This is a genomic window from Pseudoduganella sp. R-34 (assembly GCF_049904655.1).
Classification (GTDB): Bacteria; Pseudomonadota; Gammaproteobacteria; order Burkholderiales; family Burkholderiaceae_D; genus Rugamonas.
Map to the genome: position 1 here is coordinate 845,356 of NZ_CP184572.1, position 53,964 is coordinate 899,319.

Annotated in this window: 63 protein-coding genes (2 of these 63 cut by a window edge); 54 read left to right on the plus strand and 9 right to left on the minus strand. The window is 60.2% G+C overall.

The genetic code is table 11. The annotated features are described in order from the left end of the window. From fusA to creD, 8 genes are all read left to right on the plus strand, one after another. Nucleotides 1-1,562 carry the 3' portion of an elongation factor G gene (fusA, locus tag ACN9MW_RS03885; protein WP_426167749.1) on the plus strand. Its footprint begins 544 nt before the window's first position, so only the last 1,562 of its 2,106 coding nucleotides appear in the window; its start codon lies off the left edge, out of view; the stop codon is at nt 1,560-1,562. Between the two features lie 77 nt (nt 1,563-1,639). Beyond that, complete coding sequence (gene tuf / locus ACN9MW_RS03890; protein WP_426167612.1) at nt 1,640-2,830, plus strand: elongation factor Tu; 1,191 nt, start codon at nt 1,640-1,642, stop codon at nt 2,828-2,830. Between the two features lie 120 nt (nt 2,831-2,950). Next, on the plus strand, nt 2,951-3,268 hold the full coding sequence (rpsJ, locus tag ACN9MW_RS03895; protein ID WP_028101676.1) for a 30S ribosomal protein S10: 318 nt from the start codon (nt 2,951-2,953) through the stop codon (nt 3,266-3,268). Between the two features lie 70 nt (nt 3,269-3,338). Continuing rightward, the gene (locus tag ACN9MW_RS03900) at nt 3,339-3,530 is read left to right on the plus strand and encodes a hypothetical protein (protein WP_426167751.1); all 192 of its coding nucleotides are present in this window, start codon (nt 3,339-3,341) and stop codon (nt 3,528-3,530) included. An 18-nt stretch (nt 3,531-3,548) separates the two neighbouring features. Next, nucleotides 3,549-4,277 carry a two-component system response regulator CreB gene (creB, locus tag ACN9MW_RS03905; protein WP_426167753.1) on the plus strand — a complete coding sequence of 243 codons (729 nt, stop codon included), beginning with the start codon at nt 3,549-3,551 and terminating at the stop codon, nt 4,275-4,277. Next, nucleotides 4,274-5,677, plus strand: coding sequence for a two-component system sensor histidine kinase CreC (creC, locus tag ACN9MW_RS03910; protein WP_426167755.1), 1,404 nt, complete (start codon nt 4,274-4,276; stop codon nt 5,675-5,677). The genes creB and creC overlap by 4 nt, the downstream gene beginning before the upstream one ends. Before the next feature lie 44 nt (nt 5,678-5,721). Continuing rightward, on the plus strand, nt 5,722-6,714 hold the full coding sequence (locus tag ACN9MW_RS03915; protein ID WP_426167757.1) for a phosphodiester glycosidase family protein: 993 nt from the start codon (nt 5,722-5,724) through the stop codon (nt 6,712-6,714). A 100-nt stretch (nt 6,715-6,814) separates the two neighbouring features. Next, entirely contained in the window at nt 6,815-8,179 is a 1,365-nt protein-coding gene (gene creD, locus ACN9MW_RS03920; protein WP_426167759.1) for a cell envelope integrity protein CreD, read from the plus strand. Between the two features lie 410 nt (nt 8,180-8,589). On the opposite strand, the gene ACN9MW_RS03925 is transcribed toward creD, so the two are convergent. The 3 genes from ACN9MW_RS03925 to ACN9MW_RS03935 all read right to left on the minus strand — a co-directional run bounded on the left by ACN9MW_RS03925 (nt 8,590) and on the right by ACN9MW_RS03935 (nt 11,217). Further along, the gene (locus ACN9MW_RS03925) at nt 8,590-8,958 is read right to left on the minus strand and encodes a DUF2784 domain-containing protein (protein WP_426167761.1); all 369 of its coding nucleotides are present in this window, start codon (nt 8,956-8,958) and stop codon (nt 8,590-8,592) included. Between the two features lie 85 nt (nt 8,959-9,043). Continuing rightward, nucleotides 9,044-10,408 (minus strand): family 43 glycosylhydrolase, encoded by a 1,365-nt coding sequence (locus ACN9MW_RS03930; RefSeq protein WP_426167763.1) that lies wholly within the window; start codon nt 10,406-10,408, stop codon nt 9,044-9,046. Between the two features lie 80 nt (nt 10,409-10,488). Further along, nucleotides 10,489-11,217, minus strand: coding sequence for a PEP-CTERM sorting domain-containing protein (locus ACN9MW_RS03935; protein WP_426167765.1), 729 nt, complete (start codon nt 11,215-11,217; stop codon nt 10,489-10,491). A gap of 226 nt (nt 11,218-11,443) precedes the next feature. Here ACN9MW_RS03935 and rplC point away from each other — a divergent pair, with 226 nt between their 5' ends. The 30 genes from rplC (at nt 11,444) to ACN9MW_RS04085 (ending at nt 28,663) form a co-directional block, all read left to right on the plus strand. Further along, nucleotides 11,444-12,100 carry a 50S ribosomal protein L3 gene (gene rplC / locus ACN9MW_RS03940; protein ID WP_426167767.1) on the plus strand — a complete coding sequence of 219 codons (657 nt, stop codon included), beginning with the start codon at nt 11,444-11,446 and terminating at the stop codon, nt 12,098-12,100. A gap of 3 nt (nt 12,101-12,103) precedes the next feature. Beyond that, nucleotides 12,104-12,724, plus strand: coding sequence for a 50S ribosomal protein L4 (rplD, locus tag ACN9MW_RS03945; protein ID WP_130315953.1), 621 nt, complete (start codon nt 12,104-12,106; stop codon nt 12,722-12,724). Next, a complete protein-coding gene (rplW, locus tag ACN9MW_RS03950) occupies nt 12,721-13,038 on the plus strand; it encodes a 50S ribosomal protein L23 (RefSeq protein ID WP_130315952.1) in 318 nt (105 codons plus the stop codon). Before rplD ends, rplW begins: the two co-directional genes overlap by 4 nt. Then, complete coding sequence (gene rplB, locus ACN9MW_RS03955) at nt 13,038-13,865, plus strand: 50S ribosomal protein L2 (RefSeq protein ID WP_130315951.1); 828 nt, start codon at nt 13,038-13,040, stop codon at nt 13,863-13,865. The genes rplW and rplB overlap by 1 nt, the downstream gene beginning before the upstream one ends. A gap of 9 nt (nt 13,866-13,874) precedes the next feature. Beyond that, the gene (gene rpsS, locus ACN9MW_RS03960; RefSeq protein ID WP_130315950.1) at nt 13,875-14,150 is read left to right on the plus strand and encodes a 30S ribosomal protein S19; all 276 of its coding nucleotides are present in this window, start codon (nt 13,875-13,877) and stop codon (nt 14,148-14,150) included. Beyond that, nucleotides 14,147-14,479 carry a 50S ribosomal protein L22 gene (gene rplV, locus ACN9MW_RS03965; protein WP_207232949.1) on the plus strand — a complete coding sequence of 111 codons (333 nt, stop codon included), beginning with the start codon at nt 14,147-14,149 and terminating at the stop codon, nt 14,477-14,479. Before rpsS ends, rplV begins: the two co-directional genes overlap by 4 nt. A 9-nt stretch (nt 14,480-14,488) precedes the next feature. Then, nucleotides 14,489-15,280 carry a 30S ribosomal protein S3 gene (gene rpsC, locus ACN9MW_RS03970; protein ID WP_057264738.1) on the plus strand — a complete coding sequence of 264 codons (792 nt, stop codon included), beginning with the start codon at nt 14,489-14,491 and terminating at the stop codon, nt 15,278-15,280. Nucleotides 15,281-15,282: 2 nt separating this feature from the next. Then, on the plus strand, nt 15,283-15,702 hold the full coding sequence (gene rplP / locus ACN9MW_RS03975; RefSeq protein WP_028101660.1) for a 50S ribosomal protein L16: 420 nt from the start codon (nt 15,283-15,285) through the stop codon (nt 15,700-15,702). Nucleotides 15,703-15,714: 12 nt separating this feature from the next. Then, nucleotides 15,715-15,906, plus strand: a complete 192-nt coding sequence (rpmC, locus tag ACN9MW_RS03980) for a 50S ribosomal protein L29 (protein ID WP_028101659.1) — start codon at nt 15,715-15,717, stop codon at nt 15,904-15,906. Continuing rightward, on the plus strand, nt 15,903-16,169 hold the full coding sequence (gene rpsQ / locus ACN9MW_RS03985) for a 30S ribosomal protein S17 (RefSeq protein WP_072786815.1): 267 nt from the start codon (nt 15,903-15,905) through the stop codon (nt 16,167-16,169). Before rpmC ends, rpsQ begins: the two co-directional genes overlap by 4 nt. A gap of 255 nt (nt 16,170-16,424) precedes the next feature. Continuing rightward, on the plus strand, nt 16,425-16,793 hold the full coding sequence (gene rplN / locus ACN9MW_RS03990) for a 50S ribosomal protein L14 (protein WP_028101657.1): 369 nt from the start codon (nt 16,425-16,427) through the stop codon (nt 16,791-16,793). An 11-nt stretch (nt 16,794-16,804) separates the two neighbouring features. Next, complete coding sequence (gene rplX / locus ACN9MW_RS03995) at nt 16,805-17,119, plus strand: 50S ribosomal protein L24 (protein WP_155452626.1); 315 nt, start codon at nt 16,805-16,807, stop codon at nt 17,117-17,119. 6 nt (nt 17,120-17,125) lie between these two features. Then, nucleotides 17,126-17,665: a 50S ribosomal protein L5 gene (gene rplE, locus ACN9MW_RS04000; protein WP_028101655.1), complete on the plus strand. Its 540-nt coding sequence runs from the start codon at nt 17,126-17,128 to the stop codon at nt 17,663-17,665. 6 nt (nt 17,666-17,671) lie between these two features. Beyond that, nucleotides 17,672-17,977 carry a 30S ribosomal protein S14 gene (gene rpsN / locus ACN9MW_RS04005; RefSeq protein WP_055937643.1) on the plus strand — a complete coding sequence of 102 codons (306 nt, stop codon included), beginning with the start codon at nt 17,672-17,674 and terminating at the stop codon, nt 17,975-17,977. 14 nt (nt 17,978-17,991) lie between these two features. Beyond that, entirely contained in the window at nt 17,992-18,387 is a 396-nt protein-coding gene (gene rpsH / locus ACN9MW_RS04010) for a 30S ribosomal protein S8 (protein ID WP_130315945.1), read from the plus strand. Between the two features lie 11 nt (nt 18,388-18,398). After that, nucleotides 18,399-18,932 carry a 50S ribosomal protein L6 gene (gene rplF, locus ACN9MW_RS04015; protein ID WP_130315944.1) on the plus strand — a complete coding sequence of 178 codons (534 nt, stop codon included), beginning with the start codon at nt 18,399-18,401 and terminating at the stop codon, nt 18,930-18,932. Nucleotides 18,933-18,945: 13 nt separating this feature from the next. Then, nucleotides 18,946-19,308 (plus strand): 50S ribosomal protein L18, encoded by a 363-nt coding sequence (gene rplR, locus ACN9MW_RS04020; protein ID WP_028101651.1) that lies wholly within the window; start codon nt 18,946-18,948, stop codon nt 19,306-19,308. 10 nt (nt 19,309-19,318) lie between these two features. Continuing rightward, entirely contained in the window at nt 19,319-19,837 is a 519-nt protein-coding gene (rpsE, locus tag ACN9MW_RS04025; RefSeq protein ID WP_057264732.1) for a 30S ribosomal protein S5, read from the plus strand. A 14-nt stretch (nt 19,838-19,851) separates the two neighbouring features. Further along, entirely contained in the window at nt 19,852-20,028 is a 177-nt protein-coding gene (rpmD, locus tag ACN9MW_RS04030; protein ID WP_035373423.1) for a 50S ribosomal protein L30, read from the plus strand. A gap of 26 nt (nt 20,029-20,054) precedes the next feature. Beyond that, the gene (gene rplO, locus ACN9MW_RS04035) at nt 20,055-20,486 is read left to right on the plus strand and encodes a 50S ribosomal protein L15 (RefSeq protein ID WP_028101648.1); all 432 of its coding nucleotides are present in this window, start codon (nt 20,055-20,057) and stop codon (nt 20,484-20,486) included. A gap of 26 nt (nt 20,487-20,512) precedes the next feature. Beyond that, nucleotides 20,513-21,847, plus strand: coding sequence for a preprotein translocase subunit SecY (gene secY, locus ACN9MW_RS04040; RefSeq protein WP_130315943.1), 1,335 nt, complete (start codon nt 20,513-20,515; stop codon nt 21,845-21,847). Further along, nucleotides 21,848-22,066, plus strand: coding sequence for a translation initiation factor IF-1 (infA, locus tag ACN9MW_RS04045; protein ID WP_005663428.1), 219 nt, complete (start codon nt 21,848-21,850; stop codon nt 22,064-22,066). Nucleotides 22,067-22,102: 36 nt separating this feature from the next. Then, on the plus strand, nt 22,103-22,216 hold the full coding sequence (rpmJ, locus tag ACN9MW_RS04050) for a 50S ribosomal protein L36 (protein ID WP_082507582.1): 114 nt from the start codon (nt 22,103-22,105) through the stop codon (nt 22,214-22,216). A gap of 16 nt (nt 22,217-22,232) precedes the next feature. After that, complete coding sequence (gene rpsM / locus ACN9MW_RS04055) at nt 22,233-22,598, plus strand: 30S ribosomal protein S13 (RefSeq protein ID WP_028101646.1); 366 nt, start codon at nt 22,233-22,235, stop codon at nt 22,596-22,598. 14 nt (nt 22,599-22,612) lie between these two features. Beyond that, nucleotides 22,613-23,017 (plus strand): 30S ribosomal protein S11, encoded by a 405-nt coding sequence (gene rpsK / locus ACN9MW_RS04060; protein ID WP_028101645.1) that lies wholly within the window; start codon nt 22,613-22,615, stop codon nt 23,015-23,017. 238 nt (nt 23,018-23,255) lie between these two features. Beyond that, on the plus strand, nt 23,256-23,879 hold the full coding sequence (gene rpsD / locus ACN9MW_RS04065) for a 30S ribosomal protein S4 (RefSeq protein ID WP_342118631.1): 624 nt from the start codon (nt 23,256-23,258) through the stop codon (nt 23,877-23,879). A gap of 102 nt (nt 23,880-23,981) precedes the next feature. Continuing rightward, nucleotides 23,982-24,959 (plus strand): DNA-directed RNA polymerase subunit alpha, encoded by a 978-nt coding sequence (locus tag ACN9MW_RS04070; RefSeq protein ID WP_130315941.1) that lies wholly within the window; start codon nt 23,982-23,984, stop codon nt 24,957-24,959. Between the two features lie 153 nt (nt 24,960-25,112). Continuing rightward, on the plus strand, nt 25,113-25,508 hold the full coding sequence (gene rplQ / locus ACN9MW_RS04075; protein ID WP_130315940.1) for a 50S ribosomal protein L17: 396 nt from the start codon (nt 25,113-25,115) through the stop codon (nt 25,506-25,508). 128 nt (nt 25,509-25,636) lie between these two features. Continuing rightward, nucleotides 25,637-27,502, plus strand: coding sequence for a protein-disulfide reductase DsbD (dsbD, locus tag ACN9MW_RS04080; protein WP_426167779.1), 1,866 nt, complete (start codon nt 25,637-25,639; stop codon nt 27,500-27,502). Nucleotides 27,503-27,595: 93 nt separating this feature from the next. Continuing rightward, a complete protein-coding gene (locus ACN9MW_RS04085; RefSeq protein ID WP_426167781.1) occupies nt 27,596-28,663 on the plus strand; it encodes a hypothetical protein in 1,068 nt (355 codons plus the stop codon). A 52-nt stretch (nt 28,664-28,715) separates the two neighbouring features. On the opposite strand, the gene ACN9MW_RS04090 is transcribed toward ACN9MW_RS04085, so the two are convergent. Continuing rightward, complete coding sequence (locus ACN9MW_RS04090; protein ID WP_426167783.1) at nt 28,716-29,186, minus strand: Spy/CpxP family protein refolding chaperone; 471 nt, start codon at nt 29,184-29,186, stop codon at nt 28,716-28,718. Between the two features lie 185 nt (nt 29,187-29,371). On the opposite strand from ACN9MW_RS04090, the gene ACN9MW_RS04095 reads away from it, so the two are divergent. The 7 genes from ACN9MW_RS04095 (at nt 29,372) to ACN9MW_RS04125 (ending at nt 39,568) form a co-directional block, all read left to right on the plus strand. Further along, on the plus strand, nt 29,372-30,445 hold the full coding sequence (locus tag ACN9MW_RS04095; protein ID WP_426167785.1) for a hypothetical protein: 1,074 nt from the start codon (nt 29,372-29,374) through the stop codon (nt 30,443-30,445). Between the two features lie 106 nt (nt 30,446-30,551). Continuing rightward, nucleotides 30,552-31,274: a response regulator gene (locus ACN9MW_RS04100; RefSeq protein WP_426167787.1), complete on the plus strand. Its 723-nt coding sequence runs from the start codon at nt 30,552-30,554 to the stop codon at nt 31,272-31,274. Next, entirely contained in the window at nt 31,274-32,644 is a 1,371-nt protein-coding gene (locus ACN9MW_RS04105) for an ATP-binding protein (protein ID WP_426167789.1), read from the plus strand. Before ACN9MW_RS04100 ends, ACN9MW_RS04105 begins: the two co-directional genes overlap by 1 nt. An 11-nt stretch (nt 32,645-32,655) precedes the next feature. After that, on the plus strand, nt 32,656-33,840 hold the full coding sequence (locus ACN9MW_RS04110; protein WP_426167791.1) for an efflux RND transporter periplasmic adaptor subunit: 1,185 nt from the start codon (nt 32,656-32,658) through the stop codon (nt 33,838-33,840). Next, nucleotides 33,837-36,974 (plus strand): efflux RND transporter permease subunit, encoded by a 3,138-nt coding sequence (locus ACN9MW_RS04115; protein WP_426167793.1) that lies wholly within the window; start codon nt 33,837-33,839, stop codon nt 36,972-36,974. Before ACN9MW_RS04110 ends, ACN9MW_RS04115 begins: the two co-directional genes overlap by 4 nt. Nucleotides 36,975-37,068: 94 nt before the next feature. Next, the gene (locus tag ACN9MW_RS04120) at nt 37,069-37,971 is read left to right on the plus strand and encodes a cell envelope integrity protein TolA (protein ID WP_426167795.1); all 903 of its coding nucleotides are present in this window, start codon (nt 37,069-37,071) and stop codon (nt 37,969-37,971) included. A 127-nt stretch (nt 37,972-38,098) separates the two neighbouring features. Then, nucleotides 38,099-39,568, plus strand: coding sequence for a sodium:solute symporter family protein (locus ACN9MW_RS04125; protein WP_426167797.1), 1,470 nt, complete (start codon nt 38,099-38,101; stop codon nt 39,566-39,568). 49 nt (nt 39,569-39,617) lie between these two features. On the opposite strand, the gene hemB is transcribed toward ACN9MW_RS04125, so the two are convergent. Beyond that, a complete protein-coding gene (gene hemB / locus ACN9MW_RS04130; RefSeq protein ID WP_426167799.1) occupies nt 39,618-40,616 on the minus strand; it encodes a porphobilinogen synthase in 999 nt (332 codons plus the stop codon). Then, the gene (gene yihA, locus ACN9MW_RS04135; protein WP_426167801.1) at nt 40,613-41,314 is read right to left on the minus strand and encodes a ribosome biogenesis GTP-binding protein YihA/YsxC; all 702 of its coding nucleotides are present in this window, start codon (nt 41,312-41,314) and stop codon (nt 40,613-40,615) included. The genes hemB and yihA overlap by 4 nt, the downstream gene beginning before the upstream one ends. A 130-nt stretch (nt 41,315-41,444) precedes the next feature. Between yihA and ACN9MW_RS04140 the strand changes: the two genes are divergently transcribed. The 5 genes from ACN9MW_RS04140 (at nt 41,445) to ACN9MW_RS04160 (ending at nt 47,079) form a co-directional block, all read left to right on the plus strand. Beyond that, nucleotides 41,445-42,110, plus strand: a complete 666-nt coding sequence (locus tag ACN9MW_RS04140) for a c-type cytochrome (RefSeq protein ID WP_426167803.1) — start codon at nt 41,445-41,447, stop codon at nt 42,108-42,110. Between the two features lie 107 nt (nt 42,111-42,217). After that, nucleotides 42,218-44,308: a cytochrome c biogenesis protein ResB gene (locus tag ACN9MW_RS04145; RefSeq protein ID WP_426167805.1), complete on the plus strand. Its 2,091-nt coding sequence runs from the start codon at nt 42,218-42,220 to the stop codon at nt 44,306-44,308. A gap of 29 nt (nt 44,309-44,337) precedes the next feature. Further along, nucleotides 44,338-45,483 carry a c-type cytochrome biogenesis protein CcsB gene (gene ccsB / locus ACN9MW_RS04150; protein ID WP_426167807.1) on the plus strand — a complete coding sequence of 382 codons (1,146 nt, stop codon included), beginning with the start codon at nt 44,338-44,340 and terminating at the stop codon, nt 45,481-45,483. 61 nt (nt 45,484-45,544) lie between these two features. Beyond that, entirely contained in the window at nt 45,545-46,459 is a 915-nt protein-coding gene (gene msrP / locus ACN9MW_RS04155) for a protein-methionine-sulfoxide reductase catalytic subunit MsrP (protein ID WP_426167809.1), read from the plus strand. Next, on the plus strand, nt 46,459-47,079 hold the full coding sequence (locus ACN9MW_RS04160) for a sulfite oxidase heme-binding subunit YedZ (RefSeq protein ID WP_426167811.1): 621 nt from the start codon (nt 46,459-46,461) through the stop codon (nt 47,077-47,079). The genes msrP and ACN9MW_RS04160 overlap by 1 nt, the downstream gene beginning before the upstream one ends. Before the next feature lie 51 nt (nt 47,080-47,130). Here ACN9MW_RS04160 and lysA read toward each other — a convergent pair whose 3' ends face one another. Next, nucleotides 47,131-48,399, minus strand: a complete 1,269-nt coding sequence (gene lysA, locus ACN9MW_RS04165; RefSeq protein WP_426167813.1) for a diaminopimelate decarboxylase — start codon at nt 48,397-48,399, stop codon at nt 47,131-47,133. Between the two features lie 4 nt (nt 48,400-48,403). Then, entirely contained in the window at nt 48,404-48,547 is a 144-nt protein-coding gene (gene lptM, locus ACN9MW_RS04170; protein ID WP_082507583.1) for an LPS translocon maturation chaperone LptM, read from the minus strand. Between the two features lie 72 nt (nt 48,548-48,619). Here lptM and cyaY point away from each other — a divergent pair, with 72 nt between their 5' ends. After that, entirely contained in the window at nt 48,620-48,952 is a 333-nt protein-coding gene (gene cyaY, locus ACN9MW_RS04175) for an iron donor protein CyaY (RefSeq protein WP_426167815.1), read from the plus strand. Nucleotides 48,953-49,052: 100 nt separating this feature from the next. Here the strand turns inward: cyaY and ACN9MW_RS04180 are convergent, their stop codons facing one another. Further along, nucleotides 49,053-51,320: a penicillin-binding protein 1A gene (locus ACN9MW_RS04180; protein WP_426172113.1), complete on the minus strand. Its 2,268-nt coding sequence runs from the start codon at nt 51,318-51,320 to the stop codon at nt 49,053-49,055. A gap of 362 nt (nt 51,321-51,682) precedes the next feature. Here ACN9MW_RS04180 and ACN9MW_RS04185 point away from each other — a divergent pair, with 362 nt between their 5' ends. The 3 genes in view from ACN9MW_RS04185 to ACN9MW_RS04195 are tightly spaced (at most 10 nt apart) and all read left to right on the plus strand, a layout consistent with a single transcriptional unit that may run on beyond the window. Further along, complete coding sequence (locus ACN9MW_RS04185; RefSeq protein WP_426167817.1) at nt 51,683-52,762, plus strand: pilus assembly protein PilM; 1,080 nt, start codon at nt 51,683-51,685, stop codon at nt 52,760-52,762. After that, nucleotides 52,762-53,400, plus strand: coding sequence for a PilN domain-containing protein (locus ACN9MW_RS04190; protein ID WP_426167819.1), 639 nt, complete (start codon nt 52,762-52,764; stop codon nt 53,398-53,400). The genes ACN9MW_RS04185 and ACN9MW_RS04190 overlap by 1 nt, the downstream gene beginning before the upstream one ends. Nucleotides 53,401-53,410: 10 nt before the next feature. After that, nucleotides 53,411-53,964, plus strand: partial view of a type 4a pilus biogenesis protein PilO gene (locus tag ACN9MW_RS04195; protein ID WP_426167821.1) — the 5' portion only. 133 nt of this gene lie beyond the right edge of the window; 554 of the gene's 687 nt are visible here — the first part of the coding sequence; the start codon lies at nt 53,411-53,413; the stop codon falls past the right edge of the window.

The following is a 53,964-nucleotide window of genomic DNA, read 5'->3' on the forward strand; positions in this document are numbered from 1 at the left end:
TGATCGACCTGGTCAAGATGAAGGCCATCATCTGGGACGACGCGTCCCAGGGCATGAAGTTCGACTACGTTGACATCCCTGCAGAACTGCAGGATTCCGCGACCGAGTGGCGCGAGAAGATGGTTGAAGCCGCTGCTGAAGCGTCGGAAGACCTGATGAACAAGTACCTGGAAGAAGGCGAGCTCTCCGAAGAAGAGATCAAGCAAGCCCTGCGCCAGCGTACCATCGCGTCGGAAATCGTTCCGATGATGTGCGGCACCGCCTTCAAGAACAAGGGCGTGCAGGCCATGCTGGACGCCGTGATCGAATACCTGCCATCGCCAGTGGACATCGCTGACGTTGCCGGTACCGACGAAGACGAACAGCCAGCTACCCGCAAGGCTTCGGACGAAGAGAAGTTCGCTGCCCTGGCATTCAAGATCATGACCGACCCGTTCGTGGGCCAGCTGGCCTTCTTCCGCGTCTACTCCGGCGTGGTGAACGCAGGCGACACCGTGTACAACTCGGTGAAGCAGCGCAAAGAGCGCCTGGGCCGTATTCTGCAGATGCACGCCAACCAGCGTGAAGAGATCAAGGAAGTCCGCGCCGGCGACATCGCCGCTGCTGTGGGCCTGAAGGACGTGACCACCGGCGAAACCCTGTGCGATCCATCCTCGATCATCACCCTGGAAAAGATGGTGTTCCCAGAACCAGTGATCCAGCAGGCAGTTGAGCCTAAGACCAAGGCCGACCAGGAAAAGATGGGCCTGGCCCTGAACCGCCTGGCACAGGAAGATCCTTCGTTCCGCGTCAAGACCGACGAAGAATCCGGCCAGACCATCATCGGTGGTATGGGCGAGCTGCACCTGGAAATTATCGTTGACCGTATGAAGCGCGAATTCGGCGTGGAAGCAACCGTTGGCAAGCCACAGGTTGCATACCGCGAAACCGTGCGCAAGTCGGTGTCCGACGTGGAAGGCAAGTTCGTCAAGCAGTCCGGCGGCCGCGGTCAGTACGGTCACGCTGTTGTTACCCTGGAACCACAGGAACAAGGCAAGGGCTTCGAATTCGTCGACGCGATCAAGGGCGGTGTGATTCCTCGCGAATTCATCCCTGCGGTGGAAAAAGGCGTGCGCGAAACCCTGAACAACGGTGTTCTGGCAGGCTACCCGGTTGTTGACGTCAAAGTCACCCTGACCTTCGGTTCCTACCACGACGTTGACTCGAACGAAAATGCATTCCGCATGGCCGGTTCGATGGCGTTCAAGGAAGCGTGCCGTCGCGCCAGCCCAGTGATCCTGGAGCCAATGATGGCTGTTGAAGTCGAGACTCCGGAAGACTACGCCGGTACCGTGATGGGCGACCTGTCGTCCCGCCGCGGTATGGTGCAGGGCATGGACGAGATCCCAGGCGGCGGCGGCAAGATCATCAAGGCAGAGGTACCTCTGTCGGAGATGTTCGGCTACTCGACCATCCTGCGTTCCGCGACCCAGGGCCGCGCGACCTACACCATGGAGTTCAAGCACTACTCCGAGGCGCCTAAGCACGTGATCGACGCAATCGTCACCGCTAAAGCGAAGTAAAATAAATAATTACCCGGGCGGGGGAGATCCTCCCGCCCGGTTTGACCTTAAATCTAAAGTTCTGAGGAAGAATTAAAATGGCAAAAGAAAAGTTCGAGCGGACTAAACCGCACGTGAACGTTGGCACCATCGGTCACGTTGACCACGGCAAGACCACCCTGACCGCTGCTATCGCAACCGTCCTGTCGAAGAAATTCGGCGGCGAAGCGAAAGCTTACGACCAGATCGACGCTGCTCCAGAAGAAAAAGCACGCGGCATTACCATCAACACCGCCCACGTCGAGTACGAGACCGCAACCCGTCACTACGCTCACGTTGACTGCCCAGGCCACGCCGACTACATCAAGAACATGATTACCGGTGCTGCGCAGATGGACGGCGCGATCCTGGTTTGCTCCGCAGCTGACGGCCCAATGCCACAGACCCGCGAGCACATCCTGCTGGCACGTCAGGTTGGCGTTCCGTACATCATCGTGTTCCTGAACAAGTGCGACCTGGTTGACGACGCAGAACTGCTGGAACTGGTCGAAATGGAAGTGCGCGAGCTGCTGTCCAAGTACGAATTCCCAGGCGACGACCTGCCAATCATCAAGGGTTCGGCACGTATGGCCCTGGAAGGCGCTGCTGGCGAAATGGGTGAAGACTGCATCATGCGTCTGGCTGATGCGCTGGATTCCTACATCCCAACCCCAGAGCGCGCTGTTGACGGCACCTTCCTGATGCCAGTGGAAGACGTGTTCTCGATCTCCGGCCGCGGCACCGTGGTGACCGGTCGTGTTGAGCGCGGCGTGATCAAGGTCGGCGAAGAAATCGAAATCGTTGGTATCGTTGACACCGTCAAGACCACCTGCACCGGCGTGGAAATGTTCCGCAAGCTGCTGGACCAGGGTCAGGCTGGCGACAACGTTGGCCTGCTGCTGCGCGGCACCAAGCGTGAAGACGTTCAGCGTGGTCAGGTTCTGGCGAAGCCAGGCTCGATCAAGCCGCACGCTCACTTCACCGGCGAGATCTACGTTCTGTCGAAAGATGAAGGCGGCCGTCACACCCCGTTCTTCAACAACTACCGTCCACAGTTCTACTTCCGTACCACCGACGTGACCGGCTCCATCGAGCTGCCAGCGGACAAGGAAATGGTTATGCCAGGCGACAACGTCTCCATCACCGTGAAGCTGATCTCCCCGATCGCTATGGAAGAAGGCCTGCGCTTCGCAATCCGCGAAGGCGGCCGTACCGTTGGCGCGGGCGTTGTAGCCAAGATCATCGACTAATTTTTAGTCAGTCGATCTGAATCAAGCGGGCCGGCATGTGCTATCATGTCGGCCCGTCGTAGTATTTACTTACATTGCCGGAAACATATTGTTGCCGGTTCGTTCTTTTAAGGAATAAGCATGTCCGCTCCAAACCAAAAGATCCGTATCCGCCTGAAGGCTTTCGACTACAAGCTGATCGACCAGTCCGCACTGGAAATCGTTGACACCGCCAAGCGCACCGGCGCCGTGGTAAAAGGCCCAGTTCCTCTGCCAACCCGTATCCAGCGTTACGACGTGCTGCGTTCCCCGCACGTGAACAAGACCTCCCGCGACCAGTTCGAAATCCGCACCCACCAGCGCCTGATGGACATCGTGGACCCAACCGACAAGACTGTTGACGCCCTGATGAAGCTGGACCTGCCAGCTGGCGTGGACGTCGAAATCAAACTGCAGTAATACCGGTTTCGTCGCAAGACACCTGAAAAGCCCGCTCCTGAGCGGGCTTTTCTTTTTCCAGGAGATTGGCATGAAACGCTTCGCAGTCATCGCCGCCGTCGCGGCACTGTCCCTGCTGGCCGCCTGCGGCAAGAAGAACCCGGCCGACCAGGCGGCGCAAGACATCAAGGCCATGGGCGCCCAGCGCGACAAGGCGAAGGATGCGCTCAAGGCGGCGCAAGAGGCACAACAAAAGCAGAGAGATGAAGCCGACAAGAACTGACGCGCTATACTGCCGCGCATGAGTGACAAGACCATCCTGATCGTCGAAGACGAACAAGCCATTGCAGACAGTATTGCCTTCGCCCTCGGCAAGGAGGGCTTTGCTCCGCACCATGTGATGCTGGGCGAGCAGGCGCTGGCAGCCGCGCGCGAGCAGGCGCCGGCGCTGGTGATCCTCGATGTCGGCCTGCCCGATATCAGCGGCCTCGATGTGTGCCGCCGCCTGCGTCAGTTCTCCGAAGTGCCGGTAATCTTCCTCACCGCGCGCAGCGATGAAATCGACCGCATCGTCGGCCTCGAGATCGGCGCCGACGATTACGTCACCAAGCCTTTCTCTCCGCGTGAACTGGTGGCGCGGGTGCGCGTCATCCTGCGCCGCGCCGGCAACGGCAACGGCAACGGCGTCGTGCCCGCCGCGCCGGTCTCGCCCCCATCGGCACCGGCTGCCTCCCGCACGCCAGGCTTCGAACTGCGCGCTGCCGAAGCGCGCATCCTGTTCCGCGGCCAGCCGCTCGACCTGACCCGCTACGAATACCTGCTGCTGAAAACCCTGGTCGAACATCCGGGCCACGTGCTATCGCGCGCCCAGTTGATGGACCGCGTCTGGTGCGACGCACCGGAAACACTGGACCGCACGGTGGACGCCCACGTCAAATCCCTGCGCGCCAAGTTGCGCGCCATCGATGAAAGCGCCGACCCGATCCAGACCCATCGCGGCATGGGCTACAGCCTCCAGGCCGGCGCATGAAAATCGGCCTGCGCATCCTGCTGGGCTACTTCCTGATCGTCGGCCTGGCAGCCTGGTTCCTGCTCAACGTCTTCGTACAGGAAGTCAAGCCCGGTGCCCGCTCCACCCTGGAAGCGGCGATGAACGATACTGCGCAGCTGTTGGCCCAGGTGGTAGCCGACGATGTAAGGGACGGCGCTTCCGATCCGGCCCTGCTGGCAAAAATCGCCGCCGCCAGCCGCAACACCGACTACCGCATCACCATCACCGATGCGGCAGGCATCGTGCGTTTCGATTCCGCCAGCAAGGCTGTCGGCCAAGACTACTCTCGCTGGAACGATGTCTACCTCACCCTGCGCGGCAAATACGGCGCCCGCATGTCGAGCGACTCGCCGCGTGAATATGGCGGCGTCGCAATGTACGTCGCCGCGCCGGTGCGCGACGGCGCGAACACGATTGGCGTGCTGACGGTCTCCAAGCCCATCTCCAGCGTACAGGGTCTCATTGAGCGCAGCCAGCGCAAGATCCTCAAGTGGGGCGTGGTGTTGCTTGGCCTGTCGCTGCTGATCGGCATTGCCATCACCTGGCGCATGGCCAGCACCGTCAACAAGCTGATGGTCTTCGTGGAAGACGTGCAGGCCGGCCGCAAAGCCGTCATGCCCAAGCTGGGCAGCAGCGAAATCAGCACCCTCGGCCATGCGCTGGAAGCCATGCGCGCCAAGCTGGAAGGCAAGGACTACGTCGAGACCCTGATGCATACGCTCACGCACGAGTTGAAAAGCCCGATCGCGGCCATCCAGGCTACAGCCGAACTGCTGGAAGAGGAGATGCCGCCCGAGCAGCGGCGCCAGTTCCTGTCCACCATCCAGGCCCAGAATGCCCGCCAGCGCGACCTGATCGACAAGCTGCTCGCATTGGTGCGCGTCGAAAAGCAGCAGCGCATCGACGATGCAGCGCCGCTCGACGTCGCCGGCCTGCTGCAGGACGTGGCTGGCGACTTCCAGGCCCGCCTCGCCGCGCGCAAGCTGCAGTTGGCGATCGAAGCAGATCCCACCCTGCAGTTGCGCGGCGATGCCTTGCTGCTGCGCCAGGCGCTGGGCAACCTGCTCGACAACGCCATCGGCTTTTCCCCGGCCGGCAGCATGGTGACGATGGCAGCGCAACGCAGCGACGGCCACGTCGAGATCAGCGTGCGTGACGCCGGCCCTGGCATTCCCGCCTACGCCCAAGCGCGACTGTTCGAACGCTTCTACTCCCTGCCGCGTCCCGATGGCGCCAAGAGTACCGGCCTTGGCTTGCCCTTCGTGCGCGAAGTCGCCGCCCTGCATGGCGGCAGCGCACAAGTGGTGAACGGGGAGGGCGGTGGCTGTCGCGCTGCCCTGCTGCTGCCGCTTCACGCAGAACGCATCGCCAGCGCATAAACGCTCCCCACACTGGCGCTATTTGCGTAAGTGAGGGAGCACTCTTGAAACGAAAATCGATCTTCTTTGGTGTGGCGCTGCTTGGCTTGGCGCTTCTGGCTTCCAGTATCTGGGTCTGGCAGCGCAATGGCGCCTACGGTTTCAATGTCCTGAAGCGGCGCGGCGGAACCTACTGGATAAAGATGGGCGCCGACGACGCCAGGCTGCCGTTGCCCATGCGGGAAGCGCTCAAGGAGATCGTGCCGGCGGTATCAGCGGGCCAGTTCTACTGGCGCGAGTTTGAGCCCGGCTACGAGGTCGCCGAAATGCCGGTGATGTCGGCCGCCGGCGAAGTCGACCGCATCCTGCTCAACCGGATCGATCCGCAGCGTTTTCGCTTCGTGGTGCGCAGCGCGCCGGAAGGCGACAAGGGGCTCGACGAATGGGAACGCGCCCTGCCCAGCGCAGTGCTGATCGTGAACGGCAGCTATTTCGGCCTCAAGGGCCAGCCCGATACACCGTTTCTCAGCGAAGGAGAGCAGCTTGGCCCGCGCCAGTACAAGGCTCGCGCCGGCGCTTTTGTTGCGCGGGAAGATGGCAGCGCGGGCGTGCGAGACCTGACGCGGGCCGATTGGCAAGGCGCTTTCACGGGCGCGCGCAACGCGATGGTCTCGTATCCACTGTTGCTGGGCGAAGATGGGCAGAATCACGTGAACGTGAAAAGCCGCTGGCTCGCCAACCGCAGCTTCGTGGCGCAGGACCGGGCCGGCCGCATCCTGGTTGGCACCACGAAGGAAGCATTCTTCTCGCTTGACCGCCTGGCAAGCTTTCTCCGCGATGCGCCCTTGGACCTCGCGCTGGCGCTCAACCTGGACGGCGGCCCGATTGCATGCCAGAGCGTGCGCCTGGATGGGTTCCAGCGCAGGTTCTACGCGCAATGGGAAGCGCAGGTGCGCGAGGGCGCGCCGAAGGGGACCGAGGTGAGCTTGCTGCGTTGGCCCGTTTCGCAGGCGACATGGGCAATGCCGGTCGTGTTGACGGTCGAGCGCTCGCGTTGAGCCGGCGTGACAAGAAAGCAGGTGCCTTCACACAGAACGCATCTTCCCTGCACACCGGCTTTTTACACTGGCGCAACCATAACAACAGGAAGTGCCCACCATGCAAAAGAAACTCCTTTTCAAAGCCCTGCTCGTCGGCATGCTGATGCTGCTGCTCGGCGTTCCGCTGGCCATGATCCAGTCCACCATCAGCGAGCGCATCGCCTACCGCGACGAAGCGGCGCGCAGTATCGCTGCCGATTCGGTGGGCGAGCAGCATATCTACGGTCCGGTGCTGGTCATGCCATACACTGAGGTGTACGCCGTCGAAGAAAAGGACAAGGACGGCAAGCCGGAGATGAAGCGCTACCGCAAGCAATCGCAGCACCTGGTGTTTCCCAACGAGCTCGAAGTCCTGTCAAACCTCGGCACCGAGCGCCGCCACCGCGGCATCCACCAGGTCCTGATGTTCAATGGCGCCCACAAGATCAACGGCGACTTCATCGTGCCGGCAGTGGCTGAACTGCCCCACACCGAGACCGGGTCGCAGATCACGCCCGAACGGCCGTATATTGCGCTGGCGGTAGCCGACGTGCGCGGCGTGCGCGACATCCCGCGCCTTGTGTGGGGCACTCGTAGCTTCGAATTCGAGCAGGGCTCCGGCCTGCGCTCCTCGCGCCAGGGCTTGCATGCCTTGCTGTCGATGGAAGATGCCGCGGCTGGGCAGGTGAAGTTCAGCTTCAACCTGAACCTGGCTGGCATGGATAGCCAGGCCTTTGTTCCGCTGGCGCGCAATAACCGCTTCGCCATGTCTTCGCCATGGCCGCACCCGCAGTTCAGCGGCCGCTTCCTGCCGGAGCAATATAGTGTCGGCGACAAGGGCTTCCAGGCCGTGTGGCGCATTTCCTCGCTGGCCAGCGAGGCGCAGGCACAGCTGCGCCTGCGCGAACAGTCGGCAGGGCAGAGCGAAAGTGCCTTGCCAGCGCTTGACACCATCCAGGCCGCGTTCATCGAGCCGGTCAACGTGTACTCGATGGCCGACCGCGCCACCAAGTACGGCTTGCTGTTTGTTGCGCTGACCTTCGCCGCCTTCTTCCTGTTCGAAGTGATGAAGCGATTGCCGATCCACCCGGTGCAGTACTTGCTGGTGGGGCTGGCACTGGCGCTGTTCTTCCTGCTGCTGGTCAGCCTGTCCGAGCACTACAACTTCGTTGCTTCCTACCTCGCCGCCAGCGCCGCCTGCATCGTGTTGATTGCTTATTACCTGATGCATGTGCTGCACGACTGGAGGCGTGGCCTCGGCTTTGGCGGCGCGCTGTGCGCCTTGTACGGCATCCTGTTCGGCCTGCTCAATTCGGAGAACAACGCCCTGATGCTGGGCGCGATCCTGCTGTTCGCCGTGCTGGCCGCCATCATGGTTGCCACCCGCAAGGTCGACTGGTACAGCCTGGGCAGCCCGGCGCCAATGCCGGTGGAGCAAGCGTGATGCTGCCGGGCGGCCTGCTGACGCCATCCCTTGCCGAGGGCGCGCAATTGGTGGTCCTGTGCGGCTACACGGCCAGCCAGCCCGCCGGTCCGGTGCGGGTAGTGCTGGACCAGCGCGGCGCGCGCGTGGTGCTGGTGCTGGCCAGCTATGAGACTGTGGCGTGGCAGCTGGATGTCCGCCCCGGTACGGAGCTGGTGGCCGTGGTGGCCAGTGCTTACCGCGAGGTTGCGGTGGCCGGGCATGGCCGCGCCCCAGCCTACCGCTTGGCCCTGCCGTGCGCACCGGCGCCGGACAGTGCTGCCTACCGGGACCTGATGCAGGTCCTCCAGGCGAGGCTGGGGCGTGGCCAGCCGGATACGTTCCGTGGCTACATCCGCTTGCCGGAGCAGGTGGCAATTGCTTCCTGTGGCTCAGCGCTGCTGGTGACGGCGCAGCCAGAGCCAGGCATACAACACAAGGTTCACGCCCAGCACGACGCCCGCCAGTATGTATTGCACGGGCGGCGTCAGCCCGGCAGGGTAAATCAAGGGAAGGAGGTAATGCTCGATGAATCCCTCCGCATAGCCCTGTTGGCCTGCGCGCACGCGTAGCTCGTTTTCCAGGTAGGTGAGCGGGCAGATTGCGCCCAACAGTTCAATGCCGGCCGCCCACAGGGTAGCCGGCAGGTGAATCCGCCACATGCGCGGCCAGCGCAACGTCAAGGCAGCGCCGCAAAGGACAAACAGGATGAAGGCCAGGTGCAGCAGCAAGACTGCATCGGCAGCGAGACGGAATAGCATCGCTGGATTTTACGCTGCCTTTCTGGATGAGCCCGTGTCACACCATGGGGTGTGACCCCATGGTGTGACACGGGCTCGGCGGTGCTTATGGGCGGGTGAAGCTCCACTGCTGGTTGGTGCCGTTGTTCAGCGACCATTGGATGATCTGGGCGTTTTCGGCGGTGCTCTTGTTTTGCACGTCGACCACGTAGCCGCTCAGCAGGTTCTTGACCGTGTACCAGCCGCTGGCGGGGCTGGCGAAGCTCCAGTGCTGGCCGTTGCCGGCCCAGTAGGACCATTGCGCGATATTGGTGCCTGCCGTGGTGGAGTTTTCCCAGTTGTCGAGGCTGAGCAGGCTGCCGGCGTTGATGATGCTGTATTGGCCGTCGCCATGCCCGATCAAATACCACTGCTGGTGCTTGCCGCCGCTATACGTCTGCTGCTGCACCATGGCGCCGTTGCTGGTGGAGGCGTTGGCGACCGCCAGCGCTTTGCCGCTCAGGCGTGACTTGATTACGTAAGGGCCGTCGCTCATGCCGCCGCAACCGGCAAAATTCGTAAAGTTGCGCGTCAGGCTGGGCCAGCCGCCGCTATACGTCATGCGCAGGATGTCGAGCTTGGCATTGCCGCCGTCGTTCAGGTCGTAGTAGTGGATCGAAGTGAAGTTGCAGCCATCCTGCTTCAATACGCCGATGTGGCCGGGGCCTTTGTATTTGCCGTCGACATTCGGCAGCACGGTGCGGGTGCCGGAGTAGGGGCCGGTAATGCTGGTGGCGCGCTGCACCTCGACGTAGTAGGTGCTGTTGCTGCCTTTGCAGCAGGCGCCGCGGTTGACGAACAGGTAGTAGTAGCCGCCGTCGCGGGTGATGTAGGGGGCTTCGATGTCCTGGCCGTTGCCGCCCCAGATCTTGGTGACGTTGCCGGCCAGCTTGCCGGTCGACTGGTTGATCTCGGCCACGCCGATGCCGCCGAAGAAGGAGCCGTAGCTCATGTACACCTTGCCGTCATGGTCGCGGTACAGGGCCGGGTCGATGGCGTTGATCTCGCTGTTGCCGCCAAACGATTCGACCACGATGCCGAGGTCGGTCCAGGCCGGGTTTTTCAGCGAAGGCGAGCGGGCGACGCCGATGGCCGAGCTGGAGGTACCGAAGGTCGAGACCGAGTAGTAAATATAGTAATACCCATTCATGTGGATCACGTCCGGCGCCCAGAACGAGCCGCTGAAGTTGGGAATCTTGTTGGCGATCCAGCTTGGATAGGTGCTGAATACCGGCCCCGGGCCGCCCTGCCAGGTGGTCAAGTCGGTCGAGGTGGAATACCAGATCCCGGTGCCGGTGGTGAAGTTGAAATAGGTGTCGCCGTCCTTGGTGATGGTGCCCGGGTCGTGGGCGTTCTGCAGCCCGGCGAGGTTGATGGCCTGCGCCGCCAGGGCGTGCAGGCACAGGCAGAGTACTGCCAGCAGCTTTTTCATTCGGTCTCCTTATCTATTTATAGGGCGCACTAGCCCATCACCAGATTAGGAGGCGTTGCCCCAAGGCACCAATGAGTTTTTTATCCGCTGCGATACCGTTTCCGGCATAGTCCGAGCAGGCCCAGGCCGGCGCCCAGCATGCCCCAGTTGGCCGGCTCCGGTACCGGCGCGAGCGCGTCGACCATCAAGTTGGTTCGCCACAGCAGTTGCTGGTTGTAGGCAGTGTCGTTGTGCCAACCCAGCGAGAAGCTGTCGGTAAATCCGCCCGGTTCTGCGCCCAGCGTACTGCCGCGCTTGTAGTCAGGTTCGCAAGTGCTGGGAGCCAGGTCGAGGCAGATGCCGGCGAAGCCGCTGCTCCTGGCGCCGCCCGCGGTGCTGTCGTGGAAGGCCAGTTGCAGGCGGCCGCTGACGGTCACACTGGCGCCCGGTGCAAGATTGAGAAGAATGTCGGTCCACAGGCTGCTTTCGCCGCTGCGCCAGGCGCCGTCTCCTTCGGCCATGTCGACCGCCAGGCTGCCGCCGCCGGCCAGCGGGTTCCATCCGCCCTGTGCCTGCGAGCCGTTGTGCTGGGCGTTGGTGGCCACGGGCTGCCAGCTATCCTTGTCGATGGCCCATTCGGCAATGTCCTTGTAAGTGTCGACGTTGACGATGCGCGAATACAGTTTGCGATGGTCCGGCTGCACGGTGTAGTTGCCGCTGCCTTGCAGCTGCAGCTGGTCGACCGTGAGGGTGGCGCCGGCGTTGCCGGCGTGGGTCAGGGGAGCGGCCAGCAAGCCGGCCAGGAGTGCGGGAATTGCCAGTTTTACCATGGGAACCTCCGTACACAAAGGAGGCAATCTTATCCGCGAGTTAACTGACGGCGGCGCTCGCTTGCCGCCAGGCCAGAACATTTGACATACCTCGTACAAAGCTGTTGCGTCAAGGGGGAAATATCGGTACACTAGCCGGCTTCGGTATGGGTTCGTCTTTTTTGCCCGTATCTTTTTTTGTAGTTAAACAAAGCCCCGCCCAATCGTAGGTGGGAATGGAGAAAAAATGAGCCTTGGCCTCCTCGGTCGCAAGGTTGGTATGATGCGCATCTTCAACGATGACGGGGATTCGATCCCAGTCACCGTGTTGGACGTGTCGAACAACCGTGTTGCGCAAATCAAAACTCCTGAAGTGGATGGTTATTCCGCTGTTCAGGTTGTCTTCGGTCAGCGTCGCGCATCCCGCGTGACTAAAGCTGCTGCCGGTCACTACGCTAAAGCAGGTGTTGAAGCTGGTTCCTTCATTAAGGAATTCCGCGTTGACGCAGCTAAGGCAAACGAACTGAAAGCTGGTGAAGTTATCGCCGCTTCCCTGTTCGAAGTCGGTCAGAAGATCGACGTGCAAGGTGTGTCGATTGGTAAAGGCTATGCCGGTACCATCAAGCGTCACAACTTCGCATCGGGTCGTCAAACCCACGGTAACTCCCGTTCGCACAACGTACCAGGCTCGATCGGTATGGCGCAGGATCCAGGCCGTGTGTTCCCAGGCAAGCGCATGACTGGTCACATGGGCGACGTCACCGTCACCACCCAGAACCTGGAAATCGCTCGTATCGACGCTGATCGCCAGCTGCTGCTGGTGAAGGGTGCAGTACCAGGCGCGAAAAACGGCCAGGTTGTTGTATCGCCAGCTGTTAAAGTTAAAGCAAAGAAGGGAGCTTAATCGATGGAACTGAAGCTCTTGAACGCGCAAGGTCAAGTTGCGTCGAACGTAGCTGCCGCTGACACCGTCTTCGGCCGTGACTACAACGAAGCGCTGATCCACCAAGTCGTCGTTGCTTACGCTGCCAACGCACGTAGCGGTAACCGCAAGCAAAAAGACCGTGAAGAAGTCCACCACACGACCAAGAAGCCATGGCGCCAAAAAGGCACCGGCCGTGCTCGTGCTGGTATGTCCTCCTCCCCGCTGTGGCGCGGTGGTGGTCGCATCTTCCCGAACTCCCCTGACGAGAACTTCTCGCACAAGGTCAACAAGAAGATGTATCGCGCGGGTATCTGCTCGATCCTGTCCCAACTGGCCCGCGAAGAGCGCCTGGTTGTGATCGAAGACCTGTCGATCGAAGCTCCTAAGACCAAGCTGCTGTCGCAAAAGCTGACCGGCATGGGTCTGGATTCGGTCCTGATCGTTACCGACACCATCCAGGAAAACCTGGAACTGGCTTCCCGCAACCTGCCGAACGTGCTGGTTGTCGAGCCGCGTCACGCTGACCCAATGTCCCTGGTCTTCTACAAGAAGGTCCTGGTCACCAAGGCAGCTCTGGCACAGATTGAGGAGATGCTGGCATGAGCGCAGTTATCAAACACAGCGAAGAGCGCCTGATGAAGGTGCTGCTGGCTCCGGTCATTTCCGAAAAAGCCACCATGGTTGCGGAAAAGAACGAGCAGATCGTGTTCCTGGTTACCAAGGACGCGACCAAGCCAGAAATCAAGGCCGCCGTTGAACTGCTGTTCAAGGTTGAAGTGGAATCGGTGCAGACCGTGAACCGCGAAGGTAAGGTCAAGCGTTCCGGCCGTTTCATCGGTCGCCGCAACCACACCAAGCGTGCTTTCGTGTGCCTGAAGCCAGGCCAGGAAATCAATTTCACCGAGGAGGCTAAATAATGGCACTCGTTAAGATGAAGCCAACCTCCCCAGGCCGTCGCGGCATGGTGAAGGTTGTGAACGCCGACCTGTACAAAGGCCGTCCGTTCGCCGCCCTGCTGGAGAAGAAGTCCAAGACTGCTGGCCGTAACAACAACGGTCACATCACCACCCGCCACATCGGCGGTGGCCACAAGCACCACTACCGTGTTGTGGACTTCAAGCGCACCAAGGACGGCATCCCTGCGAAAGTGGAACGTATCGAATACGATCCAAACCGTACCGCACACATCGCCCTGCTGTGCTACGCCGACGGCGAGCGCAAGTACATCATCGCCCCTAAAGGCGTTGCTGTAGGCGACACCCTGCTGAACGGTTCGGAAGCGCCGATCAAGGCCGGCAACTGCCTGCCAATCCGCAACATCCCAGTCGGCACCAACATCCACTGCGTGGAAATGCTGCCAGGTAAAGGCGCCCAGATGGCCCGTACCGCTGGTGCTGTTGTGGTCCTGATGGCCCGTGAAGGTACCTACGCCCAGGTTCGCCTGCGCTCCGGCGAAGTGCGCCGCGTGCACATCGAGTGCCGCGCCACCATCGGCGAAGTCGGCAATGCTGAGCACAGCCTGCGCAAGATCGGTAAAGCTGGTGCGATGCGCTGGCGCGGTGTTCGCCCAACCGTCCGCGGTGTGGTGATGAACCCGATCGACCACCCGCACGGTGGTGGTGAAGGCCGTACCGCAGCTGGTCGTCACCCAGTATCGCCATGGGGCCAGCAGACCAAGGGTAAGAAGACTCGCTCGAACAAGCGTACTTCTTCGATGATCGTCTCTCGCCGCGGCAAGAAATAAGGATAAACCATGACTCGTTCATTGAAAAAAGGGCCGTTCTGCGACGCCCACCTGGTGAAGAAAGTCGAAGCCGCGCAAGCGTCCAAGGACAAGAAGCCAATCAAAACCTGGTCCCGTCGTTCGACGATCATGCCTGACTTCATCGGTCTGACCATTGCCGTGCACAACGGCAAGGTGCACGTGCCTGTGTACGTTTCCGAGAACATGGTTGGTCACAAGCTCGGCGAATTCGCGCTGACCCGTACCTTCAAGGGCCACGCTGCTGACAAAAAGGCTAAGAAATAATGGAAACTAAAGCTATCCTCAAAGGCGTGCGCCTGTCGGATCAAAAAGGTCGCCTGATCGCTGACCTGATCCGCGGCAAGAAGGTTGACGCCGCGCTGAACATCCTGCAGTTCAGCCCGAAAAAAGGCGCGTTCATCGTCAAGAAGGTGCTGGAGTCCGCAATTGCGAACGCCGAGCACAACGACGGTGCCGACATCGACGAACTGTTCGTGAAAACGATCTACGTCGAAAAGGGTCCAATCCTGAAGCGCTTCACTGCACGCGCTAAAGGTCGTGGCGACCGTATCTCGAAACAATCCTGTCACATTTACGTGACTGTCGGTAACTAAGGAGCTGCGATGGGTCAGAAAATTCATCCAACCGGTTTCCGTCTGGCGGTCACCCGTAACTGGGCATCTCGCTGGTACGCAACCAACGGTAACTTCGCTTCGATGCTGAACGAAGACCTGAAGGCACGTGCTTTCCTGAAGAAGAAGCTGAAAAACGCTTCCGTGGGCCGCATCGTGATTGAGCGTCCTGCCAAGAACGCACGCTTCACCGTGTACAGCTCGCGTCCTGGCGTCGTGATCGGCAAGAAGGGCGAGGACATCGAAGTCCTGAAGTCCGCCCTGACCAAGATCATGGGCGTGCCAGTGCACGTGAACATCGAAGAAATCCGTAAGCCGGAAATCGACGCTCAGCTGATCGCTGACTCGATCTCCCAGCAGCTGGAAAAGCGTATTATGTTCCGCCGCGCCATGAAGCGCGCCATGCAGAACGCAATGCGCCTGGGCGCCCAGGGCATCAAGATCATGTCCTCGGGTCGTCTGAACGGCATCGAGATCGCCCGTACCGAATGGTATCGCGAAGGCCGCGTGCCTCTGCATACCCTGAAGGCGGACATCGACTACGGTACCTCCGAAGCCTCCACCACCTACGGCATCATCGGTGTCAAGGTGTGGGTGTACAAGGGTGACCGCTCCGCCACCGGCGAAGCACCAGTCATCGACACCCCGGCTGAAGAGAAGAAGCCACGTGGCCCGCGCCGCGACGACGGTAAGCCAGCTGGCCGCCGTCCAGCTCCAGGCGCCAAAGCCCCAGCCGCCCGCCGCGCTGCCAAGCCGGCTGCAGCTGACAAAGCAGGAGAATAAGCATGCTGCAACCAAGCCGCAGGAAATATCGTAAAGAGCAGAAAGGCCGCAACACCGGCATTTCGCACTCCACCGGCACTAACGTGTCGTTCGGTGAGTTCGGCCTGAAGGCCGTGGCTCGTGGCCGTATCACTGCACGCCAGATCGAGTCCGCTCGTCGTGCAATGACCCGCCACATCAAGCGTGGTGGCCGTATCTGGATCCGTGTTTTCCCAGACAAGCCGATCTCCAACAAGCCTGCCGAAGTCCGTATGGGTAACGGTAAAGGTAATCCGGAGTACTACGTTGCCGAAATCCGTCCAGGCAAAGTCCTGTACGAAATGGATGGCGTTGGCGAAGAACTGGCACGCGAAGCGTTCCGTCTGGCTGCTGCTAAACTGCCTCTGGCTACCACCTTCGTGGTGCGCCAGGTTGGCCAATAATTGGAGTGAAATATGAAAGCATCTGAACTCCGTGGCAAAGACCAGGCTGCACTGCAGAAAGAACTGAACGACCTGCTGAAGGCGCAGTTCGGTCTGCGTATGCAAGCTGCTACCCAGCAGCTGGGCAACAGCTCGCAGCTGAAGAAGGTCCGCCGCGACATCGCCCGCGTGAAAACGGTAATGAACTCGAAGGAAGCGAAATGACCGAACAAGTTAAGCTGAAGCGTACTCTGATCGGTAAAGTCGTGTCCGACAAGATGGACAAGACCGTTACCGTTCTGATCGAACGTCACGTCAAGCACCCTCTGTATGGCAAGATCATCGTTCGTAGCGCCAAGTACCACGCGCACGACGAGACCAACCAGGTCAAAGCCGGTGATACGGTAGAGATCACGGAAGGTCGTCCGATCTCCAAAACGAAGGCGTGGACGGTGACCCGTGTAGTGCAAGCTGCACAAATCGTCTAAGTAAGTTGCAAGCCGGGAGCGTGAGTTCCCGGCCACAATTTAATTAGTTCTTGCAGGCCCGCAGGTTTTATGTGATACTTGCGGGCTTCGTCCATGTATCCGCCGCAAAGTTTCTCTCCGCAGACGCGATAGCGGTCAGTACTTGTATGAAGATCAAGCACCCAATCAGCAAACATTGTGTTTGCTGGCGGGACCAAGACTGACCGATGTCCGCATTGTGTGGATTCTTCGGCTTAAGTTGGGAAAGAGATAACTATGATTCAAACTGAAAGCCGGCTCGAAGTAGCCGACAACACCGGTGCCAAGGAAGTCATGTGCATCAAGGTGTTGGGCGGTTCCAAGCGCCGTTACGCTGGCATCGGCGACGTGATCAAGGTCACCGTTAAGGTGGCTCAGCCTCGCGGCCGTGTCAAAAAAGGTGAAATTTATAACGCCGTGGTTGTGCGCACCGCTAAGGGTGTGCGTCGCCAGGATGGTTCCCTGGTTAAGTTCGACGGCAATGCCGCTGTCCTGCTGAACAACAAGCTGGAACCAATCGGTACCCGTATCTTTGGCCCAGTGACGCGTGAACTGCGCACTGAGAAGTTCATGAAGATCGTGTCCCTGGCACCGGAAGTCCTGTAAGGAGTCAGACAATGGATAAGATTCGCAAAAACGACGAAGTCATCGTCCTGACTGGTAAGGACAAGGGCAAGCGCGGCGTAGTGACCCAGCGTGTAGACGCTGAGCACGTCGTGGTGGACGGCGTTAACGTGGCTAAAAAAGCCGTTAAGCCGAACCCGATGACTGGTGTTCAAGGTGGCATCGTTGACAAGACCATGCCTATTCACGTGTCCAACGTTGCCCTGTTCAACGCTGCGACCGGTAAGGCAGATCGCGTAGGCTTCAAGGAAGTGGACGGTAAAAAAGTCCGCGTCTTCAAGTCGAACGGCGAAGTAGTGAAAGGGTAATCAGAAATGGCCCGTCTGCAACAACTGTACAAAGACAAGATCGTCGCTGAGCTGACCGGTAAATTCGGTTACACCTCCGTGATGGAAGTGCCGCGCCTGACCAAGATCACCCTGAACATGGGTCTCTCGGAAGCCGTGGCTGACAAGAAAATCATCGAGCACGCTGTTGGCGACCTGACCAAGATCGCCGGCCAGAAGCCAGTCGTGACCAAGGCCCGTAAGGCAATCGCAGGTTTCAAGATCCGCGAAGGCTACCCGATCGGTACCATGGTGACCCTGCGCGGCGCCCGCATGTACGAATTCCTGGACCGTCTGATCACCGTGGCCCTGCCGCGCGTGCGTGACTTCCGTGGTGTGTCTGGCAAATCCTTCGATGGCCGTGGTAACTACAACATCGGCGTGAAAGAACAGATCATCTTCCCGGAAATCGAGTACGACAAGATCGACGCACTGCGTGGTATGAACATTTCGATCACCACCACCGCGAAGACCGACGACGAAGCCAAAGCGCTGCTCGCCGCCTTTAAATTCCCGTTCAGGAACTAAACGATCATGGCAAAACTCGCACTGATTAACCGTGAACAGAAGCGTGCTGACCTGGTAGCCAAGTTTGCTGCCAAGCGCGCCGCTCTGAAGGCCATCATTGATGACCAGACCAAGTCGGAAGAAGAGCGTTACGAAGCGCGCCTGAAACTGCAGGCCCTGCCGCGTAACTCGGCTCCAACCCGTCAGCGCAACCGCTGCCAGGTCACCGGTCGCCCACGTGGCACCTTCCGTAAATTCGGCCTGGGTCGTATCAAGCTCCGTGAATTCGCCATGCGCGGCGAAATCCCGGGTATGACCAAAGCCAGCTGGTAATAGGAGAATAAGCAATGAGTATGAGCGATCCTATCGCCGATATGCTGACCCGTATTCGCAACGCACAGACCGTGCAAAAGACCTCCGTGGCAATGCCATCGTCGAAGGTGAAAGTTGCGATTGCCAACGTCCTGAAAGACGAGGGTTACATTGAAGATTTCGCCGTGTCCACCAACGAGGGCAAGTCGGAACTGAAAATCGGTTTGAAATATTATGTAGGCCGTCCTGTGATCGAGCGTCTGGAACGTGTTTCGCGTCCAGGCCTGCGTATCTACAAAGGCAAAGATGAGATCCCAACCGTGATGAACGGCCTGGGCGTGGCAATCGTGTCGACCCCGAAAGGCGTCATGACCGATCGCAAGGCGCGCGCTACCGGTGTTGGTGGCGAAGTCATCTGCTTCGTGGCTTAAGGAGTAACACAATGTCTCGTGTAGCTAAAATGCCGATCGTTGTGCCTGCTGGCGCCGAAGTTGCCATCTCCGCACAAGCGATCACCGTCAAGGGCCCGCTGGGCACCCTGACCCAGAGCCTGAACGGCCTGGTAAAAGTTGAAAACAACGCTGGCACCCTGTCCTTCGACGTGGTGAACGACAGCCGTGAATCGAACGCCATGTCCGGCACCCTGCGTGCCCTGGTCAACAACATGGTCGTGGGCGTTACCAAGGGCTTCGAGAAGAAGCTGTCCCTGGTCGGCGTGGGCTACAAAGCCCAGGCTCAAGGCGACAAGCTGAATCTGTCCCTGGGCTTCTCGCACCCGGTCGTTCACGACATGCCTGCCGGTGTGAAGTGCGCAACCCCGACCCCAACCGAGATCATCATCTCTGGCGTTGATCGCCAAAAGGTTGGCCAGGTTGCCGCCGAAGTGCGTGCTTACCGCTCCCCTGAGCCATACAAAGGCAAGGGTGTCCGCTATGTGGACGAAGTGGTTAAGCTCAAAGAAACCAAGAAGAAGTAATTAGGGGCTGACGATGGACAAAAAAGAATCTCGTCTGCGCCGCGGACGTCAAACTCGCATCAAGATCGCGCAACTGAAAGTGAACCGCCTGTCGGTCCACCGCACCAACCTGCACATTTACGCGAACCTGATCAGCCCGGACGCCAAAGTTCTGGTTTCGGCCTCGACCGTGGAAGCGGAAGTGCGCGCCGAGCTGGCTGGCAAGTCTGGCAAGGGTGGCAACGCCGCCGCTGCCGCACTGGTTGGCAAGCGTGTCGCAGAAAAAGCACTGAAAGCGGGCATCACCGAAGTCGCCTTCGACCGCTCCGGTTTCCGTTACCACGGCCGCATCAAGGCGCTGGCTGAAGCCGCGCGTGAAGCTGGCCTGAAGTTCTAAGGGTACGATCATGGCAAAAATGCAAGCAAAAATGGCATCCGATAAGCCGGATGATGGCATGCGCGAAAAAATGATCGCGATCAACCGCGTGACCAAAGTGGTCAAGGGTGGTCGCATCATGGGCTTCGCAGCGCTGACCGTGGTTGGTGACGGCGATGGCCGCATCGGCATGGGCAAGGGCAAGTCGAAGGAAGTTCCGGTCGGTGTGCAGAAGGCAATGGAAGAAGCCCGCCGCAACCTGATCAAGGTTCCTCTGAAGAACGGCACCCTGCAGCACACCGTCACCGGCCGCCACGGCGCGTCGAAAGTGATGATGTCGCCAGCCAAGCCAGGTACCGGCGTGATCGCTGGTGGCGCCATGCGCGCTATCTTCGAGGTGATGGGCGTGACCGACGTGGTGGCAAAATCCACCGGTTCGAACAACCCATACAACCTGGTGCGCGCCACCCTGGACGGCCTGGCCAAAATGAGCACTCCAGCTGACATCGCTGCCAAGCGCGGCAAGTCGGTTGAAGAGATCCTGGGTTAATAGGGAGCACTTCAATGAGCACTATCAAAGTCAAACTGGTGAAGGGCCTGATCGGCACCCGTCAAGACCACCGCGCTACCGTGCGTGGCCTGGGCCTGCGTCGTGTGAACTCTGTCAGCGAACTGCAGGACACTCCTGCTGTGCGCGGCATGATCAACAAGGTCGCCTACCTCGTTAAAGTCGTTTCCTAAGCGACCCTTAGGAACTGGAGAAAACAATGCAACTGAATACCATTCAACCAGCAGAAGGCGCGAAGCACGCTAAGCGCCGCGTTGGCCGCGGTATCGGCTCCGGCCTGGGTAAAACCGCAGGCCGCGGCCACAAGGGTCAGAAATCGCGTTCGGGCGGCTTCCACAAAGTCGGCTTCGAAGGCGGTCAAATGCCTCTGCAGCGTCGTCTGCCTAAGCGTGGCTTCAAATCCCTGAATGCCACTTTCAAGGCTGAAGTGCGTCTGTCCGACCTGAACGCCCTGGCTGTCGGTGAAGTCGACATCCTGGTGCTGAAACAGGCCGGTGTGCTGAATGTTCTGGCACGCGACGTACGTGTGATCGCTTCCGGCGAAATCACCAAAGCAGTGACCGTAAAAGGCCTGAAGGTGACCGCTGGCGCGAAAGCAGCCATCGAAGCAGCTGGCGGCTCGGTAGCCTGAGTCAGCTAGCTTAATCGGAGCGAAAATTGGCAACGAACCAACAGCTTGCTAAATCCGCCGCCGCCGGCTTCCCTTGGAACCGGCTGTGGTTTTTGCTGGGCGCTCTGGTGGTGTACCGTATCGGTGCACACATCCCTGTTCCGGGTGTCAACCCGGTAGAGCTGGCACGGTTGTTTGAATCGCAGCAGAACGGCATCCTGGGCATGTTCAACATGTTCTCCGGTGGCGCGCTGTCGCGTTTCACGATCTTTGCCCTGGGCATTACTCCATACATTTCGGCCTCGATCATCATGCAACTGGTGTCGATCGTGTCGCCGACCATGGAGGCGCTGAAAAAAGAAGGTGAATCGGGCCGTCGCAAGATTACCCAGTACACCCGTTATGCAACTGTCGGTCTGGCTTTGTTCCAGGCGTTCGGCATCGCGGTCGCGCTGGAAGCCCAGCCTGGCCTGGTGATCGACCCTGGCATGGGCTTCCGCTTCGTCACCGTGGTGACGCTGCTGACCGGCACCATGTTCGTGATGTGGTTGGGCGAGCAGATTACCGAGCGTGGCCTTGGTAACGGCATCTCGATCATCATCTTCGCCGGTATCGCGGCTGGTCTGCCAAATGCGCTGGGTGGCTTGTTCACCCAGGTCAGCAACAACCAGATCAACGCTTTCTCGGGGATCCTCATCGTGGTCCTGGTAGCTGCGGTTACCTACGCGGTGGTGTTCGTCGAACGTGGTCAGCGCAAGATCCTGGTCAACTACGCCAAACGTCAGGTCGGTAACAAGATCTACGGTGGGCAGACCAGCCACCTGCCGCTCAAGCTCAACATGGCAGGCGTGATTCCGCCGATCTTCGCTTCGTCGATTATCTTGTTCCCGGCTACCATCGTGGACTGGTTTTCGAAAGGTGCGGACACCTCTAACCCAGTGGTCCGCTTCCTGAAAGATCTGGCTGCGTCGATGGCTCCTGGTGAGCCAATCCATGCACTGCTGTACGCCGTGGCAATCATTTTCTTCTGCTTCTTCTACACCGCACTGGTGTTCAACAGCAAGGAAACTGCGGACAACTTGAAGAAGAGCGGGGCCTTTGTGCCAGGGATTCGTCCCGGTGAGCAGACAGCCCGTTACATCGACAAGATCCTGATGCGATTGACCCTGGCGGGCGCCGTGTACATCACCGCCGTGTGCTTGCTGCCGGAATTCATGCAAGCCCAGTGGAAGGTGTCGTTCTATTTTGGTGGTACTTCGCTGTTGATTATTGTAGTTGTGACCATGGACTTCATGGCTCAAGTGCAAAACTATGTGATGTCGCAGCAATATGAATCGCTGCTGCGCAAAGCTAACTTCAAGGGCGGACTTCCGACACGATAAATGGCAAAAGACGACGTAATTCAGATGCAGGGCGAGATCCTGGAGAACTTGCCCAATGCAACTTTTCGAGTAAAGCTGGAAAACGGCCACGTGGTACTCGGCCACATTTCGGGTAAAATGCGGATGAACTATATCCGCATTCTCCCTGGCGACAAGGTCACGGTTGAATTGACGCCGTACGACCTGAGCCGGGCCCGTATTGTGTTCCGGACAAAGTAATTAATTAAGCAATTTCGAACATAAGAGAGTGCAATCATGAAAGTTAACGCTTCAGTTAAGCGCATCTGCCGCAACTGCAAGATCATCAAGCGCAAGGGCGTGGTCCGCGTAATCTGCGTGGAAGCTCGTCACAAGCAGCGTCAAGGTTAATTCGAGGGAATAACGAATGGCACGTATTGCAGGGGTTAACATCCCAAACCATAAGCACACCGTTATCGGCCTGACCGAGATCTACGGTATCGGCCGTCCTCGTTCGCAGTTCATCTGCGCACAAGCCGGCGTTGCAACCAACAAGAAGGTCAAGGACCTGGACGACAGCGAGCTGGAAAAGCTGCGTGAAGAAATCGGCAAGTTCATCGTCGAAGGCGACCTGCGTCGCGAACTGTCGATGAACATCAAGCGTCTGATGGACCTGGGCTGCTACCGTGGTCTGCGTCACCGTAAGGGCCTGCCGGTCCGCGGTCAGCGCACCCGCACCAATGCACGTACCCGCAAGGGCCCGCGCAAAGCCGCTCAATCGCTGAAGAAATAATCTAGGGAACTACTATGGCTAAGCAACAAAGCTCCGCAGCAGCCGCTCGCGTACGCAAGAAAGTCAAGAAGAACGTCGCTGAAGGTATCGCACACGTTCACGCTTCCTTCAACAACACCATCATCACCATCACCGACCGCCAGGGCAACGCTCTGTCGTGGGCGACCTCCGGTGGTGCTGGCTTCAAGGGTTCGCGTAAGTCGACCCCGTTCGCAGCGCAGGTTGCTGCTGAAGCCGCTGGTAAAGTTGCGCAGGAATGCGGCGTGAAGAACCTGGAAGTTCGCATCAAGGGCCCTGGTCCTGGCCGCGAATCCGCTGTTCGCGCACTGAACAACCTGGGCATCAAGATCACCGAGATCCAGGACGTGACCCCAGTGCCGCACAACGGCTGCCGTCCTCCTAAGCGTCGTCGCATCTAATATCTGCAAGACAATGGCCGGTCTGGTGTGGACCGGCCACCGTTTTTCAGAAGTCAAAATCGCTGGAACAGTGAACCGGAAACGGTTATACTGTCCGGCTATTTTTGCCTTTCCGCGCCGCTTTTCGTGGCCGGACTGGCAATGTTGAGCCACCGCCTGCGCTGAAAGTGAGCCAGGCTAGCGCCTAACCGCATCCCGACGCGGCTGGGGCGTCATTTACATCATTAAGGAAAATACCGTGGCACGTTATATCGGACCAAAAGCAAAACTGTCCCGCCGTGAAGGCACCGACCTGTTCCTGAAGAGCGCACGCCGCTCCCTGGATTCCAAGTGCAAACTGGACGTCAAGCCAGGCCAGCACGGCGTGAAATCCGGCGCCCGCACCTCCGACTACGGCAACCAGCTGCGCGAAAAGCAGAAGGTCAAGCGTATGTACGGCGTGCTGGAACGCCAGTTCCGTCGCTACTTCGCTGAAGCTGAGCGCCGCAAGGGCCCAACCGGCGAAACCCTGCTGTCCCTGCTGGAATCCCGCCTGGACAACGTTGCTTACCGCATGGGCTTCGGCTCGACCCGCGCTGAAGCGCGTCAGCTGGTGTCCCACAAAGCCTTCACCGTGAACGGCAACGTGGTGAACATCCCTTCGTACAACGTGAAGACCGGCGACGTGATCGCCGTGCGCGAAAAGTCGAAGAAGCAGACCCGTATCGTTGAAGCCCTGTCGCTGGCTGAACAAGTTGGCATGCCAGCTTGGGTGTCGGTTGACTCCAAGAAAATGGAAGGTACCTTCAAGTCCCTGCCAGAGCGCAACGAAATCGCTGCTGACGTCAACGAATCGCTGATCGTCGAACTGTATTCCCGTTAATCTCGGGTGCTGTACCAAGGCGGGACGCGGTCCCGCCTTTTCCATTTAATGCCATCAGCCTTATCGGTGTAACGAGCCGAGGGTAATGAAAAGGACATTTACATGCAAAATAGCTTGTTGAAACCACGTATTATCGATGTTGAAGCCCTGGGCCACGGTCACGCCAAAGTCGTGATGGAGCCGTTCGAGCGCGGCTACGGCCACACTCTGGGCAACGCGCTGCGCCGCGTGCTGCTGTCTTCGATGACCGGCTTTGCGCCGACCGAAGTCACCATCGCCGGTGTCGTTCACGAGTACTCCTCGCTGGACGGCGTGCAGGAAGACGTGGTGGACCTGCTGCTGAACCTGAAGGGCGTCGTGTTCAAGGTGCACAACCGTGACTCCGTTACCCTGACCCTGAAGAAGGAAGGCGAAGGCCCAGTGATGGCGTCGGACATCGACTTGCCACACGACGTGGAACTGATCAACCCGGACCACGTGATCGCCAACCTGACCGCTGGCGGCAAGCTGGACATGCAGATCAAAGTCGAAAAAGGCCGCGGCTACGTTCCTGGCAACGTGCGTCGCCTGTCGGAAGACGCCAACAAGACCATCGGCCGCATCATCCTGGACGCTTCGTTCTCGCCAGTGCGCCGTGTTTCCTACGCTGTCGAATCGGCACGTGTGGAACAGCGTACCGACCTGGACAAGCTGATCATCAACATTGAAACCAATGGCGTGATCACCCCGGAAGAAGCGATCCGTCAATCGGCCCGCGTGCTGGTCGACCAACTGAACGTGTTTGCTGCCCTGGAAGGCACCGAAACCACCGCTGAAGCGCCATCGCGCGCTCCAATGGTCGATCCGATCCTGCTGCGTCCAGTGGACGACCTGGAACTGACCGTGCGTTCGGCCAACTGCCTGAAAGCAGAAAACATCTACTACATCGGCGACCTGATCCAGCGTACCGAAAACGAGCTGCTGAAGACCCCGAACCTGGGCCGCAAGTCGCTGAACGAAATCAAGGAAGTGCTGGCATCGCGCGGCCTGACCTTGGGCATGAAACTCGAGAACTGGCCGCCGGCTGGTCTGGAGAAGTAAGTAACAAATTGGTGACAGTGCTGGACATCGCGCAGCGATGTTCTGCCCTGTTGCCAACTAATTAGCAGTAACTTTAAACCATAACCGGACCGCGCCGAGGCTTGCCAAGGCGATCGAAGATCTCGGATTTAAACATTATCGAAAGGAAGTACCATGCGTCACCGTCACGGCCTCCGTAAACTGAACCGTACCTCGTCCCACCGTCTGGCAATGCTGCGCAACATGACTGTTTCGCTGCTGCGTCACGAAGCGATCAAGACCACCCTGCCAAAGGCAAAGGAACTGCGTCGCGTTGTGGAACCAATCCTGACCCTGGGCAAGACCGACACCCTGGCCAACAAGCGCCTGGCTTTCTCCCGTCTGCGCGACCGCGAGATGGTTCTGAAGCTGTTCGCTGAACTGGGCCCACGCTACGCAAACCGCAACGGCGGCTACCTGCGCATCCTGAAAATGGGTTTCCGTCATGGCGACAACGCTCCAATGGCTTTCGTTGAGCTGGTGGACCGTCCAGAAGTCAGCTCCGCTGACGAGGCACCAACCGCTGAGTAATCTCAGACAGGTTTATTGAAAAGCCGGGCACTGCCCGGCTTTTTTTATTTCTGCTGGTAACAGCTTAAAGCAGCGTTAAGCCGCCCGGTGTACTATTGGCGTGCCCGATCGATTCACCGCTCAAGACCATGCACCGACAAGCGTCCTCCTTCCAGGCGTGGCTGTTCGCCGCGCTCTCGCTCTTTGTTCTCCTGTTTGCCGGTGCGGCGCGGGCCGACGAGGAATTCCTCGATCCCCAGGTAGCATTCAAGTTTTCCGCCAAAGTGGTGGAGGGCAAGGCCATCGCCGTGACGTATGAGATCGCGGACGGCTATTACATGTACCGCGAGCGCTTCAAGTTCGTTGCCGACGGCGCAACGTTGGGCGAGCCGCAAATCCCGCCGGGCAAGGTGAAATACGACGAGACCTTTGCCAAGAACGTGGAGACCTATCGCCACCAGGTGACGATCGTGATCCCGGTCGAGGCGCCCGGGCCATTCACGCTGATGGCTACCAGCCAGGGCTGCTCGGAAAAGGGCCTGTGCTATTCGCCGATGGAATCCTCGGCGCGCCTGATGGTGGTCGGCGGCAGCAGCGCACCGGCTGGCGGCAGCGTATTCGGCATTGGAACAAAACAAGGCACAGCAGGCGTTGCGCAAAGCGTGCCTGTCGCAGTTTCGCAAGCTGGCGTGGACATGCCTGCAGCTGCCGGCGCCACGACCCCGGCAGCGCCAGTCGCCGCCGCGGGAAGCGAGAGCGAAATGGGCAAGATCGAATCGGCGTTGAAAGGAGGCAGCCTGCTGGTGATCGCGCCGCTGTTTATCCTGCTTGGGCTGGGCCTGTCCTTCACGCCCTGCGTGTTGCCGATGGTGCCGATCCTGTCCTCGATCATCGTTGGCGATGGATCTTCCGGCAATCGCTCCCGCGGCTTCGTGCTGTCGGTCAGCTACTCGCTCGGCATGGCCATCGTCTACACCGTGCTTGGCGTGGCGGCGGGCCTGATTGGCCAGGGTTTGTCGGCCGCCTTGCAAAACCCGTGGGTGTTGGGCTTCTTCGGCCTTGGGATGGCCGGCATGGCGCTATCCATGTTCGGCGTGTATGACCTGCAAGTCCCGGCGGCGATGCAATCGCGCCTGGCGGGCGCGTCGAATCGCCAGTCCGGTGGCAAGCTGGCCGGCGTCTTTGCGATGGGAGCCATCTCGGCCCTGATTGTCGGCCCGTGCGTCGCGGCCCCCTTGGCTGGCGCGCTGGTCTACATCAGCCAGACCCGCGACGTCGTGATCGGCGGCAGCGCCCTGTTCTCAATGGCTGTTGGCATGAGTATTCCGTTGCTGCTGGTCGGTATTTCGGCCGGCGCCCTGGTGCCGCGCGCGGGTGTCTGGATGCAGGCCGTGAAACGCTTCTTTGGCGTGCTGATGCTGGCGATGGCCCTGTGGCTGGTGTCGCCGGTCTTGCCGGGCAAGCTGCAGATGATTGGTTGGGCCATACTGGGCGTGGGCTATGCGTTCTTCCTGCTGACCCATGAACGCGGCAAATGGCTGCCGAAAGTTATCGCATTCTTCTTTGCGGTACTGGGGCTGATCCAGGTCGCGGGCTTAGCGACAGGCAGCGCCGATCCGTTGCACCCGATTGAAAGACTGGCCGGACGCGCCGATCGCCACCTGCAATTTACCCGCATCAAAACGGTCGCTGACCTGGATGCCGTGCTGGAGCAAACCGGCGGCAAAACCGTGCTGCTGGATTTCTATGCCGACTGGTGCGTGTCGTGCAAGGAAATGGAAAAGCTGACCTTCATCGACCCGGCGGTCCAGCAGAAACTGGCCAATACGATTTTGCTGCAGGTCGATGTCACGGAGAACAACGAGGCCGACAAGGCGATGCTGCAGCGGTTCACTTTGTTTGGCCCGCCGGGCATCATCATGTTTAATGCAATGGGCCAGGAAATCCCGGATTCGCGGGTCATTGGCTTCCAGAATACCGAGAAATTCCTGCGATCACTTCAAAAGCTGAACTAGTCCAAGGGCGCGAAAGGCGCCCTTTTTTTGGAGTGTTTATTAAGATAAAATCAATATATCTTGCTGGGTGTAATGGCTAATCGAAGGAAACGCATGAATGTTCGTAGTTTTGCCGTGATGGTGATGGCAGCCTTGCTGGCCGCCTGTGGTGGTGGTGGCGATGATAGGAGTGGTGGTGTCAATGCAGGTGAGAGTGCCCAGCTGCCTGCCGGTCCAAAGACGTATGTCGCAGCCGCTGCAACGGTGGGCGACTATTACTCGTACAAGCAGGTGTGGCAGGTTTCAGGGCAAAACGATTCGACCACTTATGAATCGCGGTTGGTCAGCGGGGTTGCAACGGATGGGGGGACAACCGTCAAAGCCGTGTCGGCACTAGCAGGGCAAAGCGAGCTAATGGTGGCTAGCTCGAAAACAAGAACGGAAGAATACGACAGCTTGGGACGCCTGCTGAGTATCAGGGATTACCCCTGTGTTTCTACGACCAAACCAGCGTATCACATGGTGGCGCTCAAGACGATCGCGGCCGGGATGAACTGGCAGCATGCTGGCGTGTATGAAACCAATTGCGGTTTCGAGCCTGAGCAATCAACCCTTGAGTTCAAGGATGTGGTCGGTGCCCTGGAACGGGTGACCGTGCCTGCTGGTACCTTCAATGCGCTCAAAATAACTCGGAACCACACCTCGAACAGCGCGACCTGGACGGCGGTGCGAGAGCGCACCTGCTGGTGGGAACCTGAGCTGGGCGTGGAAGTGAAATGCATCGCCAATACGGCACGAACGAAGAGGGCGACTGGCGAAAAGACGAGCGATGCGGACACCTATGAGTTGCAGGCATTCTCCAATCGTGCATTGGGGCGCAAAGTTGATTCGACCCTGCGTTTCACCGGCTCCTGGGCTGGACGCTTGCTGGGCGACGCCTATGGCAAATGTACAGCGATGTTCTTCCCGGATGGGACGATCAAGGGTAATTGCGCAGACAGTGGATTCGAATTCGATTTAGTCGGCAAGGTCAATCCGGACGGAACGCTGGCACTCAACCTGGTCAGCAATGGTGTCGCAGGTCAGACGATCACGGGTAAGTTCGATAGTCTGCAGCAGATCAGCGGCACTTGGAGCGTGCCCAATCATGGCAGCGGTACTTGGGTGATCAACCAAGACTAAGTCTTGCCGAAAAAGGGCGCCGACCGGCGCCCTTTTGTTGCCAGTCCAGGGATCAATGATGGTTGCGCATGGCATGACGGTGCATGCCATGACCGAAATGTCGAGCCTTCTCATCGAACAGCTTTTGCTGTTCAGGCGTCAATACTGCATAGAAAGTTTTGGTTGCTGCCAGGTTGCTTTCCATGCGGCTCAAATGGGCCTTCGCCATCTCGATCCGCTTTTCCATGCGCTCCGGCGCCGGCATATTCTTGAAAGCGGCGCGGTCGAACTGGCCGCGCTGCGGCATATTCGATTTCAGCGCCGACAAATAAGCCTGCCATGCACCTTCCTGGGCCGGCGTGATCTTCAGCGTATCGTGCATGCGCTTGGCATGCGCATCCATACGCTCCTGCATTTTGACTGGATCGAATTTGGTGGCCGCATATTGGTGCTGCGGAGCCTCCTCCGCCATGGCCGGCAAAGCCGCCGTGCCAAATCCGAACACAGCTGCGCCGATGACGAATGCTTTATGCAAGGTTTTCATGATAAATCCCTTCGTAGTTGAACACACACCTATGTGCACTCGCACTGCACATGGAAGCATCTTCCGGCTTTCCTGTTTCGGACAAGTGTCCCGGAGCAAGCACTTTGTATCCAGATGTTGCGTCTTTGATTGCATTATGGCAATATTGTTGGTTTTTCGTTTAATAATTGTCTCAAAGGGAATCGATGCGTAAGTGTGGCTTGGCAGTGTTGGCGGTGGCAGGCGTGCTTGCCGGTTGTGGTGGAGGCTCCGATGGTGGGAACAGCTCTGCACCACCGCCTGCGGCCCCTCAAACTTTTGTGGCGGCGAAGGCGAGCGTGGGGGACTACTTCACATGGGAAACCACGACACGTGACAAGAACACCGGCGAAGAGGGTTACAGCTACAGCACCAAGTATTTTCGTAGCGTAGGAAGCGATGGCGCGGCAACGGTCAATTACTTTTCCGATTATGCGAATGCGACAGTTTCCCCGGTCTTTACCTCGAGCATGAGTTCAATGGACCTGGACAGCCTGGGGCGTGCGCTGCGCGTCAGCTATGGCGAATGCACGGAGACGACGAACCCGCCACTTTATTCGGTGGCGCCGTATGCCGTCGCAGTCGGCATGAACTGGCAATATTCAGGTGTCGTCCAAGCCCAGTGTTCGCTTAACCCTGCGACACAGACCGCGATTGAATTCAAAGACAGCGTGTTAGCGATCGAGCAGGTGACCGTTCCGGCTGGAATCTTTACGACCCATAAGATAAGTCGTAACCATACTGACGAAGACGGCAATTTCCGTACAGTTGCCGATCGCATCTGTTGGTGGGAACCCGACTTGGGCACCGACGTCAAATGCGTCAGCAACATCACCAGGACCAACAAGATTACCGGTGCCAGTCGTGCTGTGACCCAGACCGAAGTGTTGGAGGGTTATGCGAAGCAAAAGCTGGCGCGGAAGTTCGATACCCCGCTGCGCTTTATCGGCAACTGGAAAGGGCGCATCGACGGCACCACGGCGTTCGGACAGAACGTGGCCGGGACGTGCACCGTTGCCATTGACTGGGACGGCGACATCAGCGGCGGCTGCTTCGGCGACGCCGTGGCGCTGAATATCACCGGCAAGGTCAATGCTGACGGAACGCTGTACTTCAATTCGGTCAACAATAGCGATGGAAGCCCGTCCTTCGCCGGCAAGATCGATAGCCTGCAGCAGATGAGCGGTGTCTGGAACATCCCGGTTGTTGGCAACGGCACCTGGACCATCATTCAAGACTGATCAGCGCTGCCAGAGTTTTGTAACGCCATGTTTCGACAAGCAATATCTAAACATGGCGATACAAACTGTCTACCCTTGGCCAGCGTTGCAAGGGATAATTGTACGCATGGAAAATGCTGCCACTATCCTCATCGTCGACGACGACCGTGATATCCGCACGCTGTTGCAGGACTATCTGGAAACTAACGGTTACCGCACCCATGGCGCCGGCGACGGCGCGGCCATGTGGAAGCTGCTCGACAACACCAAGCCCGACCTGATCGTGCTGGACCTGAACTTGCCGGGTGAAGACGGCCTGACCCTGTGCCGCAAGCTGCGCGCCCACTCGACCCTGCCGGTCATCATGCTGACTGCCCGCAGCGAGCCGCTGGACCGCATCCTTGGCCTGGAAATGGGCGCAGACGATTACCTGCCCAAGCCATTCGAGCCGCGCGAACTGCTGGCCCGCATCCGCAGCGTGTTGCGCCGCAGCGCCAATGCTGCCGTCAGCGGCGTCGAGAAAGCCAGCCGCATCCGCTTCTCCAACTGGGTGCTGGACCTGACCGCGCGCCACCTGGTCAATCCGCAGGGAACGGTCATCATGCTGTCCGGCGCCGAATTCCGCCTGCTCAAGGTCTTCCTCGAGCACCCCAACCGCGTGCTCAACCGCGACCAGCTGCTGAACCTGACCCAGGGCCGCGACGCCGATCCATTCGACCGTTCGATCGACATCCAGATCAGCCGCCTGCGCCAGAAGCTGGGCGAAGATGCGCGCCTGCCGCAAATCATCAAGACAGTGCGCAATGGCGGCTATGTGCTGGCCGGTACGGTGGCCGTGGAGCCTGACTGATGAAAGCGTTCTTCAGGGGCATGACGGGCCGGGTCTTCCTGGTCCTGATGCTGGGCATCCTTGCCTCTGCCGCGTTGACCCAATACCTCGCCGTCAATGAACGCCAGCGCACCCTGCAGCGCTACCGCGACTTCTTTGCCCTCGAGCGTGCCGAGCAGATCATTTCCACCGCAGTTGTCGTGCTGCCGGAATCGCGCAACCAATACCTGCGCGTGGCCAGCATGGGCGCCATCAAGCTCGAGGTCCTCGACGACTTGGCCGGCATCAGTCCGGAAATGAGCGAATTCGGCGCCACCCTGGCCAACCGCCTCGGCAAGGAATACACCCTGCAATCCCTGCAGGACCGTCCAGATGCCTGCGAGCGCCCGACGCCCGCCTACACGGCCTTCTCCGTGTTTGGCGCCGGCACCGGCACCTGGCGCGGCACCTGCGAATCGCTGGCGGTCACCATGCCCGACGGCCAGCACCTGAAATTGTCCATCCTGCCGCCGCGCCAGCCCGCGCCGACAGGCAAAAATGAATATGCCGCTTTTGTTCCCTTCCTCCTCAGCATTGCCGTGCTGGCCTACCTGGTGGCCCGCATGACGATGGGTCCGTTAAAGAATCTGGCCGTCGCCGCCAAAAACCTGGGTCACGACATCAATCACCCGCCGATCAAGCTGGGCGGCGCGACGGAAATCCGCACCGCCTCGGCCGCCTTCAACGCCATGCAGGCGCGCATCCGCCAGCACATCGCCCAGCGCACGGAAATGTTGGCCGCTATCACGCACGACCTGCAGACCCCTCTGACCCGCATGCGCCTGCGCCTGGAAAAAGTGCAGGACCCGGAACTGCAGGGCAAGCTGCTGGAAGACCTGTCGGCCATGCAACAGATGGTCAAGGAAGGCCTGGACCTGGCACGCAGCATGGATACCACCGAGGCCATGCAGCGCGTCGACCTCGACGCCCTGCTCGACAGCGTGTGCGCCGACGCCACCGACGCCGGCCAGCAGGTGGACCTGAAAGGCCGCGCAGGCATGGATTTGATGGGCCGTCCGCTCGACATCCGCCGCTGCCTGGTGAACCTGATCGACAACGCGGTCAAGTACGGCCAGCGCGCGCACGTGACGGTGGAGCGCGAGGCCGGCGCGTCGCGCGTACGCATCCGCGATGAAGGCCCGGGCATCCCGGCCGGCCAGCTGGCCCAGGTGTTCGAGCCGTTCTACCGTCTGGAATCGTCGCGCAACCGCTCGTCCGGCGGCACCGGCCTTGGCCTCACGATTGCACGCAATATCGCTGAACAGCACGGCGCCAGCCTGACCCTGGCCAACCACGCGAGCGGCGGCCTGGAAGCCACCCTCGTGTTCCCCGAATTTTATGCAGGAAAATAGTTAGACCTCTCATGAAGAAGAAAACTCTGGCAGTAGTGGTGGGCCTGGCCGTGGCAATCGGCGGCGGCGCCTGGTATGCGAGCAAGGCCCCGGCCGAGCAGGGCGCCGAGCATGGACAAGGCAACGCCGCTGGCGGCAAAGGCAAGGGCGAACAGGGCCCGACCACGGTCAACGTGGTGGTGCCGCTGCGCCAGGACGTGCCGGTCGCGTTGTCGGCCAATGGCACCGTGAGCCCGATCTCGACTGTCGACCTGCACCCGCAAACCACCAGCACCATCGTCAAGGTGCATGTGAAGGAAGGCCAGTTCGTCAAGCAGGGCGAGCTGATGTTCTCGCTCGACGCCCGCACCGAGGCGGCCAACGTCGAGAAAGCCGATGCGCAAGTGGCCAAGGACCGCGCCACCCTGGCCGACCTGGAACGCCAGTACAAGCGCGCCCAGGAATTGCGCACCCAGAACTTCCTGGCGCAGAGTGCAGTCGACACGCTGAAGAGCCAGGTGGACTCGAGCCGCGCTACGCTGGAAGCCGATATTGCCGTCGCCCGCGCCAGCAAGGTCGACCAGAGCTTCACGCAAATCCGTTCGCCGCTGACCGGCCGCGTCGGCGCCATCAATGTCTATCCGGGTAGCCTGGTGCAGCTCAGCACTTCGCTGACCACGGTGACCCAGCTCAACCCGATCAACGTTGCCTTCACCGTGCCGGAATCGAGCCTGGCGGCCTTGCTCGATGCGCAGCGCGCCGGCAAGGTGGCGGTGCAAGCGTTCCAGAACAATTCGGACAAGCCGATCAAAGGCCAGCTCAGCTTTGTCGACAATACCGTCGATCCGGTGGCCGGTGTGATCCGCGTCAAGGCCGTGTTCGACAATGCCGATACCCGCCTGTGGCCGGGCCAGTACGTCAACACCAAGCTGACGGTCGCCACCCTGAAAGATGCACTGGTGGTGCCGCAGAACGCTATTATTACCAATACCAAAGGTACTTTTGTGTACACGGTTGCGCCTGACCAGACGGCCAAGGTAGTCAACGTCCAACGCATCCACGGCTTCGGCGCATTGGCCGCGGTCACCGGCCTGAATGGCGATGAGCAGATCATCGTGGAAGGCAAGCAGAACCTGCGACCGGGCGGCAAAGTCCGCATTGCCGAACCGGCAGTGGCGCAGAATGGCAAGGCACACAAGAAGGGTAAAGCCGAATGAACCTTTCCGAGCTGAGTATCCGGCGCCCCGTCATGGTGGTGCTGCTCTCGCTGAGCCTGATCCTGGCGGGCGTGCTGGCCTATTCCCACATCCCGGTCGCCGCACTGCCGAGCTACAACACCCCGGTCATCAACGTCAGCGCCGACCTGCCGGGCGCCTCGCCGGAAACCATGGCCTCGTCGGTTGCGCTGCCGCTGGAAAAACAATTCTCGACCATCGGCGGCCTGTCGATGATCACCTCCACCAGCACGCTTGGCAATACCTCGCTGACGCTGGAATTCGACCCGTCGATCAACGTCAACGAAGCGGCTGTCGACGTGCAGGCCGCTTTGCTGCGCGCCCAGCGTTCGCTGCCGCAGGAGATGACGGACCTGCCGTCCTACCGCAAGGTCAACCCGGCCGACGCGCCGGTGCTGTTCGCCACCATGACTTCGCCGTCGCTGAGCCTGTCCGAGCTCAACGATTACGCGGAAAACCTGGTGGCGCCCAACCTGTCCACCCTGCCGGGCGTGGCCCAGGTCTCGGTCAACGGCCAGAAGCGCTTTGCCGTGCGCGTGCGCGCCAAGCCGGACCTGATGAACTCGCGCAACCTGACGCTCGACGAGCTACAGGCCGCCATCAAGGCTGCCAACGCCAACACGCCGCTCGGCACCATCGATGGCCCGAGCCAGACCCTGACCATCCAGGGCAATGCCCAGCTGATGCGCGCCGCCGATTTCGCCGACCTGATCATCGCCACGCGCAATGGCCAGCCGGTGCGCCTGAAGGAAGTGGCGACGGTGGAGGACAGCTACCAGTCGATCAAGGCTGCCGGTAGTTACAACGGCGAGCGCGCCATCGTGCTGCTGGTACAACGCCAGCCCGATGCCAACACCGTGCAAGTGGTCGATGCGGTGCGCAAGCTGCTGCCGCGCTTCCGCGCCCAGTTGCCGGAATCGGTCTCGATCAACCTGGTCAACGACCGCTCGGTGTCGATCCGAGAGGCAATCCACGATGTGAACCTGACGCTCGCGCTGACCGTGGTGCTGGTGGTGCTGGTGATCTTCCTGTTCCTGCGCCGCCTGGCGGCCACCTTCATCCCGGCCGTCACCATGCCGATCTCGCTGCTGGGTGCCTTGTCGCTGCTGTACGCGCTGGGCTACAGCCTGGACAACGTGTCCCTGCTCGGCATCACGCTGGCAGTGGGCCTGGTGGTCGACGATGCGATCGTGGTGCTGGAAAACATCGTGCGTCATATCGAACTGGGCAAGAAGCCTTTGCAGGCAGCCCTCGTTGGTTCGAAGGAAATGGGCTTCACCATCGTGTCGATTTCGATTTCGCTGGTGGCGGTGTTCATCCCGATCTTCTTCATGCCGGGCGTGATGGGATTGATGTTCCATGAATTCGCCGTAGTGGTCGGCCTGTCCGTACTGGTGTCGGCAGTCGTGTCGCTGACCCTGGTGCCGATGCTGGCCTCGCGCTTCATGCCGGCCGACTCGCATGAGACTTCGGGCGACGATACCTTCATTGGCCGCCACTTCGAGCGCGCCTTCCATGCCACGCGCGACGCCTATGCGCGCACGCTGGACCTGGCCCTGCATCACCGCTTTGTGGTGCTGGGCATCGCCGTCGGCACGTTCGCGCTGACCGCCTGGCTGTACATCGCGATCCCGAAAGGCTTCTTCCCTGAGGAGGACCTGGGACAGATTCGCGTGAATACCGAAGCGTCGGAAGACATCTCCACCTCCGCCATGCTGCAGCTGCAGGAAAAGGTCGCCGCCACGATCCAGGCCAACCCGAACATCAAGGATGTGACTTCGTTTACCAGCGGCGGCAATACCGGCCGCATGTTCATCGTGCTGAAGCCGCGCGGCGAACGCAAGAAGATGACCGAGGTGCTGGATAGCCTGCGCAAGGAAACGAAAAAGATTGCCGGCATCCAGGTCTACCTGAGCCCGGTGCAAAACCTGCAGCTGGGCGGCCGTCCTTCGAAGAGCCGCTACCAGTACACGCTGCAATCGGTCAGTCCGGATGCGCTGAACGACTGGGCAGCCAAGTTCCTGGACCAGATGCGGGCCGATACCGATTTCCGCGACGTGACCAGCGATTCGCAGAACCGTGGCCTGCAGGCGCAACTGAAGATCGACCGCGACAAGGCCAATATGCTGGGCGTCAAGCTGGCCGATGTGCGCACCGCGCTGTACCTCGCTTTTGGCGAGCGCCAGGTGTCGACCATCTACTCCTCGGCCGCCAGCTATTTCGTGATCCTGGAAGCGGCCACCGAAGACCGCCAGTTCGACGATTCGCTGACCAAGCTGTCGGTGCGGAACAGCAGCGGCCAGCTGGTGCAGCTGTCGAGCTTTGCCACGGTGGAGCGCACGGTGGGCCCAACTTCGGTCAACCACCAAGGCCAGTTGCAGGCGATCACGATTTCCTTCAACCTGGCGCCCGATGTCCCGCTGGGCAATGCCACGGCCAAGATCGAAAAGATGGGCATGCAGATGGGCCTGCCGGCCTCGATCATCACCAGCTATGGCGGCGATGCGGCCGTGTTCAAGGATTCCCAAAGCAGCCAGCTGATCCTGATCGTGGCGGCGCTGGGCGTGATCTACGTGCTGCTGGGCGTGCTGTACGAAAGCTATATCCACCCGCTGACCATCCTGGCCGGCCTGCCGTCTGCTGCTGTGGGCGCGCTGCTGACCTTGTGGATCTTCAAGATGGACCTGACCATGATCGCCATCATCGGTATCCTGATGCTGATCGGTATCGTGAAAAAGAACGCCATCATGATGATCGACTTCGCCCTGGTGGCGCAGCGGGAGGAGGGCAAGGCGCCGATGGATGCGATCCGCGAGGCCTGCATCCTGCGCTTCCGCCCGATCATGATGACCACGCTGGCGGCCCTGATGGGCGCCTTGCCGATCGCGCTTGGCCTCGGTGCCGGAGCCGAACTGCGCCAGCCGCTGGGCTTGGCGGTCATTGGGGGCCTGCTGTTCTCCCAGGTGATTACTTTGTATATCACGCCGGTGATTTACCTGTTCCTGGATAAATATTCCGGCAGCGGTCCGATGAAGGACCAGGACCTGGATGATGGATCGGCAACGGAAGCCGTGCAACCGGTCGAGCTCAGGGCCGTCAAAGCGGCCAAACACTGATAATATGCGGGGCGGCGCTTACAACCTGTAACATTCGTCAAGGGCGAAAGTCGGTAAGCTTCCACCCCAGCATCGTCAGTTAAAAGCCAATATCTTGCACCAGTACACCCATTCCCACGCCGAACTTGCGGCCCACGACGGGCATACCTGCCCGACCTGCGGCCAGCCATGGCCGCAGGACAAGGTACTCGAATATGGTGCGAGCAAGCCTAACCGCTGGGGTATTGCCTTCACCATCGGCCTGCACTTGCTGGTCGTACTCATCTATTTCATCAAGCCCAAGGAAAAGATCGACATTACGCCGCCTTCCAAGGCCGGTGAAATGGTCTATATAACCCCGGGCAAGCCGGCGCCCCAGCCAAAACCGAAATCGCAGCCGAAGGCAAAGCCATCCAAGGAAACGCCGCGCTCGTCGCGTGCCTACCTGCCGCCAAACAAGAATGCGATCACCGAAGTCATCAAGCCGCAGGAGAAGATTGTGCCGCCCGAGCAGGCCAAGCTGACGCCGGTGCCGGATACGGTGCCGGACATGGCTGCCCTGATCGAGCAGCGCCGCCGTGCGCGCCAAGGTGACTCGCAACAACCGGCACAGGAGGAAGATCCAGCTGCCGCAGCCAAGCAGCGCGCCATGGCTAACATTATGGGGGCGCAAGGCCGCAACGCGGACGGCTCCGCTATGAATGACACTGGCGGCATATTCGAAGTTACCGGCAAATCCTTTAGCGAGGCCATAATTAAGTTCCGTGGCTTCAGTCCAAGTCGCAACAAGAAGTGGTTGCGCCAGGTACGCGTGGAACTGGGTACGGAAAAAGATATCGAAACGGCCATCATCACGACTATGATCGAAATGATCCGTAGGGAGAAACCTGGTGACTTCATGTGGGAATCACCTCGGCTGGGCCGCGACATCCCACTGAGTGGGCGCAAGGAGGATGAGCCGATACTGAGAGCATTCCTGATGAAGGAATTCTTCCCGGATTACTATAAAAGAAATTGAAGCGAAAGGCCGCCGCTGCGTAGTTTGTTGGGTTTACCGCACCCCCCAACAAAAATTCATGAATCCTGTCTGCATCCTGCCGCTATAATCGCGAAATTTGCCGCTTGGAGCCGGAGTTTTCGCCGCGATGAACATCACCCTGATTTCCTTTGTTGTGCTGTACCTGCTGGGCACGCTTGGCCTTGGCGTGTGGGCCGGTACCCGCATCAAGAATACGACCGACTTCGCGGTGGCCGGCCGCAGCCTGCCACTGATCATGGTGGTGACGACAACTTTCGCGACCTGGTTTGGCGCGGAAACCGTGATGGGCATTCCTGCCAAGTTCGTGCAGGGCGGCCTGAACGCCATTGTGGAAGACCCGTTCGGCGCGGGTACCTGCCTGATCCTGGTCGGCATGTTCTTCGCGGCCCGCCTGTACAAGCTCAACCTGCTGACCATCGGCGACTTCTACCGCCAGCGCTTTGGCAAGGGCATCGAGGTGTTCTGCTCGGTGGCCATCATCATTTCCTACCTGGGCTGGGTGGCGGCACAGATCACCGCCCTTGGCCTGGTATTCTCCGTGCTGACCAACGGCGCCATGTCGGAAACCGCCGGCATGATTGTCGGCACCCTGGCGGTGCTGATCTATGTGGTGATCGGCGGCTTCCTGGCGGTGGCCTGGACTGACTTTATCCAGATGATCGTTCTGGTGGTGGGCCTGTCCGTGATCGCCTTCTTCTCCGCCGACCTGGCGGGCGGCGCCGGCAAGGTGGTCGACATGGTAGCCAGCAAGGACCTGGGCAACTTCCTGCCTCCCGCGCAATTCACCGACATCGCCTTCTTCGTCGGTTCGGCCGTGACGATGATGCTGGGCTCGATTCCGCAACAGGACGTGTTCCAGCGCGTGATGTCGGCCAAGAATGCGCCGACTGCGCGTACCGGCGCCATCATTGGCGGGGCCAGCTACATCCTGTTCGCGGCGGTGCCGATGTTCATTGTCTCCTGCGCCATTATCGTGCTGGGCGATCACGGCCTGGAGATGGCCAAGAACGATTACCAGCGCCTGCTCCCGACCTTCGTGTTGACCAAGATGCCGCTGGTGATGCAGATCCTGTTCTTCGGCGCGCTGCTGTCGGCGATCAAGTCGACTTCGTCGGCAACGCTGCTGGCGCCGTCCACCAGCTTCGTGGAAAACATCCTGAAGAACCTGCGTCCAGGTATGGGCGACAAGCAGCAACTGTTCGCAATGCGTGCCACGATTGTGGTGTTTGCCGGTTCCGTGCTGTTGTACGCGGTGGCGATGAAGGGTACTTCGATTTATGAACTGGTGTCGAGCGCATACCAGGTTACTCTGGTCGGCGCCTTCGTGCCGCTGCTGATGGGCCTGTACTGGAAGCGCGCCACCACGCAGGGCGCGATCCTTTCGCTGGCATTCGGCATCGGGACCTGGCTGGTATTCTTCCCGCAGATCGGCGGCGAAGAATTGGCCGCGAAATTCCCAGGCCAGTTGGCCGGATTGGCTGCCGCCTTCGTCGGCATGATCGTCGGTTCTTTGATGCCGCAATTCCTGCAGGACCGCCAGGAAGGCGTACACCACGTCAAAGGCTTGAACGCCTGAACCGGCAAACCTGGGTCTGACCCAAGGGTCAGACCCAGGTTTGCCGGGTTTAGCCTTTCAGCTTGCGGGCGATGTCGAGGGCGAAGTAGGTGAGGACGCCGTCGGCGCCGGCGCGCTTGAAGGCCATCATCGATTCCATCATCACCTTGTCGTGATCGAGCCAGCCGTTCAGCGCGGCGGCCTTCAGCATGGCGTATTCGCCCGACACCTGGTAGGCGTAGGTCGGCACCTTGAATTCATCCTTCACGCGGCGCACGATGTCCAGGTAGGGCATGCCTGGCTTGACCATCACCATGTCCGCGCCTTCGGCGATGTCCAGCGCCACTTCGCGCAAGGCTTCGTCGGTATTGGCCGGATCCATCTGATAGGTGAACTTGTCGGCCTTGCCCAGCGCCGCTGCCGAACCGACCGCATCGCGGAACGGGCCGTAGAAGGCGGAGGCGTATTTCGCCGAGTAAGCCATGATGCGGGTGTGGATCAGGCCTTTGTCTTCCAGCGCCTTGCGCATCACGCCGATGCGACCGTCCATCATGTCGGACGGGCCGACGATATCGACGCCGGCTTCGGCCTGGCACAGCGCCTGGCGCACCAGCATCTCGGTGGTTTCGTCGTTCAGGATCGAGCCTTTTTCGTCGACGGTGCCGTCCTGGCCGTGGCTGGTGTACGGGTCCAGCGCCACATCGGTCATGATGCCCAGCTCGGGGAAGTTTTTCTTCAGCTCGCGCACGGCGCGCGGGATCAGGCCTTCGGGATTGGTGGCTTCCACGCCGTCATTGGTTTTCAGCGATGGGTCGATGTTCGGGAACAGCGACAGCACCGGAATGCCCAGCTTGACGCATTCCTCGGCCACTTTCAGCAGGTTGTCGATCGAGATGCGGTCCACGCCCGGCATGGTGGTGACTGCTTCGCGGCGGTTGGCGCCTTCCACCACGAAGACCGGGTAGATCAGGTCGTCCACGGTGACGGTGTTCTCGCGCATCAGGGCGCGCGAGAACGGGGCGCGGCGCATGCGGCGCATGCGGATGGCTGGAAAATCAGGAGTGATCATTCTTCGCTTTCATCAGGAGTGGGCGCTTGGTCGCCGTCGGCGAGGCCGGCCAGTTCTTCGATCTTGGCCGTCGCTTCCTCGATGCCGAGGCGCTTCAGCGCGGAAAACAGTTGCACGGTGAAGGGGAAGCCTTCGCCGTCTTCATCGACGTAGCTGTCGAGCTTGGCCTTGGCCTGGCGCAGCACGTTGATGGATTCATTGCGGTTGAGCTTGTCGGCCTTGGTCAGGATGCAGTGGATCGGCTTGCCGGTTGGGGCGAACCATTCGATCATTTGCACGTCGAGGTCGGTAAATGGACGGCGCGCATCCATCATGAGCACCAGGGCGGCCAGCTGATCGCGGCGCTGCACGTAGTCGCCCAGCAGGCGCTGCCAGTGGTTCTTGGCGTCTCCCGATACTTCCGCATAGCCGTAACCCGGCAAGTCGGCGATCAGGCACTGCAGTTCGTCCATGTTGATCGGGTCGTGGCGGTGCATCGCGACGTGGGCGCCACCGATCGAGAAGAAGTTGATGTGCTGGGTGCGGCCCGGGGTTTTGGAGGCGAATGCCAGCCCTTTCTGGTTGCACAGGATATTGATCGCGGTCGATTTGCCAGCATTGGAACGGCCCGCAAAGGCGATCTCTGGCACCGTCGTGCGCGGCAGGTCGCGCAGATGGTTAACGGTTGTGAAAAAGCGGGCTTGCCAGAGTTTGGACATGGGGAAAGCAACAAAAAGAGGGCAAAAATGCAGGAAAGCTATTGTACAATAAGGGGTTACGAATTGTTGCCATGCTATATTGCCCAATTCTTATACTACTCATTATTTACTTCTGTCCCAAGGTGTCTGAATGAATCGTGCGTTTTCGCCATTTGTAAAATCCTTGTTCGTCGCAATGCTGGCTGTTTCCGGCGTGGCCTCCGCTAATGAAGCGCATGCCCCGGCAGCAGCCAAGGTTGATCCAGCCAAAGGCGCGACGCTGTACGCTGAAGGTGACAACGCACGCGGCATTCCTGCCTGCGTTTCCTGCCACGGCGCCAAGGGTGCATCGACCATCACCGTCAATCCCAAGCTGGGCGGCCAGGGCGAAGCCTACGTCTACAAGCAACTGGTGGCCTTCAGCGGCGATGCCCGTCCAGGCACCGTGATGACTGCCTTTGCCAAGGCACTGACCGACGAAGAGAAGAAGAACGTGGCTGCCTATCTGGCCACCGAGCCAAGCAAGGCCGGCGCGGCCAAGAACAAGGACACCGTTGAACTGGGCAAGAAGATCTACCGCGGCGGCATCGCTGAAAACCGCGTCCCGGCCTGCGCATCCTGTCACGGCCCTGCCGGCGGCGGCATGCCAGCCATGTACCCACGCGTAGGCGGCCAGCACCAGGACTACACCGCTGCCACCCTGAAAGCCTTCAAGGCCGGCACCCGCAAGTCCAGCCCTGAAATGCAGACCATCGCTTACCGCATGTCCGACAAGGAAATCGAAGCGGTTGCCGACTACATGGCCGGCTTGAAGTAATTGCAATGCGCCGCCCGATGCAGGGCGGTTCTGGACATGAAAAAAGGGTGGCCGCGCAAGCAGGCTGCCCTTTTTTTGTTATTCTCCTGACTTTTCCCTGAGCTGCAATGAGCGACACCCCAAGTACCTCCGGAATCCAGCTTCGCAACCGGCGCGGGCCACTGGCCGAGACGGTCGAGCTGCTGTCCTCGATGCGGTTTGCGATCGCGCTGTTTGTAGTGATCATCTTCGCGGCGATCATCGGCACCATCGTGCAGCAAAGCCAGCCAATGCCGAACTACATCAACCAGTTTGGCCCGTTCTGGTTCGAAGTCTTCAACAAGCTGGGGCTGTACGCGATCTACTCGTCGTGGTGGTTCGTGTCCATGTGCGGCTTGCTGGTGGTGTCGACCACGCTGTGTATCGTCCACAATACGCCGAAGATGCTGAAGGATATGCGTAGCTGGCGCGAGAAGGTACGCGAAGCTTCGCTCAACAATTTCCATCACAAGACGCACTGGCAGTCGCCGCTGTCGCGCGAGCAGCTCGCCGGCCAGACTGCCCAGCGCCTGGGCCATGCCGGCTACGGCACCAAGGTCATTGAGAAAGACGGTGCCATCCTGGTCTCGGCCAAGCGCGGCGCCGGCAACAAGTTCGGCTACATCTTTGCCCACAGCGCCATCGTCGTCATCCTGATCGGCGGCATGCTCGACTCCGACCTGCCGATCCGCTTCCAGCAGTGGGTGCTGGGGAAGACCGCCTTCGGCGGCACCGGCCTGATTGCCGACATCCCGGCCCAGCATCGCCTTGGCGTGCACAACCCGACCTACCGCGGCAATATCGCCCTGCCGGAAGGCACGGCCGGCAACACGGCCATCCTGGCGCGCCCGGACGGCGTGCTGATCCAGGAACTGCCGTTCACCATCCAGCTCAAGAAATTCGATATCGACTTCTACAGTACCGGCATGCCGAAGCTGTTTGCCAGCCACGTCACCGTGCGCTCCAACGACAGCGGCAAGACCGTCGATGCCGTGGTCGAAGTCAACAAGCCGCTGATCTTCGAAGGCGTGGCGATCTACCAGTCGTCGTTTGAAGACGGCGGCAGCAAGCTGAAGCTGCTCGGCCACCCGATGAAGGGCACCGCTACCACCACCTTCGGCCTGGAAGGCGAAGTCAACGGCACCACCAAGCTGAACGATGAATACACCGTGGAGTGGAGCGATTTCCGCCCCTTCAATGTGGAAAACATCAGCGGCCAGGATGCGCGCGCCGTCACCAAGGGCGAAAGCCTGAATGAATCCTTCTCGCGCAGCCTGGGCAAGCAACTGGGCTCGGCCGCCAAGACGGCCCACAACAAGGACTTGAAGAACGTCGGCCCGTCGGTGCAGTACAAGCTGCGCGACAAGACCGGCCAGGCGCGCGAATACCAGAACTATATGCAGCCGGTGACCATCGAAGGCGATACGGTGTTCCTGGCCGGCGTGCGCGCCAACCCGTCCGACCCGTTCAGCTACCTGCGCATTCCGGCCGACGACGAGCACAGCGTGCGCGAGTGGATGCGCCTGCGCGCCGCCCTGCAGGACCCGGCCTTGCGCCAGAAAGCCGCTGCCAGCTACGCGGCGCACGCCATGCCGCAATCGAAGGCCGGCGATACCCTGCGCGGCCAGCTGGAAGCCTCCGCCCTGAAAGGCCTGGAAATCTTTGCCGGCGATACCAATGGCGCCGGCTTCTTCGCCATCAGCCGTTTCCTGGAGAAAGTGCCGCAGGCCGAGCAGACCAAGGCCGCCGAGATCTTCCTGAAAATTCTGAACGGTTCGATGTGGGAACTGTGGCAAGCCGCCCGTGCCCAGGACGGCAAGCCGGCCGCCGCAATGGACGAGGCCCACGGCCGCTTCCTGCAACTGGCCACCAACGCGCTGTCGGACAGCTTCTTCTACGGCGCCCCTGTCTATCTGCAGCTGGATGAGTTCACCCAAATCAAAGCATCGGTATTCCAGGTGACGCGTTCGCCGGGCAAGACTATCGTGTACATTGGCTGCCTTCTGCTGGTGCTGGGCGTATTTGCCATGTTCTACATCCGCGAGCGCCGTGTATGGGTGTGGATCAAGGACGGCGAAGATGGTGCGGAAGCCCTGATGGCGATGAGCACCCAGCGCAAGACGCTGGACTTCGAAAAGGAATTTAAGGAACTCAAGGAAAAACTGCCGCAATCGGCGTAAGCTGTTGCCAGGTTTTTGGAGAATTGCAAATGGAAGCAACACAAACTTATACCCAGCAGCCCGGCTATTTCAAGCGCCTGAACGCGTTCGACTGGCTGTTTGCCGTGGTGCTGTGCGCGGGGGCGCTGTACGCCTTCAACCGTTTCGGCGCCTACATGGACATTTATGAAAAGGCTATCCTGCTGGCCTCGGCCCCGGTGTTTGCCGCGCTGGGCTGGTACTGGAAGCCGCTGCGCTGGCTGATGCCGCTGTCGTTTGCACTGGCGCTGTGGGCTGTCAGCCTGTACAGCGGCGACCTGGCGGCGGCGGACAAGCGCTTCTTCCTCAAGTACATGCTGTCGAGCCAGTCGGCCATCCTGTGGATGAGCACCATGTTCGTCCTGTCGACCCTGTTCTACTGGGGCGGCCTGGTGGCCCGTTCGGATTTCGGCGGCGCGATTGGCTCGCGCCTGTGCTGGGCCGGCATCGTGCTGGGCGTGACCGGCATGCTGGTGCGCTGGTACGAGTCCTACCTGATCGGCACCGACGTCGGCCACATCCCGATCTCGAACCTGTACGAAGTGTTCATCCTGTTCTCGCTGATCACCGCGATGTTCTACCTGTACTACGAAGAACACTACAAGACCCGCGCCCTGGGCCCCTTTGTGCTGCTGGTGATTTCGGCCGCTGTCGGCTTTCTGCTGTGGTACACCGTGGCGCGCGGCGCTTCGGAGATCCAGCCGCTGGTGCCGGCCCTGCAAAGCTGGTGGATGAAGATCCACGTGCCGGCCAACTTCATCGGCTACGGTACCTTCGCCCTGGCGGCCATGGTGGCGTCAGCCTACCTGCTGAAGTCGCACGGCATGCTGGAAGACCGCCTGCCGTCGCTCGAAGTGCTGGACGATGTGATGTACAAGGCCATCTCGATCGGCTTTGCCTTCTTCACCATCGCCACCATCCTCGGCGCCCTGTGGGCGGCGGAAGCCTGGGGCGGCTACTGGTCCTGGGACCCGAAGGAAACCTGGGCCCTGATCGTCTGGCTGAACTACGCAGCCTGGCTGCACATGCGCCTGATGTCGGGCCTGCGCGGCCGCCCTGCCGCATGGTGGGCCCTGGTCGGCCTGCTGGTCACCACCTTCGCCTTCCTGGGCGTGAACATGTTCCTCTCCGGCCTGCATTCCTACGGCAAGCTTTAATATCGGCTTCAGCAAACTGGTGTAAGGTTTAGCTATTACCTTGCACCAGTTGGAGCCGGCCATGTTGATTCTCCCTTCCGAAATCACGCCGCGCGAAGTATTCGAATCGCGCCGCAAGTTCATCAAGTTGGCCGCTGCCGGCGCCATTCTTGGCCCGGAACTGGTGCAGGCGGCCAATCTCCCGTCCAAGCTGAATCCTGCTTACGCCGTGATGGAAAAGCAGACCTCGCGCAAGGACGCCACCAGCTACAACAACTTCTACGAATTCGGCACCGACAAGTCCGATCCTGCCGAGAACGCGCATACGCTGCGCACCCGCCCGTGGACGGTGCAGATCGAAGGCGAAGTCAAAAAGCCCATGACCCTCGACATCGACAGCCTGCTCAAGCTGGCGCCGCTGGAGGAGCGCATCTACCGGCTGCGATGCGTCGAAGGCTGGTCGATGGTGATTCCGTGGATTGGCTATTCTTTCTCCGAATTGATCAGGAAGGTCGAGCCGAGCGGCAATGCCAAGTTCGTCGAATTCATCACCCTGGCCGATCACCAGCAAATGCCGGGCGTGCGCAGCCGTGTGCTGGACTGGCCCTATGTGGAAGGCCTGCGCATTGACGAGGCGAACCATCCGCTGGCGCTGCTCACGGTGGGTATGTACGGCGACGTGCTGCCGAACCAGAACGGCGCGCCCGTGCGCATGGTGGTGCCATGGAAGTACGGCTTCAAATCGGCCAAGTCGATCGTCAAGATCCGTTTCGTGCGCGACATGCCGCGCACCTCATGGAACAAATCGGCGCCCAATGAGTACGGCTTTTATTCGAACGTGAACCCGGAAGTTGACCACCCGCGCTGGTCGCAGGCATCCGAGCGCCGCATCGGTGAAGACGGCTTCTTCACCAAAAAGCGCAAGACGCTGATGTTCAACGGCTACCCGGAAGTGGCGTCCCTGTACACCGGCATGGATTTAAAGAAGTACTACTGATGGCCTTTACTCCCATACCGCGCCAGCTAACGGCAATCAAGAGCATCGCCTTTGTGCTGGCGCTGGTGCCGTTCTTCGCCCTGGTATATCTGGTGGCGACGGACCAACTGGTCGAACCGCTGCAGTACATCACGCGCAATACGGGTTCGTGGACCTTGTACTTCCTGTGCATCACGCTGGCTGTCACGCCGCTGCGCCGTTTGTCGGGCTGGAACTGGCTGCTCAAGTTGCGCCGCATGATGGGGCTGTATGCGTTCTTCTACGCGCTGCTGCACTTCACCACTTTCCTCTGGTTCGATCATTTCTTCGACGTGCAGGAGATGTTGAAAGATGTCGCCAAACGGCCCTTCATCACTGTCGGCTTCACTGCCTTCGTGCTGCTGGTGCCGCTGGCCGTGACAAGCACCAACGGCATGGTGCGGCGCCTGGGCGGCAAGCGCTGGCAACTGCTGCACAAGCTGGTGTATGTGATTGCGCCGTTGGGCATCCTGCATTTCTGGTGGATGCGGGCGGGCAAGCACGACTTCAACAAGCCGATCCTGTTTGGGCTGATCGTGATTGTGCTGCTTGGGATGCGCGCCTGGTGGGCGCGCACTGGTAAACCGGCAACCCGGGTCTGACCCAAGGGTCAGACCCCCGATGATCTTGCGGATGGCGGGGTTGGTTTTGCTTTATCGGATAACCGACTCCAGCGCGAACAGGTCGGCTGGATTTTCGCGCTGGCGCACAACGTGGACCTTGTCGCCGTCAACGATCAGCTCCACGGCGCGGCCGCGGGTGTTGTAGTTGGAAGCCATGGTCATGCCGTAGGCACCGGCGGTCTTCATCACCAGCAGGTCGCCGGCATCGACGTTCAGCTCGCGGTCGCGGGCCAGCCAGTCGCCGGACTCGCAGATCGGGCCGACCACGTCGAACATGGCGGCTGCGGCGTCGTTGCGCACCACCGGTTGCATATCCATCCATGCCTGGTACATCGCCGGGCGGGCCATATCGTTCATGGCTGCGTCGACGATGCAGAAGTTCTTCTCTTCGCCGTGCTTGATGAATTCCACGCGGGTCAGCAGCACGCCGGCGTTGCCGACGATGGAGCGGCCCGGCTCGAAGATCACCTTGATCGGTGCCCCACCATGCTTCTCGGTGCGCCAGGCATCGATGCGCTTGAACAGGCGCGCCAGGTAGTCGCCGACAGGCACCGGTGCGCCGTCGCCGTAGTCGATGCCCAGGCCGCCGCCGATATCCAGGTGGTGCAGGTGGATGCCTTCCGCGCCCAGCGCGTCGATCAGTTCAATGAGCTTGTCTAGCGCTTCCAGCAGCGGCGCGTCGTCCAGCAACTGCGAGCCGATATGGCAGTCGATGCCGGAGACGTCCAGGTGCGGCAGCTTGGCGGCGGTGCGGTAGGTTTCCAACGCGTCGTCGAAGGCCACGCCGAACTTGTTGGCTTTCAGGCCGGTGGCGATGTAGGGGTGGGTCTTGGCGTCCACGTTCGGGTTCACGCGCAGCGAGATGCGCGCTTTCTTGCCCATGTTGCCGGCCACTTCGTTCAGTCGGTGCAGTTCCGGGATCGATTCGACGTTGAAGCACAGGATGTCGTGTTCGAGCGCCAGGCGCATTTCTTCCACGCTCTTGCCGACGCCGGAGAAGATCACTTTCTTCGGGTCGCCGCCGGCGGCGATCACGCGCAGCAGTTCGCCGCCCGACACAATGTCGAAACCTGCGCCGCGGCGGGCCAGCAGGTCGAGGATGGCCAGGTTGGAGTTCGCCTTCATCGCATAGCACACCAGCGCATCGCGGCCGGCGCAGGCATTGGCGTAGGAGTCGAAGTTTTCGGTCAGCTGGGACTTGGAGTAGACGTAGGCCGGGGTGCCGTAGCTTTCCGCGATGGCGTCGAGCGCAATGCTTTCGGCGTGCAGCACGCCGTTCTGGTATTCGAAGTGGGACATAAGCTTACTGTTGGGATGCTGGTGGTGTGGACGGAACCGGAGCCGCCGGTGGCGCCACGCCCGGTTTCGCCTCGGTGGCGGGCTTGGCGGGTCGCTTAGGCATGTAGAGGGGGCCGGTTTGGCCGCATCCGGCCAGCAGGGCTGCCATTGTAAGGACAGCAAGTGCGATTGGGGACTTCACGATTAAAATAGGGGCTTGATAGGAATCTTGGAGTGTAGCATGACCGAATCGGAATTTTTGGACCTGGCCGAAGCGACCCTGGATGCGATCGAGGCTTCGCTGGACCGCCTGTGCGAGCAGGATATGGTGGACGTGGAGTGCAGCCGCAGCGGGAACGTGCTGGAGATAGAGTTCGTGGGGAACGGATCGAAGGTGATCATCAACTCGCAGGCGCCGATGCAGGAGCTGTGGGTCGCGGCGAGGTCGGGCGGCTTCCACTATCGCCAGGTGGAGGGCAAGTGGGTGGATACGCGCCGTGGTACGGAGTTGTATGCGGCGCTGTCGGAGATTGTGACGGAGCAGGGTGGGGCGCCGGTGGTGGTGGCGCCCTGAAACCGGTAAACCGGTGCCTGACCCGCAGGGTCAGGCACCAGGCCTGTGGCAGCCGCGTATTGGTGTCTGACCCTGCGGGTCAGACACTGCACTGCCGGTTTTAGAACAGCTCGTTTTTCACCGCATCCTTCTGCTTCTCCTCCGCCGGCGTGCCGCGCGTCGCGCCTTCCAGGCTGTCGATGCCCACGCCCGGTGGATTCTCCGCATAGTAGTACTCGCCATCCTGGGCAATGATGCCCTGCGGAATCGGCCTTTCCTCAATTGGAATATTCTTCAGCGCCTTGCCCATGTAGCTGATCCAGATCGGCAGGGCCAGCCCGCCGCCGGTTTCCTTGTTGCCCAGGTTCTTGGGCTGGTCGAAGCCGATCCAGGCAATGCCCACCAGCTTGGCCTGGTAGCCGGCAAACCATGCATCGATCGAATCGTTGGTGGTACCGGTCTTGCCCGCGATGTCCGGGCGCTTCAGCGACAGGGCACGGGTGGCGGTACCGAAGCGCACCACGTCCTTCAGCATCGAATCCATCAGGAAGGCGTTGCGCTCGTCGATGACGCGGTTCTTTTCGTCGCCCGCCTTGTCCGGGTTGGCCTGCGACAGCACCTTGCCGTTGGCATCGGTGACCTTGGCGATCAGGTAAGGCGAAATCTTGTAGCCGCCGTTGGCAAATACCGCATAGGCGCCGGCCATCTGCATCGGGGTCACGCCGCCGGCGCCCAGGGCCAGCGTCAAATAGGGCGGGTTGCGCTCGGGGTCGAAGCCGAAGCGGGTGGTGTATTCCTGGCCGTACTTGGCGCCGATGCGGTGCAGGATGCGGATCGAGATCATGTTCTTCGACTTGGTCAGGCCGCGGCGCATGGTCATCGGGCCTTCGTACTTGCCGTCGTAGTTCTTCGGCTCCCAGGCCTGGCCGCCGGTCTGGCCGGCGTCGAACGAGATCGGCGCATCGTTGATCATGGTGGCCGGCGACAGGCCGCGCTCAAGAGATGCTGAGTAAATGAAAGGCTTGAACGAGGAACCGGGCTGGCGCCAGGCCTGGGTCACGTGGTTGAACTTGTTTCGGTTGTAGTCGAAGCCGCCCACCATGGCCTTGATCGCTCCATCTTCGGTGCTGGCCGAAACAAAGGCCGATTCCACTTCCGGCATCTGGGTAATCAGCCAGTCCTTGTCGTCCTGCATCACGCGGATCACGGCGCCGCGGCGGATGCGCTTGTTCGGCGGGTTTTTGTCCGAAAGCCAGCTCTTGCCCATGGCCAGGCCGGCGCCCTTGATGGTAATTTCCTCGCCGGAAGCGGTGACTGCCACCACCTTGTCGGCAGCGGCGCTCAACACCATGGCGGCCACGATATTGTCGCTGTCCGGATGCTCGGCCAGTTCGGTCTCCACGATTTCGTCGGCTTCCGACTTGTTGGCCGGCAGGTCGACATACGATTCCGGGCCGCGGTAAGCGTGGCGCTTCTCGTATTCCATCACGCCGCTGCGCAGCGCCAGGTAGGCGGCGTCCTGGTCGGCCTTGGTAATCGTGGTGAACACGTTCAGGCCGCGCGTGTACGTCTCTTCCTTGAATTGCTCGTAGACCAGCTGGCGCGCCATTTCCGCAACATATTCGGCATGAACACCAAACGCACTGCTGTCTGTTTTCACTTTTAACTGCTCATTCTTCGCCACCTCATACTGTGCGGGCGTAATATAGCCAAGCTGGGCCATGCGTTGCAGGATGTACTGCTGGCGCACCTTGGCGCGCTTCGGGTTGACCACCGGGTTGTAGGCCGAAGGCGCTTTGGGCAGGCCGGCCAGCATGGCCGCTTCCGCCACGCTAATGTCTTTCAGGTTCTTGCCGAAATAGATTTGGGCGGCCGATGAAAAGCCGTAGGCCCGCTGCCCCAGGTAGATCTGGTTCATGTAGACCTCAAGGATCTGGTCCTTGGTCAGGTTCTGCTCGATCTTCCAGGCCAGCAGCGCTTCGTAGGCCTTGCGCTTGAACGTCTGCTCGCTGGAGAGGAAGAAGTTGCGCGCTACCTGCTGCGTGATGGTGGACGCGCCCTGGCGGGCGCCGCCCGTCGCGTTGTGGACCGCGGCACGCAGGATGCCCCAGTAGTCGACGCCGCCGTGTTCATAGAAGTTGCTGTCTTCGATCGCCAGCACGGCCTTCTTCATGACGTCGGGGATGTCCTTGATATGCACCAGGTTGCGGCGCTCTTCGCCGAACTCGCCGAGCAGCACATTGTCGGCCGAGTAAATACGCAGCGGTATTTTCGGACGGTAATCGGTAATGGTATCCAGCGACGGCAGGTTGGGGTAGGCCAGGGCCAGGCCGAATACCACCAGCAGGACGCCGGCCAGGATCAGGCCCAGCAAAGAAATCAGGGCCATCAGCAGAAAACCCTTCGGCGATTTTTTTGCCGTGGTCTCGTGGTTGTTTGCAGTCATACGCAGCTTCAGTGAGTTTTATGCAAGGCATTATAAATGAGGCCCCTGGCCCTTGAGCGCACGTGATCTCTGGAAATATTGGCTGTAGGCAACAAGACAACTTAGTTTATTGATATGCCATTAATTGCAACATTGGGTGTGGCAAATCCCTCACAAAACATTAATGGTGCACTGGAGAAATACCTTTACACGGCGCTGACAATGTTGCTAGCATCTAATGTACTGTCTCATGTTTGCGGTCTAAACACGGGTTTTTAAACGAATTTGGATATGTAAATGTCTATGGAGTTGTCAGGAGTGCATCCATGTCATTGGACCTGAAAGCCCTGTTTGGCGGCGCCCAGGGCCCGCTGGTTGGCTTAGATATCAGCACCTCGAGTGTGCGTATGGTGGAATTGTCCGAAGCGGGCAAGGACGGCATGCGCCTTGACCGGTGCGCCTCGGAGCCCCTGCCGCGCGGCGCAGTCGCCGACGGCAATATTGAAAATATGGAGCAAGTGGTCGAGGCGGTGCGCCGCCTGATCAAGAAAAGCGGCACGCGCGCCAAACACGTCGCGCTGGGCATGCCGCCTGCTTCCGTGATTACCAAGAAAATCGTGCTGCCGGCCGGTTTGTCGGAGCAGCAGCTGGAGATGCAGGTCGAGTCCGAAGCTGCCCAGTACATCCCGTTTGCACTCGACGAGGTGAGCCTGGACTTCGACGTGATCGGGCCGGTTGCCAATTCGACGGAAGACATCGAAGTCATGCTGGCTGCGGCACGTCGCGAAAAGGTCGTCGACCGCGTGGCGATTGCTGAAGAGGCCGGCCTGAAAGCATCGGTGGTGGACGTCGAATCGTATGCCGCGCGAGCCGCGCTGGACCACGTCACCTCGCAGCTGCCGAATGCCGGCGCCGGCCAGGTGATTGCGCTGTTCCAGATCGGCGCCGTGTCGACCCAGATTTCGGTGATGCTCGATGGCACGACGGTCTATGAGCGCGAGCAGCCGTTCGGCGGCAATTCGCTGACCCAGGATATCGTGCGTTCCTACGGCCTGGCTTTCGAAGAGGCCGAGGCGCGCAAGAAGGCCGGCGACCTGCCGGAGAACTACCAGTCCGATGTGCTCGCACCGTGGCTGGAAGGCGCCGCGCTGGAAGTGACGCGCGCGATCCAGTTCTTCTTCACGTCGACGCCGTTTACCAAGATCGACCAGATTTTCCTGGCGGGCGGCTGCGCCGTGTTGCCGGGCTTGCTGGACATGATCGCCAGCCGCACCCGTATTTCCAGCGCCGTCATTTCGCCGTTCAAGGGCATGCAGCTGGCGTCCGGCGTGCGTGAACAGGCGCTGCGCAACGATGCGCCGGCATACCTGGTGGCCTGCGGCCTAGCCATGCGGAGGTTCGGCTGATGATACGCATTAACCTTCTCCCGCACCGGGAGGAAAAACGCGCGCTGCGCAAAAAAGCCTTTTACGCAATGCTTGGCATCGGCGCCATCGCCGGCGCGACGGTCGTGCTGATGGTGGGCGGCTATAACGCCCGTGCCATTTCGATCCAGGACTTGCGCAACGGTGAACTGAAGGGCGCCATCGCTGAACTGGACAAGAAAATCGTGGAAATTTCCACGCTGCGCCAGGAAATCGACGCGCTGAAGGCGCGCCAGCAAGCGGTGGAAGACTTGCAGGCTGACCGCAACCAGCCGGTCTACCTGATGGATGAACTGGTCAAGCAGACGCCACCGGGCGTGTTCTTGAAGTCCGTCAAGCAGGAAGGCCAAAAAGTCACGCTGACCGGCAGTGCCCAGTCGCAGGAACGGGTGTCCGAGCTGCTGCGCAACCTGTCCGGCAATTCGCCGTGGCTGGAACGTCCGGAACTGGTCGAAGTCAAGGCCGGCACGATCGGCGGCAAGGACAAGTCGAGCGGCCGCGCCATCGTCGAGTTCCAGCTGTCCGTCATGATCAAACGTCCGCGCGACAAGGACGAAAACCCGGACGGCAAGCCGGGCGCCAAACCTGGCGCCACGCCGAATGCCGCAGCCAAGTCCTGAGAAACTAACCATGGCAACTGATTTGAAACATTTAGATGAGGTGCTCAAGGCCCAGTTCAGGGACCTGAACGGGGTGCACCCGGGCCTGTGGCCGATCCTGCCGCGCGTGCTGCTTGCGCTGGGCGTGGCGGCTCTGGCCGTCGCTGCCGGCTATTTCCTGTACTGGGAGTCCCAGTACGAGGAGCTGGAAGCAGGCGCGCAGCAGGAGCAAAAGCTGCGCGACGAATACAAGCTGAAGATCGCCCAGGCGGTCAACCTCGAGGAGCTCAAGCGCCAGAAGGAACAGGTCGACAAGTACGTGGTGCAGATGGAGAAGCAACTGCCGGGCAAGGCAGAAATGGCGGCCCTGCTGTCGGACATCAACAATGCCGGTACCGGCCGCGGCCTGACTTTTGAACTGTTCAAGCCGAACCGTGTCGAAGTCAAGGATTACTACGCCGAGCAACCGATCGAGCTGCGCGTCAATGGCAGCTACCACGATCTTGGGGCTTTCGCCGGCGACCTGGCAGGCATGGCGCGTATCGTCACGCTGAACAACGTCTCGCTGGATATCAAGCCCAAGGA

What these genes read in the sequence shown, in the direction of transcription:
- ACN9MW_RS04100 (WP_426167787.1), top strand. Translation starts at nt 30,552, where the DNA reads ATGGAAAATGCTGCCACTATCCTCATCGTCGACGACGACCGTGATATC.
- rplE (WP_028101655.1), top strand. Translation starts at nt 17,126, where the DNA reads ATGGCCCGTCTGCAACAACTGTACAAAGACAAGATCGTCGCTGAGCTG.
- dsbD (WP_426167779.1), top strand. Translation starts at nt 25,637, where the DNA reads ATGCACCGACAAGCGTCCTCCTTCCAGGCGTGGCTGTTCGCCGCGCTC.
- rplB (WP_130315951.1), top strand. Translation starts at nt 13,038, where the DNA reads ATGGCACTCGTTAAGATGAAGCCAACCTCCCCAGGCCGTCGCGGCATG.
- msrP (WP_426167809.1), top strand. Translation starts at nt 45,545, where the DNA reads ATGTTGATTCTCCCTTCCGAAATCACGCCGCGCGAAGTATTCGAATCG.
- ACN9MW_RS04090 (WP_426167783.1), bottom strand. Translation starts at nt 29,186, where the DNA reads ATGAAAACCTTGCATAAAGCATTCGTCATCGGCGCAGCTGTGTTCGGA.
- lysA (WP_426167813.1), bottom strand. Translation starts at nt 48,399, where the DNA reads ATGTCCCACTTCGAATACCAGAACGGCGTGCTGCACGCCGAAAGCATT.
- ACN9MW_RS04190 (WP_426167819.1), top strand. Translation starts at nt 52,762, where the DNA reads ATGATACGCATTAACCTTCTCCCGCACCGGGAGGAAAAACGCGCGCTG.
- ACN9MW_RS04125 (WP_426167797.1), top strand. Translation starts at nt 38,099, where the DNA reads ATGAACATCACCCTGATTTCCTTTGTTGTGCTGTACCTGCTGGGCACG.
- rplQ (WP_130315940.1), top strand. Translation starts at nt 25,113, where the DNA reads ATGCGTCACCGTCACGGCCTCCGTAAACTGAACCGTACCTCGTCCCAC.
- rpsC (WP_057264738.1), top strand. Translation starts at nt 14,489, where the DNA reads ATGGGTCAGAAAATTCATCCAACCGGTTTCCGTCTGGCGGTCACCCGT.
- rplF (WP_130315944.1), top strand. Translation starts at nt 18,399, where the DNA reads ATGTCTCGTGTAGCTAAAATGCCGATCGTTGTGCCTGCTGGCGCCGAA.
- ACN9MW_RS04180 (WP_426172113.1), bottom strand. Translation starts at nt 51,320, where the DNA reads ATGGCCCTGATTTCTTTGCTGGGCCTGATCCTGGCCGGCGTCCTGCTG.
- lptM (WP_082507583.1), bottom strand. Translation starts at nt 48,547, where the DNA reads ATGGCAGCCCTGCTGGCCGGATGCGGCCAAACCGGCCCCCTCTACATG.
- ACN9MW_RS03900 (WP_426167751.1), top strand. Translation starts at nt 3,339, where the DNA reads ATGAAACGCTTCGCAGTCATCGCCGCCGTCGCGGCACTGTCCCTGCTG.
- ACN9MW_RS04145 (WP_426167805.1), top strand. Translation starts at nt 42,218, where the DNA reads ATGAGCGACACCCCAAGTACCTCCGGAATCCAGCTTCGCAACCGGCGC.
- ACN9MW_RS04160 (WP_426167811.1), top strand. Translation starts at nt 46,459, where the DNA reads ATGGCCTTTACTCCCATACCGCGCCAGCTAACGGCAATCAAGAGCATC.
- ACN9MW_RS03935 (WP_426167765.1), bottom strand. Translation starts at nt 11,217, where the DNA reads ATGGTAAAACTGGCAATTCCCGCACTCCTGGCCGGCTTGCTGGCCGCT.
- rplC (WP_426167767.1), top strand. Translation starts at nt 11,444, where the DNA reads ATGAGCCTTGGCCTCCTCGGTCGCAAGGTTGGTATGATGCGCATCTTC.
- rplX (WP_155452626.1), top strand. Translation starts at nt 16,805, where the DNA reads ATGGATAAGATTCGCAAAAACGACGAAGTCATCGTCCTGACTGGTAAG.
- ACN9MW_RS04085 (WP_426167781.1), top strand. Translation starts at nt 27,596, where the DNA reads ATGAATGTTCGTAGTTTTGCCGTGATGGTGATGGCAGCCTTGCTGGCC.
- rpsK (WP_028101645.1), top strand. Translation starts at nt 22,613, where the DNA reads ATGGCTAAGCAACAAAGCTCCGCAGCAGCCGCTCGCGTACGCAAGAAA.
- rpmD (WP_035373423.1), top strand. Translation starts at nt 19,852, where the DNA reads ATGAGCACTATCAAAGTCAAACTGGTGAAGGGCCTGATCGGCACCCGT.
- rplW (WP_130315952.1), top strand. Translation starts at nt 12,721, where the DNA reads ATGAGCGCAGTTATCAAACACAGCGAAGAGCGCCTGATGAAGGTGCTG.
- rpsM (WP_028101646.1), top strand. Translation starts at nt 22,233, where the DNA reads ATGGCACGTATTGCAGGGGTTAACATCCCAAACCATAAGCACACCGTT.
- rplP (WP_028101660.1), top strand. Translation starts at nt 15,283, where the DNA reads ATGCTGCAACCAAGCCGCAGGAAATATCGTAAAGAGCAGAAAGGCCGC.
- infA (WP_005663428.1), top strand. Translation starts at nt 21,848, where the DNA reads ATGGCAAAAGACGACGTAATTCAGATGCAGGGCGAGATCCTGGAGAAC.
- rpsJ (WP_028101676.1), top strand. Translation starts at nt 2,951, where the DNA reads ATGTCCGCTCCAAACCAAAAGATCCGTATCCGCCTGAAGGCTTTCGAC.
- rpsS (WP_130315950.1), top strand. Translation starts at nt 13,875, where the DNA reads ATGACTCGTTCATTGAAAAAAGGGCCGTTCTGCGACGCCCACCTGGTG.
- creC (WP_426167755.1), top strand. Translation starts at nt 4,274, where the DNA reads ATGAAAATCGGCCTGCGCATCCTGCTGGGCTACTTCCTGATCGTCGGC.
- rpsQ (WP_072786815.1), top strand. Translation starts at nt 15,903, where the DNA reads ATGACCGAACAAGTTAAGCTGAAGCGTACTCTGATCGGTAAAGTCGTG.
- rplN (WP_028101657.1), top strand. Translation starts at nt 16,425, where the DNA reads ATGATTCAAACTGAAAGCCGGCTCGAAGTAGCCGACAACACCGGTGCC.
- yihA (WP_426167801.1), bottom strand. Translation starts at nt 41,314, where the DNA reads ATGTCCAAACTCTGGCAAGCCCGCTTTTTCACAACCGTTAACCATCTG.
- rpsN (WP_055937643.1), top strand. Translation starts at nt 17,672, where the DNA reads ATGGCAAAACTCGCACTGATTAACCGTGAACAGAAGCGTGCTGACCTG.
- rpmJ (WP_082507582.1), top strand. Translation starts at nt 22,103, where the DNA reads ATGAAAGTTAACGCTTCAGTTAAGCGCATCTGCCGCAACTGCAAGATC.
- ccsB (WP_426167807.1), top strand. Translation starts at nt 44,338, where the DNA reads ATGGAAGCAACACAAACTTATACCCAGCAGCCCGGCTATTTCAAGCGC.
- ACN9MW_RS03925 (WP_426167761.1), bottom strand. Translation starts at nt 8,958, where the DNA reads ATGCTATTCCGTCTCGCTGCCGATGCAGTCTTGCTGCTGCACCTGGCC.
- ACN9MW_RS04070 (WP_130315941.1), top strand. Translation starts at nt 23,982, where the DNA reads ATGCAAAATAGCTTGTTGAAACCACGTATTATCGATGTTGAAGCCCTG.
- cyaY (WP_426167815.1), top strand. Translation starts at nt 48,620, where the DNA reads ATGACCGAATCGGAATTTTTGGACCTGGCCGAAGCGACCCTGGATGCG.
- ACN9MW_RS04105 (WP_426167789.1), top strand. Translation starts at nt 31,274, where the DNA reads ATGAAAGCGTTCTTCAGGGGCATGACGGGCCGGGTCTTCCTGGTCCTG.
- ACN9MW_RS04140 (WP_426167803.1), top strand. Translation starts at nt 41,445, where the DNA reads ATGAATCGTGCGTTTTCGCCATTTGTAAAATCCTTGTTCGTCGCAATG.
- rpsH (WP_130315945.1), top strand. Translation starts at nt 17,992, where the DNA reads ATGAGTATGAGCGATCCTATCGCCGATATGCTGACCCGTATTCGCAAC.
- rplO (WP_028101648.1), top strand. Translation starts at nt 20,055, where the DNA reads ATGCAACTGAATACCATTCAACCAGCAGAAGGCGCGAAGCACGCTAAG.
- ACN9MW_RS04115 (WP_426167793.1), top strand. Translation starts at nt 33,837, where the DNA reads ATGAACCTTTCCGAGCTGAGTATCCGGCGCCCCGTCATGGTGGTGCTG.
- tuf (WP_426167612.1), top strand. Translation starts at nt 1,640, where the DNA reads ATGGCAAAAGAAAAGTTCGAGCGGACTAAACCGCACGTGAACGTTGGC.
- rplR (WP_028101651.1), top strand. Translation starts at nt 18,946, where the DNA reads ATGGACAAAAAAGAATCTCGTCTGCGCCGCGGACGTCAAACTCGCATC.
- creB (WP_426167753.1), top strand. Translation starts at nt 3,549, where the DNA reads ATGAGTGACAAGACCATCCTGATCGTCGAAGACGAACAAGCCATTGCA.
- ACN9MW_RS03930 (WP_426167763.1), bottom strand. Translation starts at nt 10,408, where the DNA reads ATGAAAAAGCTGCTGGCAGTACTCTGCCTGTGCCTGCACGCCCTGGCG.
- creD (WP_426167759.1), top strand. Translation starts at nt 6,815, where the DNA reads ATGCAAAAGAAACTCCTTTTCAAAGCCCTGCTCGTCGGCATGCTGATG.
- ACN9MW_RS04185 (WP_426167817.1), top strand. Translation starts at nt 51,683, where the DNA reads ATGTCATTGGACCTGAAAGCCCTGTTTGGCGGCGCCCAGGGCCCGCTG.
- hemB (WP_426167799.1), bottom strand. Translation starts at nt 40,616, where the DNA reads ATGATCACTCCTGATTTTCCAGCCATCCGCATGCGCCGCATGCGCCGC.
- rpmC (WP_028101659.1), top strand. Translation starts at nt 15,715, where the DNA reads ATGAAAGCATCTGAACTCCGTGGCAAAGACCAGGCTGCACTGCAGAAA.
- rplD (WP_130315953.1), top strand. Translation starts at nt 12,104, where the DNA reads ATGGAACTGAAGCTCTTGAACGCGCAAGGTCAAGTTGCGTCGAACGTA.
- ACN9MW_RS04110 (WP_426167791.1), top strand. Translation starts at nt 32,656, where the DNA reads ATGAAGAAGAAAACTCTGGCAGTAGTGGTGGGCCTGGCCGTGGCAATC.
- rpsE (WP_057264732.1), top strand. Translation starts at nt 19,319, where the DNA reads ATGGCAAAAATGCAAGCAAAAATGGCATCCGATAAGCCGGATGATGGC.
- ACN9MW_RS04095 (WP_426167785.1), top strand. Translation starts at nt 29,372, where the DNA reads ATGCGTAAGTGTGGCTTGGCAGTGTTGGCGGTGGCAGGCGTGCTTGCC.